Source organism: Desulfofarcimen acetoxidans DSM 771, from assembly GCF_000024205.1.
Classification (GTDB): Bacteria; Bacillota; Desulfotomaculia; order Desulfotomaculales; family Desulfofarciminaceae; genus Desulfofarcimen; species Desulfofarcimen acetoxidans.
This window is the reverse complement of the sequence record NC_013216.1, coordinates 1,499,456-1,556,581: the sequence shown is the minus strand read 5'-3', so window position 1 is coordinate 1,556,581 and position 57,126 is coordinate 1,499,456. Positions and strand designations below refer to the sequence as shown.

Annotated in this window: 62 protein-coding genes, 2 tRNA genes, 1 pseudogene and 1 other annotated feature (2 of these 66 only partly in view); of the genes and pseudogenes, 8 read left to right on the top strand and 57 right to left on the bottom strand. The window is 45.4% G+C overall.

The window, feature by feature from the left end:
* On the bottom strand, positions 1-111 hold the start of the coding sequence (locus tag DTOX_RS07335) for an amidoligase family protein (protein ID WP_015757081.1). Its footprint begins 936 nt before the window's first position; only the first 111 of its 1,047 coding nucleotides appear in the window; the start codon lies at positions 109-111; the stop codon falls past the left edge of the window.
* A gap of 156 nt (positions 112-267) precedes the next feature.
* Between DTOX_RS07335 and DTOX_RS24765 the strand changes: the two genes are divergently transcribed.
* Complete coding sequence (locus tag DTOX_RS24765) at positions 268-393, top strand: hypothetical protein (RefSeq protein WP_015757080.1); 126 nt, start codon at positions 268-270, stop codon at positions 391-393.
* 18 nt (positions 394-411) lie between these two features.
* Here the strand turns inward: DTOX_RS24765 and DTOX_RS07330 are convergent, their stop codons facing one another.
* The 36 genes from DTOX_RS07330 to DTOX_RS25095 all read right to left on the bottom strand — a co-directional run bounded on the left by DTOX_RS07330 (position 412) and on the right by DTOX_RS25095 (position 31,725).
* Positions 412-2,241: a VirB4 family type IV secretion system protein gene (locus tag DTOX_RS07330; protein ID WP_015757079.1), complete on the bottom strand. Its 1,830-nt coding sequence runs from the start codon at positions 2,239-2,241 to the stop codon at positions 412-414.
* A 25-nt stretch (positions 2,242-2,266) separates the two neighbouring features.
* Complete coding sequence (locus DTOX_RS07325; protein WP_015757078.1) at positions 2,267-2,857, bottom strand: hypothetical protein; 591 nt, start codon at positions 2,855-2,857, stop codon at positions 2,267-2,269.
* Positions 2,854-3,120 (bottom strand): hypothetical protein, encoded by a 267-nt coding sequence (locus DTOX_RS07320; protein ID WP_015757077.1) that lies wholly within the window; start codon positions 3,118-3,120, stop codon positions 2,854-2,856. Before DTOX_RS07320 ends, DTOX_RS07325 begins: the two co-directional genes overlap by 4 nt.
* Complete coding sequence (locus DTOX_RS07315; protein ID WP_015757076.1) at positions 3,096-5,207, bottom strand: DNA cytosine methyltransferase; 2,112 nt, start codon at positions 5,205-5,207, stop codon at positions 3,096-3,098. Before DTOX_RS07315 ends, DTOX_RS07320 begins: the two co-directional genes overlap by 25 nt.
* Complete coding sequence (locus DTOX_RS07310; RefSeq protein ID WP_015757075.1) at positions 5,204-5,608, bottom strand: DUF7768 domain-containing protein; 405 nt, start codon at positions 5,606-5,608, stop codon at positions 5,204-5,206. The genes DTOX_RS07315 and DTOX_RS07310 overlap by 4 nt, the downstream gene beginning before the upstream one ends.
* Complete coding sequence (locus DTOX_RS07305; RefSeq protein ID WP_015757074.1) at positions 5,605-6,501, bottom strand: conjugal transfer protein TrbL family protein; 897 nt, start codon at positions 6,499-6,501, stop codon at positions 5,605-5,607. The genes DTOX_RS07310 and DTOX_RS07305 overlap by 4 nt, the downstream gene beginning before the upstream one ends.
* 69 nt (positions 6,502-6,570) lie before the next feature.
* Positions 6,571-7,008, bottom strand: a complete 438-nt coding sequence (locus tag DTOX_RS07300; protein ID WP_015757073.1) for a hypothetical protein — start codon at positions 7,006-7,008, stop codon at positions 6,571-6,573.
* A gap of 12 nt (positions 7,009-7,020) precedes the next feature.
* Complete coding sequence (locus DTOX_RS07295; RefSeq protein ID WP_015757072.1) at positions 7,021-7,359, bottom strand: DUF3852 domain-containing protein; 339 nt, start codon at positions 7,357-7,359, stop codon at positions 7,021-7,023.
* 87 nt (positions 7,360-7,446) lie between these two features.
* A complete protein-coding gene (locus tag DTOX_RS07290; protein ID WP_015757071.1) occupies positions 7,447-9,144 on the bottom strand; it encodes a DUF8193 domain-containing protein in 1,698 nt (565 codons plus the stop codon).
* Between the two features lie 68 nt (positions 9,145-9,212).
* Positions 9,213-9,752, bottom strand: a complete 540-nt coding sequence (locus DTOX_RS07285) for a DUF6550 family protein (RefSeq protein WP_015757070.1) — start codon at positions 9,750-9,752, stop codon at positions 9,213-9,215.
* A 94-nt stretch (positions 9,753-9,846) separates the two neighbouring features.
* Entirely contained in the window at positions 9,847-10,398 is a 552-nt protein-coding gene (locus DTOX_RS07280; RefSeq protein WP_015757069.1) for a hypothetical protein, read from the bottom strand.
* On the bottom strand, positions 10,395-10,790 hold the full coding sequence (locus tag DTOX_RS07275; RefSeq protein WP_015757068.1) for a DUF4320 family protein: 396 nt from the start codon (positions 10,788-10,790) through the stop codon (positions 10,395-10,397). Before DTOX_RS07275 ends, DTOX_RS07280 begins: the two co-directional genes overlap by 4 nt.
* Positions 10,784-11,158 carry a hypothetical protein gene (locus DTOX_RS07270; RefSeq protein WP_015757067.1) on the bottom strand — a complete coding sequence of 125 codons (375 nt, stop codon included), beginning with the start codon at positions 11,156-11,158 and terminating at the stop codon, positions 10,784-10,786. The genes DTOX_RS07275 and DTOX_RS07270 overlap by 7 nt, the downstream gene beginning before the upstream one ends.
* A gap of 19 nt (positions 11,159-11,177) precedes the next feature.
* A complete protein-coding gene (locus DTOX_RS07265) occupies positions 11,178-12,047 on the bottom strand; it encodes a hypothetical protein (protein ID WP_015757066.1) in 870 nt (289 codons plus the stop codon).
* 8 nt (positions 12,048-12,055) lie between these two features.
* Positions 12,056-12,985, bottom strand: coding sequence for a type II secretion system F family protein (locus DTOX_RS07260; protein WP_015757065.1), 930 nt, complete (start codon positions 12,983-12,985; stop codon positions 12,056-12,058).
* A complete protein-coding gene (locus DTOX_RS07255; RefSeq protein WP_242652607.1) occupies positions 12,985-14,367 on the bottom strand; it encodes a CpaF/VirB11 family protein in 1,383 nt (460 codons plus the stop codon). The genes DTOX_RS07260 and DTOX_RS07255 overlap by 1 nt, the downstream gene beginning before the upstream one ends.
* 38 nt (positions 14,368-14,405) lie before the next feature.
* Complete coding sequence (locus tag DTOX_RS07250; protein WP_015757063.1) at positions 14,406-15,218, bottom strand: nucleotide-binding protein; 813 nt, start codon at positions 15,216-15,218, stop codon at positions 14,406-14,408.
* 1 nt (position 15,219) lies between these two features.
* Positions 15,220-16,080, bottom strand: a complete 861-nt coding sequence (gene cpaB, locus DTOX_RS07245) for a Flp pilus assembly protein CpaB (RefSeq protein ID WP_015757062.1) — start codon at positions 16,078-16,080, stop codon at positions 15,220-15,222.
* A gap of 13 nt (positions 16,081-16,093) precedes the next feature.
* Positions 16,094-16,537: a prepilin peptidase gene (locus DTOX_RS07240; protein ID WP_015757061.1), complete on the bottom strand. Its 444-nt coding sequence runs from the start codon at positions 16,535-16,537 to the stop codon at positions 16,094-16,096.
* Positions 16,527-16,790, bottom strand: a complete 264-nt coding sequence (locus DTOX_RS07235; protein ID WP_015757060.1) for a DUF6133 family protein — start codon at positions 16,788-16,790, stop codon at positions 16,527-16,529. The genes DTOX_RS07240 and DTOX_RS07235 overlap by 11 nt, the downstream gene beginning before the upstream one ends.
* Positions 16,791-16,856: 66 nt before the next feature.
* Complete coding sequence (locus DTOX_RS07230; protein ID WP_015757059.1) at positions 16,857-17,264, bottom strand: SpoVG family protein; 408 nt, start codon at positions 17,262-17,264, stop codon at positions 16,857-16,859.
* 66 nt (positions 17,265-17,330) lie between these two features.
* Positions 17,331-17,891: a YodL domain-containing protein gene (locus DTOX_RS07225; protein WP_015757058.1), complete on the bottom strand. Its 561-nt coding sequence runs from the start codon at positions 17,889-17,891 to the stop codon at positions 17,331-17,333.
* A gap of 15 nt (positions 17,892-17,906) precedes the next feature.
* The gene (locus DTOX_RS07220; RefSeq protein ID WP_015757057.1) at positions 17,907-18,527 is read right to left on the bottom strand and encodes a hypothetical protein; all 621 of its coding nucleotides are present in this window, start codon (positions 18,525-18,527) and stop codon (positions 17,907-17,909) included.
* Positions 18,528-18,719: 192 nt separating this feature from the next.
* Positions 18,720-23,306, bottom strand: coding sequence for an S-layer homology domain-containing protein (locus DTOX_RS07215; RefSeq protein ID WP_042316879.1), 4,587 nt, complete (start codon positions 23,304-23,306; stop codon positions 18,720-18,722).
* A gap of 83 nt (positions 23,307-23,389) precedes the next feature.
* Complete coding sequence (locus DTOX_RS07210; protein WP_015757055.1) at positions 23,390-23,977, bottom strand: hypothetical protein; 588 nt, start codon at positions 23,975-23,977, stop codon at positions 23,390-23,392.
* Positions 23,970-24,263 (bottom strand): hypothetical protein, encoded by a 294-nt coding sequence (locus DTOX_RS07205; RefSeq protein ID WP_015757054.1) that lies wholly within the window; start codon positions 24,261-24,263, stop codon positions 23,970-23,972. Before DTOX_RS07205 ends, DTOX_RS07210 begins: the two co-directional genes overlap by 8 nt.
* On the bottom strand, positions 24,260-24,505 hold the full coding sequence (locus tag DTOX_RS07200) for a hypothetical protein (RefSeq protein ID WP_015757053.1): 246 nt from the start codon (positions 24,503-24,505) through the stop codon (positions 24,260-24,262). Before DTOX_RS07200 ends, DTOX_RS07205 begins: the two co-directional genes overlap by 4 nt.
* Before the next feature lie 34 nt (positions 24,506-24,539).
* A complete protein-coding gene (locus DTOX_RS07195; protein ID WP_015757052.1) occupies positions 24,540-25,472 on the bottom strand; it encodes a DNA adenine methylase in 933 nt (310 codons plus the stop codon).
* Positions 25,473-25,829: 357 nt separating this feature from the next.
* Entirely contained in the window at positions 25,830-26,156 is a 327-nt protein-coding gene (locus tag DTOX_RS07185; protein ID WP_015757050.1) for a hypothetical protein, read from the bottom strand.
* Complete coding sequence (locus tag DTOX_RS07180) at positions 26,153-26,665, bottom strand: hypothetical protein (protein WP_015757049.1); 513 nt, start codon at positions 26,663-26,665, stop codon at positions 26,153-26,155. The genes DTOX_RS07185 and DTOX_RS07180 overlap by 4 nt, the downstream gene beginning before the upstream one ends.
* A 117-nt stretch (positions 26,666-26,782) precedes the next feature.
* Complete coding sequence (locus tag DTOX_RS07175) at positions 26,783-27,049, bottom strand: hypothetical protein (protein ID WP_015757048.1); 267 nt, start codon at positions 27,047-27,049, stop codon at positions 26,783-26,785.
* Between the two features lie 12 nt (positions 27,050-27,061).
* A complete protein-coding gene (locus tag DTOX_RS07170) occupies positions 27,062-28,177 on the bottom strand; it encodes a hypothetical protein (protein WP_157862875.1) in 1,116 nt (371 codons plus the stop codon).
* A 357-nt stretch (positions 28,178-28,534) separates the two neighbouring features.
* Positions 28,535-29,137: a class I SAM-dependent methyltransferase gene (locus DTOX_RS07165; RefSeq protein ID WP_015757046.1), complete on the bottom strand. Its 603-nt coding sequence runs from the start codon at positions 29,135-29,137 to the stop codon at positions 28,535-28,537.
* A gap of 652 nt (positions 29,138-29,789) precedes the next feature.
* Positions 29,790-30,560 carry an acyl-CoA dehydratase activase gene (locus DTOX_RS07155; RefSeq protein WP_015757045.1) on the bottom strand — a complete coding sequence of 257 codons (771 nt, stop codon included), beginning with the start codon at positions 30,558-30,560 and terminating at the stop codon, positions 29,790-29,792.
* Between the two features lie 6 nt (positions 30,561-30,566).
* Positions 30,567-31,199, bottom strand: a complete 633-nt coding sequence (locus DTOX_RS25100; protein ID WP_340140011.1) for a 2-hydroxyacyl-CoA dehydratase — start codon at positions 31,197-31,199, stop codon at positions 30,567-30,569.
* A 52-nt stretch (positions 31,200-31,251) separates the two neighbouring features.
* A complete protein-coding gene (locus tag DTOX_RS25095) occupies positions 31,252-31,725 on the bottom strand; it encodes a 2-hydroxyacyl-CoA dehydratase (protein ID WP_340140010.1) in 474 nt (157 codons plus the stop codon).
* A gap of 422 nt (positions 31,726-32,147) precedes the next feature.
* Here DTOX_RS25095 and DTOX_RS07145 point away from each other — a divergent pair, with 422 nt between their 5' ends.
* Positions 32,148-32,369, top strand: coding sequence for a NifU family protein (locus tag DTOX_RS07145; RefSeq protein ID WP_015757044.1), 222 nt, complete (start codon positions 32,148-32,150; stop codon positions 32,367-32,369).
* A 70-nt stretch (positions 32,370-32,439) separates the two neighbouring features.
* On the opposite strand, the gene DTOX_RS07140 is transcribed toward DTOX_RS07145, so the two are convergent.
* The 7 genes and pseudogenes from DTOX_RS07140 to DTOX_RS22080 all read right to left on the bottom strand — a co-directional run bounded on the left by DTOX_RS07140 (position 32,440) and on the right by DTOX_RS22080 (position 36,411).
* Positions 32,440-33,549, bottom strand: coding sequence for a double-cubane-cluster-containing anaerobic reductase (locus DTOX_RS07140; RefSeq protein WP_015757043.1), 1,110 nt, complete (start codon positions 33,547-33,549; stop codon positions 32,440-32,442).
* Between the two features lie 171 nt (positions 33,550-33,720).
* Entirely contained in the window at positions 33,721-34,812 is a 1,092-nt protein-coding gene (locus DTOX_RS07135; protein WP_015757042.1) for an RNA-guided endonuclease InsQ/TnpB family protein, read from the bottom strand.
* A 5-nt stretch (positions 34,813-34,817) separates the two neighbouring features.
* Positions 34,818-35,135: pseudogene (gene tnpA / locus DTOX_RS22085) on the bottom strand (IS200/IS605 family transposase).
* Positions 35,136-35,271: 136 nt separating this feature from the next.
* Positions 35,272-35,457, bottom strand: a complete 186-nt coding sequence (locus DTOX_RS07130) for a hypothetical protein (RefSeq protein ID WP_015757041.1) — start codon at positions 35,455-35,457, stop codon at positions 35,272-35,274.
* Between the two features lie 126 nt (positions 35,458-35,583).
* Positions 35,584-35,659 (bottom strand) — tRNA-Lys (locus DTOX_RS07125).
* A gap of 41 nt (positions 35,660-35,700) precedes the next feature.
* A tRNA-Gln gene (locus DTOX_RS07120) sits at positions 35,701-35,776 on the bottom strand.
* Positions 35,777-36,222: 446 nt separating this feature from the next.
* On the bottom strand, positions 36,223-36,411 hold the full coding sequence (locus tag DTOX_RS22080) for a tyrosine-type recombinase/integrase (RefSeq protein WP_083773527.1): 189 nt from the start codon (positions 36,409-36,411) through the stop codon (positions 36,223-36,225).
* Between the two features lie 264 nt (positions 36,412-36,675).
* Here DTOX_RS22080 and DTOX_RS24760 point away from each other — a divergent pair, with 264 nt between their 5' ends.
* Positions 36,676-36,804 carry a hypothetical protein gene (locus DTOX_RS24760; RefSeq protein WP_278184575.1) on the top strand — a complete coding sequence of 43 codons (129 nt, stop codon included), beginning with the start codon at positions 36,676-36,678 and terminating at the stop codon, positions 36,802-36,804.
* Positions 36,805-36,951: 147 nt separating this feature from the next.
* The gene (locus DTOX_RS07115) at positions 36,952-37,272 is read left to right on the top strand and encodes a hypothetical protein (RefSeq protein WP_042315531.1); all 321 of its coding nucleotides are present in this window, start codon (positions 36,952-36,954) and stop codon (positions 37,270-37,272) included.
* Positions 37,273-37,561: 289 nt separating this feature from the next.
* Here the strand turns inward: DTOX_RS07115 and DTOX_RS07110 are convergent, their stop codons facing one another.
* The 11 genes from DTOX_RS07110 to DTOX_RS24750 all read right to left on the bottom strand — a co-directional run bounded on the left by DTOX_RS07110 (position 37,562) and on the right by DTOX_RS24750 (position 48,896).
* The gene (locus tag DTOX_RS07110) at positions 37,562-39,277 is read right to left on the bottom strand and encodes an ATP-binding protein (RefSeq protein ID WP_015757040.1); all 1,716 of its coding nucleotides are present in this window, start codon (positions 39,275-39,277) and stop codon (positions 37,562-37,564) included.
* 491 nt (positions 39,278-39,768) lie between these two features.
* Positions 39,769-40,266, bottom strand: coding sequence for a TIGR00725 family protein (locus DTOX_RS07105; protein WP_015757039.1), 498 nt, complete (start codon positions 40,264-40,266; stop codon positions 39,769-39,771).
* A 520-nt stretch (positions 40,267-40,786) separates the two neighbouring features.
* Positions 40,787-43,702, bottom strand: a complete 2,916-nt coding sequence (locus DTOX_RS07095) for a TOTE conflict system archaeo-eukaryotic primase domain-containing protein (RefSeq protein ID WP_015757038.1) — start codon at positions 43,700-43,702, stop codon at positions 40,787-40,789.
* Positions 43,703-44,286: 584 nt separating this feature from the next.
* Positions 44,287-45,096 carry an ImmA/IrrE family metallo-endopeptidase gene (locus DTOX_RS07090; RefSeq protein ID WP_015757036.1) on the bottom strand — a complete coding sequence of 270 codons (810 nt, stop codon included), beginning with the start codon at positions 45,094-45,096 and terminating at the stop codon, positions 44,287-44,289.
* Positions 45,089-45,439, bottom strand: coding sequence for a helix-turn-helix domain-containing protein (locus tag DTOX_RS07085; RefSeq protein WP_015757035.1), 351 nt, complete (start codon positions 45,437-45,439; stop codon positions 45,089-45,091). The genes DTOX_RS07090 and DTOX_RS07085 overlap by 8 nt, the downstream gene beginning before the upstream one ends.
* 520 nt (positions 45,440-45,959) lie before the next feature.
* Positions 45,960-46,442, bottom strand: a complete 483-nt coding sequence (locus DTOX_RS24165) for a site-specific integrase (protein WP_242652563.1) — start codon at positions 46,440-46,442, stop codon at positions 45,960-45,962.
* Positions 46,443-46,452: 10 nt separating this feature from the next.
* Positions 46,453-47,055, bottom strand: coding sequence for a hypothetical protein (locus DTOX_RS24160; protein ID WP_242652562.1), 603 nt, complete (start codon positions 47,053-47,055; stop codon positions 46,453-46,455).
* A gap of 22 nt (positions 47,056-47,077) precedes the next feature.
* Positions 47,078-47,272, bottom strand: coding sequence for a helix-turn-helix domain-containing protein (locus DTOX_RS07070; protein WP_015757034.1), 195 nt, complete (start codon positions 47,270-47,272; stop codon positions 47,078-47,080).
* A 134-nt stretch (positions 47,273-47,406) separates the two neighbouring features.
* Positions 47,407-47,784, bottom strand: coding sequence for a hypothetical protein (locus tag DTOX_RS07065; protein ID WP_015757033.1), 378 nt, complete (start codon positions 47,782-47,784; stop codon positions 47,407-47,409).
* A 61-nt stretch (positions 47,785-47,845) separates the two neighbouring features.
* Positions 47,846-48,349: an IS630 family transposase gene (locus DTOX_RS24755; RefSeq protein ID WP_242652418.1), complete on the bottom strand. Its 504-nt coding sequence runs from the start codon at positions 48,347-48,349 to the stop codon at positions 47,846-47,848.
* Positions 48,350-48,368: 19 nt separating this feature from the next.
* Positions 48,369-48,896 carry an IS630 family transposase gene (locus DTOX_RS24750; RefSeq protein WP_042315521.1) on the bottom strand — a complete coding sequence of 176 codons (528 nt, stop codon included), beginning with the start codon at positions 48,894-48,896 and terminating at the stop codon, positions 48,369-48,371.
* 726 nt (positions 48,897-49,622) lie between these two features.
* Here DTOX_RS24750 and DTOX_RS07050 point away from each other — a divergent pair.
* The 4 genes from DTOX_RS07050 (at position 49,623) to DTOX_RS23850 (ending at position 53,510) form a co-directional block, all read left to right on the top strand.
* Positions 49,623-50,327 carry a creatininase family protein gene (locus DTOX_RS07050; protein ID WP_015757031.1) on the top strand — a complete coding sequence of 235 codons (705 nt, stop codon included), beginning with the start codon at positions 49,623-49,625 and terminating at the stop codon, positions 50,325-50,327.
* On the top strand, positions 50,320-51,045 hold the full coding sequence (locus tag DTOX_RS07045; RefSeq protein ID WP_015757030.1) for a GntR family transcriptional regulator: 726 nt from the start codon (positions 50,320-50,322) through the stop codon (positions 51,043-51,045). Before DTOX_RS07050 ends, DTOX_RS07045 begins: the two co-directional genes overlap by 8 nt.
* Before the next feature lie 169 nt (positions 51,046-51,214).
* Positions 51,215-51,441 (bottom strand) — a sequence feature (23S ribosomal RNA rRNA prediction is too short).
* A gap of 207 nt (positions 51,442-51,648) precedes the next feature.
* Positions 51,649-52,812: an IS1634 family transposase gene (locus DTOX_RS23855; RefSeq protein WP_207636009.1), complete on the top strand. Its 1,164-nt coding sequence runs from the start codon at positions 51,649-51,651 to the stop codon at positions 52,810-52,812.
* Positions 52,809-53,510: an IS1634 family transposase gene (locus DTOX_RS23850; RefSeq protein WP_207636008.1), complete on the top strand. Its 702-nt coding sequence runs from the start codon at positions 52,809-52,811 to the stop codon at positions 53,508-53,510. Before DTOX_RS23855 ends, DTOX_RS23850 begins: the two co-directional genes overlap by 4 nt.
* A gap of 437 nt (positions 53,511-53,947) precedes the next feature.
* Here DTOX_RS23850 and DTOX_RS07035 read toward each other — a convergent pair whose 3' ends face one another.
* The gene (locus DTOX_RS07035) at positions 53,948-54,943 is read right to left on the bottom strand and encodes a hypothetical protein (protein WP_015757028.1); all 996 of its coding nucleotides are present in this window, start codon (positions 54,941-54,943) and stop codon (positions 53,948-53,950) included.
* 15 nt (positions 54,944-54,958) lie between these two features.
* On the bottom strand, positions 54,959-57,126 hold the 3' portion of the coding sequence (locus tag DTOX_RS21360; protein WP_015757027.1) for a DEAD/DEAH box helicase. The gene runs 508 nt beyond the window's last position; the window shows 2,168 of its 2,676 coding nt (coding positions 509-2,676); its start codon lies beyond the right edge, outside the window; it ends in the stop codon at positions 54,959-54,961.

Here is a 57,126-nt window from a genome sequence, read left to right as displayed (position 1 = left end):
GCTGCCGTCATAATAGGAAGCCGTACCGAAGTGAGAAGCCGCTATTTCGGACGCTTTTTGCCTTGTTATGCCTGTCATTTCAATTTCCACTCCGAAGCGCTGCTCTTTCATGTTCGTGATTAATCACCACCCTCCTGTTTTTTCTTGAAAGATTTGTTGCACTGTGATATGGTATCTGTGCTATATTCGTTTTGGAAAGACCGACCTCTTGGTCCTTGGTACGACCACCAGCCAAACCCAGCTAAAGGGATTAAGGAGGGATGCGTTATGAGCATAAAACGTCTGATTAAAAAAATGGGATTTACAGGCATAACACTGAACATTGGATTTATTGGGCTTAACTTTGCTGGGGGTCTTGCCAAAGTGAATAATAGTGAAAGCCTTGCTGTTTGATATTACAGCAAGGCTTTTTTATCGTCCGCCTGCCTTTCCGAAGAGCGCCGCCTTATGTTCGGGAACCTGAACAACGAGGTTGTACCGCTCATTTCCGCACTTATACAGGCACACGCCCCGCTGGGGATAGCGGATCAAATTGTATTCCGATTCCTCCAGCTGCAGGGAATCCATGTAAAAATGCTTGTCGATGTTGCCGGCGTTGAACAAAAATGCGTGAGCAGGTATTGAGAACAGCGGCTTGGTATACTCCCTGATGCCCTCCAGATTGAAGTCCTCCAGATTCTGCGAAGAGAGGATCACGGCGCTGTCCTTTTTCCTAACACGTTTCGTGAAGTTGCGGACATACTCCACGGCGGTCAGGTTGGAGAGGAACAGATAAAACTCGTCGATGCTGGCGACGGTATTTCCGGTGGTGAGAAGCTCGTTGCTCATGTATGAAAGCACGTTGAACAACAGGGCATTTCTCAGGTTCTTGCTGGCCTGCAGAAGCCCTTTGACTCCGAAGGTCACGAACTCGCTGTTTTTAATATTGGTGTGCCCGTTAAAGAATTTTGACTCCGCACCCTTGCACAAGGAGTGGAGTCCGAGGCAGATTTCCCGCAGGGTGTCCGCTGTATAGAGCTGGCGGCGGCTTTCATCAAAGGATTTGTATTCTTCCTCAATCAGCTCGTACAAGTCGGAGAGGATGGGGTAATCATCTGGCTTCAGCTGGTCAAAATTGCTGTGGTCGGTGATGCCCCATTTGTCGTAGAGCTTGCAAAGCATGATCTCGATGGTGTCGATCTGGCGGTCATCAAAATCCTTGTAAGTCCTGAAAAAGTCCTTGAGAAAGCTAATATGCTGACTGAGCTTGCTAGTCTGGCGGAACGCCTGGGGTGCTTCGGCGTCCTTTGGATCGCCGGTTTCGTCCCAGGTCTTTGGCTCCAGAACATTGATGATATACTCGCCGGTCATCAAGTCAATGAAACAGCCGCCCAGGTTGTTGGTGAGATCCTCAAATTCCATTTCGGGGTCAAGACAGATTATTCTCATGCCCGATTCTCTTAGATTGCAGAGGATGATCTTCAACAAAAAGCTCTTGCCCTGGCCGCTGTTGCCGAGAATGAGGATGTTGGCGTTGGTTTTGTCGTCAGCCCTCCTGTTGAAATCCACAAGGATATTGCTGCCAAATTTGTCCCTGCCGAGGCAAAAGCCGTTGGGGTCCGTCTTGCCAGAGTAATTAAACGGATAAAGGTTGGCGACCGAGCTCGCGGGCAGCACCCGTTCAAACTGGTCACCGAACACGTTCCAGCCGGAGGGCATGACCGAGACAAAGCCCTGCTGCTGGCGGAGGAGGAGCCTGTCCACATTGAGCTTGCTTCGCACCAGCTCGGTCAGCAACTCGGTTTGCAAGAGCTTCAGCTGGTCGGGATCGTGAGCGGACAGCTCAATGTAAACAGCCGCGTGTAGGAGCGGTTCTTTGCTCCGGTGCATCTGCGCGACGATGGTTGCCACGTCCTGCAAATTGCTTTCCGCCGTGACGGTCTGCTGTAAATCCTGGGTGCTGCTCCGCTGCATCCGGTTCTTATTTGCGGCGTTGCTGATGATTTTCCGTTCCTCCACGGGGGACACATGCCGGGTGTAGATGTGCAAGGTTACGCCATCCTTTTCTCCGAGGTGACGCAGGATGGCCTGTTCCTCGGTGGCGGTCGGGTACTCCCGCAATGCCCATACCGAGCGGTAGGTGTTGCCGCAAATAAAATAGTCCGTGAAAAATTTAATCACGGACGGAGCGATCATATCGAGGAATTCCTGTATACGAACATCATCTATATGTGGTGCTCGTGTCTTGCCTTGATGTGCCATGGGGTTCACTTCCTTTTCATATATTTCATTCGTTCAGAACGATCCAGCGTTCTCCATCTGAGTCCTCAAAGCGCTCCGTCGTGACGTTTTGCTCGAAGTAGATCGCCAGCACGCGCTTGACATCCTCCCGCTCCGCCCGCTTAGAGGAGAAGCCTTGCTCCCGCAGTGTCTTTTCGATCCTGTTCAGATACGGAAACACCTCGGACTCCTTTTCGCCCTTCAGCCGGATGATCACGAGGAATTCTCTGGCCGTCGCCATCTGTACCTGTATCTGGTCGAGGTGATGGAGGTCATGCTCCAAAAGCCTCCTGACGGCGGGATTGTTCTCCTGCTCCATGCGCTTTTTCAAAAACTGCTTGTTGTCCTCGAAGTTTTCGCGGCTGTCCAGGCACAGGAATTCCAGCTCCGCCATCCCCTTGAGGACGGTCATCAATGAGTAAATCCTTGCCGATACGCTTTCCTCGGACAGGACGGAGATGTTGGTCGGCTTGATGAGAAAATATACAAGCTCGTCGCCTCTGTATGTCAGGAGGCTGTAATCTGTGACGCTCCTGGTGTTGATGAGCTGGCGGGTGTACTGCTTCTGCTTTGCCGCCCCTTTTTCTTTTCTGCTCATTGCTTTTCGTACCCCCATTCGTAGGTCTGCTGCTTCGTTATAAAGAAAGCGCAGGCGTATTTAATAAAGTCCAGAATGCTTGTATCCTCAAAGCGGATAGTCAGGAAGGCATATAAAGCCGTGATGACGACGGGCGGCAGGAACTTAAGCTGCGCCAGCGCAAACACAGAAAGCAAAAGACCAACGCCGATTACGCCGATATCTCTGAGCTGCCACAGCCACAGCACTGCCTTGGATTTCAAGTTGTCGGGGTAGATGTACATTCGGATTCCTCCTGTTCCTCATAGAATTTTCGCATAAAAAAAGCGACTCCCCGGAGAACATTCTCCACACAGGGAATCGCCACACTGTTGCCGAGGGCTTTATACCTCGCGCTGTCCGAGGCGCCGGGGATGTCCGTCCAGTAGTCGGGAAATCCCTGGAGCCTTTCACATTCCAGCGGTGTCAGCCTGCGGATCAGCTTTCCGATGCGGACTGGATGCACGTTATTCAGAGAGTATCCTCCGTCTGTCTTGGACTGGAGTGTTCCGCTTAAATCGCCGTTTTCAATACCGTTCCGGCAGTCAAGGCCGGCGATATCCATCTCACATACGAGGTCGGTCGAGTCCTTAAACTGCCGGGCACTCTGCGTACTGACCACATTGTTTGAAACGTATTCGTCGCTTCGTTGCTGGGAGAAAACGCAATGCCGGTCGGCGGTATTCAGCGTGTAGCTGATGTCCGGCTGGAAACCCATGCCGTTGCCGCCGTTGTGGTCTTGCCGGTCTACGATGTTTCCGGCGATGCAATAGGTTTCCGTTTCTTGTGAAATGAGCGGCACATTGTTGCCTCCCGTTCCATAACGGGCGGACATTGTCGGTGCCACTGCGTGGGGACCGGTATACCTGGAGTCAATGCCGTGGTTTTCAAACAGAACCGGCTGGTTGTTTCCGCTGGTTCCCGCCGCTGACGTAATGGTCGGACATAAATCCTCACAGATTTCAGCGCCGCCTTGCTGGCTGCCCAGTACGATTGGCGGATGGCCGTCCATCTGAGCGCGGAGCGTTGCCGATATATTCTCCGTCACGTCCATGCGGTTGCCACCCTGATCATTCAAGCACAGGATGGACGGCACCATATTTGTTCCGCTTTCACCTGCCTTAAGCGTGGGCGCGACCTCCCGCTGATATCCGATGCCACCCGCTGTCGGAGCGGCTCCGGCACAGAATCCCGCCGTCATTACGCAAGGATAACCCTGCCCGGCCTGCCCTCCGCCTGATGTCAGTGAGGTGTGCTGTTCAGGTGTGACGAAGCAATCTCCGTTACCTTTTGTTACGACGCCTGCCGCAAACAGCAGCCCGACAGGATCTCTGCCGCCTCCGCCGTCCGCGCCGGCCAGCGTCGGAGCGACGCTTTCTTCTGAAAATATCCGCTCCTGCTGGGTATCCCATGGGGTCAGGCAGTTGTCAGCCTCCGCTTCGTTTGGCGGCTGGGCGATGAAGGTCTGCTGCTTCATACCCGGCTGGGCCTGTATCGCACCAGCCACGTTGTTTAGGTTCCGCACCTCATCCCGCTGGTTACAGGCAAAAGCAACGGATCTGCTATCCGTCATTCCATCGGCCGGATTCCCGCCTGGATCTCCAGCGCTTGCTTCAGAACAGTCGGAAGCTCCTTGCCGCGCTTCTTCGCACGGCGCAGAATCCCCAAACAGGCGGTCTTGCTTAAATAGTATTTGTGGTGCGGTGTGGCCTCCAAAATCCGCGACAAGGTAGATTCTTTTGCGCCTTTGTGGGACGGACCAGTATTGAGCGTCATATACCCGCCAAGCAAGTGAGAATTGATTTCCCAATATGGCCCCAGCAGACTTCCATACCCCTCCCGGAGGTCGAGGTACAGAAACGGTACTGTCAGCAATTCGGCAGGTTTCCTCAAGCACCGCGCGGAAGTCCTCTCCGTCCGCTGAACTGAAAGCTCCTTGGACATTTTCCCAGGCCATATATCTGGGTCTAAGTCGAACAGGGTCAGCTGTCCGTTTTCTTCTTGCGTCATGCTCTCTCAGCTCCTTTATGACGCGAATCTGCTCCATGAACAGGCCGGAACGCTCGCCCTGAAGTCCGGCGCGTTTTCCCGCGACCGATAAATCCTGACATGGCGAACCCCCACAGACCACGTCCACGGGAGCAAGCTCAGCTCCTTTCAGTTTTGTAATGTCGCCGACATGGAGCATTTCCGGAAACCGTATTTTTGTGACTTCAATCGGGAACGGCTCGATTTCGCTGGCCCATACAGAGGCGAAGCCCTGCCGGACGCCTGCCAGCGGAAATCCGCCAATCCCGTCAAACAGGCTTCCGAGGGACAGCGATATGGTCACAAATTGAGCTTCATGCAGGGGGAAGGCGTATCCTCCGGCATGACCGTTCTTTCTTCGGGATCGTTGTGTTTTATGCGGCAGCTTCCTTGTATTTGTTCTTCTGTTATGCGTCTGATCGGTATGCCGAGCCGCTCGGCTTCCGCGATTTCACAGCTCATGCCGTGGCTGATACGCGAGCCGCATATCCACAGCTCATCGCTGGAAGCCAGCACCCGTAGCCCCATCCAGATGCCGATCTCCCGCTGGGCGGGTACGGCATCATTCAGTATTTGCGGGTATAGCAGGTGGACGGCAACAGGCGCGCAGTCCTGCTCCGCGGCATATCGGCAGGCAGCTTTGGCGAACCGGGTGTTGCTTTCGATATCCCCGGCGTATGGCGAACAGATATATACCAGCTTCATTTTGCGGCCACCGCCTTCACCACAGTTCTCGTCATGTTGACGGCGGTCTGTGCCGTATAAACCGCGCTCATCAGATTGCCTTTGGTGCTGGTGTCCAGCCCGAAGGCTCCGGCAATTCTCGGCACCTCTCCGGCGGCCAGCATCAGCCCAAGTCCAAGCAGGGCATGTTCCTTGACCACCATTAGCCCCGCGATGAGGATGGTGGACTGCAGGAAGGCTGTAAGACACAGTCCGATAATCTGCTTGCTCCAGCTGGCAAAGCCGTCAAGATAGCCGCGGGGGACGGAGAACATATACAGGCTGCCGACCGCGATCTGGATGAGCAGGATGCCGCCTCTTTTCAGGTTGGCGAAGAACACCTTGATCACGGCATAGCCCATGAGGATGACGATAAAAAGCATCATAATGGGGCTGGTGACGGAGCCAAAGCCGAAAACGCTTCCCGCGCTTTCAAGATTTCCGGCCGCGCTCAGTTCACTGATGATATTGCTTGCGATGGTGTCGATGCCGCTTCCGAAGCCAGTGATTCCAGCCGTGAGACTGCTCTGCAGAGATATTGACAGCTTATACAGCTCCACGGGCACGACGGAGAACAGGCTGACAGCCATAAAACCTTTAATGGCATTCATGGCCGCGTCCTTGATGCTGCCTCTGCCGTTCTGGTACTCGATGCCGCACTCGAAGGCCGAGACTACCAGTCCTGTGCCGTAGAGCGCCCAAGCCAGATAAACAAAAAACAGGACGATGGACTGTACCCAGGTCATATCGAACAGGTCGGCTCCCATGTTGTTCATCTCAGTGAAAAAATTGCCGAGGAAGCCGATCACCTGACCATAGAACCAGTCAACAATCTGCCCCAGCACGGTGTCGGCGACAAAATCCCATATAAACACGGGCTGTCACCTCCTTTCGAATAAAAAAAGAGGGAGCTTGCTTTTACACAAGCTCCTGAAAAATGTTGCTCACATGCCCCGCATCGTTTGTCCGGGCTGCTCCATCTCCAGCTTCGGCTCACGGTAAACGTCAAGGTAATCGTTGATCGCTGCGGATATCTGGTTATAGTCCGCTTTTGTCGGCTGATAAACATACCATTCGGTTCTGTCCCCATACCTCCATATGTACGGGGTGACGCCTTCCCTGAAGTTCGGGTTGCTGACCGTTTTCCTGCCAAGCAGGTCGGAAAAGCGCAGCGTGACGGTGTCCACTGGTCCGTCGATCCGGTTGATGACGGTTGCCTTGATCGCCTCGTAATGATCCGCCGTACCCATCGTGACGAATTCGACTCTCACGCGAAGGCTGTCGGTGAGCTTCCCGAAGAAAGCCCTACCGACAAACTTTTTATCAGAGATAGCCGGGTCCTTTCCGAACAACTTGAGAAGCTCCTGTTCAAAGTAATTCATCTTTCACGCCTCCTACATCCCAAGGATCTGCCAGATATACAGCGGCGCGGTCAGGGTGAATACCAGGCAAGCGAACAGAATCGCCGGCGCCGCCCACTCAAACTGCCCGTGCTTTCGGTAGTCGAAGTAAGCCGTTCCGAGCTTGGCGAAGAAAAAGACCGCCAGAATCAGGTCGATTGCGGGGAATACCACATTGTTGACCACGGTCTTGATCTGGCCGGAGGCGTCGTTCCAGGTGTTTTCGATTGCTCCAGCCACATCTCCCGAGGGCGCGGCATAGGCGGTCGTGCATAGCGCAAAGCCCAGCAGCAGCACCACGAGGAAAACAGGCAGGATTCGTTTCAGTTTCATGAGGATAACCACCTTTCTTTTCTTAATTTTTTCATAAAAAAAGACCGCAAAGCTCTTGCCCTGCGGTCGTATTTCTTTTTCTGCCGGTTACGGTTTCACTGGCGCAATGTGCCAGTCATCCCAAAGGCTGCCCCGGATGGTCACCGAGTCGGTGAGGTTCATGGAAAGCATACCGACCGGAGTCCAGCAGTCGATGAGCCAGGTATACGGTGTATAGCTCCCATCGGGGAACCATATGGGGGTGAAATGCGTCCGGCGCTTGTAGGTTGAGTATTTGTTGGACTTAAACTCGAATTTGGAGCTGTATCCGGACTGCGTGCGCTCCAGCTGCCGCCAATACGTTTCGTACCTCCATTCGGGGAAATATGTGACGGCTGTCTGCGCATCGGTAACTGCCGAGGATTGGTTGGTGCTGACATTGGCGGTGACAGACTGATTGATGCCGTATCCGCTTTTCAAAGTGTTTCCGGATGCGGTCGGGGCTTTGGCGTCCGGTACAACATTCATGGAGGATGAAAGGCTGGCGTTATATGAAAGCCAGTCGAACTCCCACCAGCCCTCGTCCTCCCAATAGCCGCTATCTTCACCTGTAGAAATCCATACCCAATGGGCATGCCACCATGGACGCCATACGCCCCAGGAGGCAGAGGTTTTCTGTGCCTTGTTGGGTATCGGGGCCAACGTGTAGGAATTATTCCGGTCATCGGCCACCGGATTGGGCGGTTCGTTTCCGGAGAGATCCACGATCCTCGCTGTAATGGTCCCCTGACTTGCGGAGCCTCCGCCCGATACTGACACATGAATGGTCATGGTCTGCGGGGTGGACGGTGTCCTCCAGCGCACCCATACCAGTTGGCTGTCGCCTGCCGGGTAGTATATGCTGCCGACATTATATGTCTGGCCTCCAATTGTGAAGCGGACCGCGACAGGACGGTCGGGATCTGCCTGGCCTCCGCGAACAGTTACCGATGTGACAACCTCCGTATCAATCCTGTACTCGTAGTCAGCCGCCGTTACCTCCGGAGGCTCCGGCTCCGCTTCGTTGAAACGCACAATACCGAGGCCGAGGGATGAGAGAATGTCTGTGTTCGACGCGGCCGTGGTCGTTGAGCCGCCCCATGCCGGGTAGCCGAGATCAGGCGTTTCAAGAAACATTGCCAAGGGCAGATTCTTATGGCTGAGTGAGACCATCTTGCTCCGCAGGCCGCCGTTCAGCTGTTGGTCGTAGAGTGCGGCTTCGGTCGCGGTCATCGCCATTTTCACACCCTGAAAAGTCATGTAGGCGATTGGTTCCAGCAGGAGCTTATATTCGCCGTTGGTTAAAATGTCGTAGTTCATGCCTGTAATCTGAGCAACCGTCATGACCATATACTCTGAGCAGAAGTATTGTTTTATCTGATCGATACTGGCCTGTCCGCTGCTTGTACTTATTATTCTCGGCATAGCAATATCCGGCTTTTCACAAACATACGTTGTCGTAACAGGAGACAAGCTTCTGCCCACTGTATATGATATTTTTGATACCTTTCCAAAATGTACGGCTATTGATGGCATCCTGTTCGAGAAATCAACAGGTACGGTAACAGGTGATCTGTCGCTGGCACGAATCACTGTGACTCTTACGCCCTCATCACCGCCATTCCAGTAATTTTCATTGGTCCCGCTGCCCATTCCGCCGCCGCCGTTGTCTATGTTGCCCTCACCATCGGTGGCAAGGGCTGTAACAGGCAAAAGCATGGAGATCAGCAGAACAAACACAAGAATAATGTTGAGACGTCTTTTCATACAATACCTCCATGAACAGCAAAAAAGCACCGATTGCTCGGTGCTTTCTGCTCTATATGAGTTGTTTTTTAATCCATATTTCCGACTTGCTTGTTAATATCACCGTCAGAGCCAACGTCGTTTTGCTGTACTCCGCCGCCGTTATCTTCAATCCAGCCGAAGCCGGGGACATAGATTTTCCCGTCCTTCTTATCGCCGGATTTTGGCGCGTCAGCTGATGCGGGATTCGCCGGCTTTTTATCTTCGCCCACTTCCTGACCGTCCGGTGTTTTGGACGAATCGGTCAGAACTTCTTTTGGTGGTTCGGTGGGCCTGGCGACTTCCGCCTGTATGCTCTGCTCGGTTCCGGTAGAATCTCCGGTGTCCGCGGGCGGCGCGGAAGCCTTATCCTGATCGATGGGCGGCAGGTTTACCACCGGAGCCGGTGTCGGCTCCGTGACCGGGGTATTGGGATTTACTTCGTCAGATACCGTGCCTGAAGGCTGGACGGATACTTCCTTGGGGGCCTCCGGCGTAAACCGCGAGGCTACAGCTATGACAAGAACGACACACACCATGCCGAGTCCGGCGATGGTCAGGCGTTTTTTTGCTTTGTCTGTCAGTTTCATTTAAAATACCTCCTTTGAAAAAAGTCGATGTATCTTTTCAATGACACACCATACTACAAAAATTTCCGGAAGTCTATCGCCAATCCGCAAACAGCTAAAATATCGGCATATATTTGGCCTGCACCCTGAGATTTATCGTCATGGGCGGCAGGCTATTTCCTCCAAAGGACACCGGAACCTCCAGTTTTATGGCTGCGTCGGCCAGTAAGCCCTTTGAGTTATCGGGATTTGCAGGGGCTAGGGGCATGTTGTCAAGGTCGACAGAGAGTCCGGACACCCGAAACTCAATGCCATCACCGGAATACTTCACATGATAGCCGTTTTCCTGCCGGAGTCCCATCAGCTGGTCCAATCTACCATATATATCGCCATAATCCAGATTTTCTTGAAAGTCCGCGGCGCTGGGCTGATACGCACCGCTGTAGCCTTCCCGCACACCATGATACACGTTGCCGTAGTTGTCGTTTATTGTAGAAATAACAGCGGACTGCACGGCGTCCCGAACGCCCTGGGCGATGATCATCAGCCGTATGGACTCGGAGACGCCGCAGAATACAATCACGAGCGCGAGGGTAATGGCAACCACAAGCGGAAAGGACGAGCCTCTTTTGTTTTTCAGTATATCACAAATTTTGCCAAAAATCATTTCCAATACACCTCGCTCTTGCCGCTGGCCTCGGCTTTCAGGGTGACAGGGAAGCTCCCGAAGCCGCCGAATATACCGAGGTCGGTCTGGACGATGACGGTCACAGTGAATTCCTCGTTGAGCTGGAGCCTTCCGGTTTTCGACCATGAGACATTCGGTGAAAGCCCTGTTTTTTCCGTGAGAACCTGTGCCCGCAGGGTGGTTTCGCTGCCGACGCGCCCGGCTATCTCCGCCTCACGACAAAGCTCTGTGGCGTAGGTGTCCAGCTTGTTTTTTGTAACGAACACAGGAAGGACGCTCACGGCAAGGGCGATGACCAGCATCACGCACAGAACCAGCACCGCCACGTCAATATATCCCTCGCCGCGCTTGCTTTTGAGTAGCTTCAGCACATCCGCACCCCCTGTTCGGGCGGGAGGCAGGCTTCGTCCAGCTCGTAGTCCAACTCGGCGTCCTGCTTGTCGGCAATCGACCAGAGCGCGTGATCCATATCCTCGTCATGCACCATCTTCGATCCGTTTTCTTCGATCCATTTATCCCTCGCTACCTCCAGCGGGTTTTTGAAGCGGAGCAGGTATTCCAGATGTTCCGCATCATACCCGCCGTTTTTCAGTTCCTCATACACCAGCTTGGTAGCGGCGATTTCCTCCGCTTTTTCGATGAGCTGAAGCGGCTCCAGCTTTATCCACTCCTTCATGAAGGAGATATAGTTCGCTTCGAGCTTTTCCGAAAGCTCCATATTAATATCTTTTTTCTCCATTTCGCGTTCACACCTCCCTCTAAAACATTGTGCCGAGCGAGCTTAGAATCTGCATGGCGATGATCGCCATGTAGGTGAGCAGGAAGCACATCAGCATGATAAACGAGAAAATCCTGATCTTCGGCGGGATCTTCTGTGCCTGTCCTTTGAGCCGCTGAAGCTCTAGCGCTTTGAAATCGTGGGCCAGCATCTGAAAATACACGGCACTGTCGTCGCCGCGCAGGACGCCGATAAGTCCTCTGACCACGTCGGAGAGCATGGGCGAATTGAGCCTTGCCTCGAACCGGGTCAACGCCGCCTCATAGCTGGAGGAGCGCATGTCGGCCGTCAGCACATCCAGCTCACCAGCAAAGGCGGGACCGGCGTTTTTCTTATAGTTCTCCATCATTGCCAACACGTCGCGGCTGGCCTTCAGGGTCTGCTCTATGGTGGAGACAAACCTTGGCAGCTCGCCCTCGATCTGCTCCCGTTTTTCCTTGAGCCGCTCATCGGCCTTGCGGGTTTCCTTGAAATACGCCAGGACGGCGAGAATGACCAGCACCGGCGAGAGCAGCGGAAGCAGGAGCAGGCAGGGTATCAAGCCCAGCAGAATAGCTCCGGCCTTTGTAATGGCATAGGCCGAATAGACCTCCGGCGTCATGCCAATGCCGGACGCTTTCAGAATATTCGCCATACGGCTGCGCTTGTACTCGTCCATCCGGATGTGCTTCGAGAGCTTGACCGCTCCCGACATGAGCCAGACCTCCAGCGTTTTGGCGGCTTTTTTATTCTTCCTTCCGGCGTTCAGCATAGCCTTGGCCGCGCCCATGGAGGGCAACTTTAAGAGACTCGCCAGCATGAAGTACAGACCCGCGGCAAGGAGTATCCCGGTAAAAAACAGCTGTGTCATCCTTTCCGTCACCTCCTGTACTCAATGGGCTTGGTCAGCCTGATGACAAAGGCTGTGGAGATAAATATCGCCGCAGCGCAGACTGCGAGGATAATCTGCCCCACCGCTGTGTGCATCAAAGTATGGTACCAGTCCTTGTTGAGCATGTACATAATCGGCACATTGCCAACCACCAGCAGAGCCATGACGATGAATTCCTTGCGGGGTTCAAACACCAGGTATTCCAGCTCGGCGTTCACGATGCGCATGTCTGAGAGCTTGCTGACAATGGGAGTCAGCGTGGTTTTTAGGCTTCGGTCATGCTGGCAGGCGGCGATGGCATCGCACCACTCATGGAACACGTCGTTGTCGATTTTCGGCTTCATGTCATGGAGCGCCTTGTCCAGATCGGGGTCGATGAGCTTAACCTGCGCCAGGAATCCGGCGAACACACTTCGCACGGGCGGGTTCAGGTACTGGATGCTTTCCTCCACAGCCGTCAAAATATCCTCACTTCTCAAGTAAGCCGTGGTGATGATGGAGAGCGCCGTTTCCAACTCGGACGCGATGTTCTTCTTGTAATGCGTGGCTGTCAGCCTGATATACCAAAAAGGGATGAACATCATGCCTACCGCCGTCACGGGTACAAGAAACACGTTGCCGATAAGGATGGCAAGGCTGGCTCCTATTGCGAGGAACGCCAGCGATGCCGCGCAGATCACGGAGAAGCGGGAGCTTCGTCCGGTGATGGCGAGTATCTCCTGCACCTCGGTGATTTCCCTGCGAAGGAAGGATGGCTTTTTGCGCCGGGCGATTTCATTGATTTCCGCCTTGATGCTTTTGTTTTTACGGGTCAGAAACCCGAACAGCCCGTTGGTAAACTCCAACGGGGAGAGTCCGAGCAAAAGAAAAGCGCCGACAATGAAACCGGCACAGGCAATTAACAGGATTGTCATCATCAGGCAGCACCTCCCGCCGCAAGGATTTGTTTCAGGGTATCCTGGGGCATGCCGTTTTCAAGGAATCTCTTTTGAAGGCTTGGCGAGATTCCCTGCAGCGTGCTGTGGCAGCCGTTTATGATGAATTTTCCATCCTCCACACGGTTCTCTGTAATTTGGAACTGGAACAGGCTGCGATAGTTTCTGGTGCCGTCCAGCAGGATCTCGCATTCCATGATTTCCATCAGCCTTCTCTGCTTGTTCTCCAGCTGCTTGGAGAAGACCACAATGGGGAACGCCTCTGTCACCAGATCCATGAGCGTGTTGTCCGCCATGTCATATTTCCTTTTACAAAGGGTGACCATTCGACGCCATGTAGCCTCGCAGCTGTTGGAGTGGATGGTGGTCAGCACCGTATGGCCGGTTCTGGCTGACTCCTGCGCGGCATAGGCTTCCGGTCCGCGCATCTCGCCCACACAGATGATTTCGGGGTTAAAGCGCAGAGCCATATCCAGCAGGATGTCCTGATCGATATTCTGTTTCTCGTTTTCACTCATGCGGGTCAGGGTATGGATGACGCTGTTGCACACCTTACCATCCTTCTGGCGCACCAATGCCAGCTCGCGGCTTCCGTTTTCGATGGTGAATATTCTCTTGCTGTCCGGTATGGTAGTCAGAAGCCATCCCGCTAAAGTGGTCTTGCCGGAGCTGGTGGCCCCCGCCACACAGACGGAAATACCGTATCTGAGGCACTCGGCCAGAAAGTCCAGCATCGCTCCGGTAGCGGTTCCGCCGCGGATGAAGTCCTCTTTTTGCATGGATTGGGGATTCACGATACGGATGGAAGCGGATACCCCTACATCCTCGTCCACCAGCGGGGTTTTAAGTACGGCAATACGAATATTTTTGGAGAGATGCCCCAGGATGGCAGGGCTTGCATTATCAAGTACCATGCCGGACACATGAAGCATACGCCGTACCACGTTGATGGCATGTTCGGGGCTGTCAAAACGCTCGTCCAGCTTTTTGGTGACTCCGCTGCTATATTGCACCTCGATGTCGTTCCAGGCATTGACATCTATTTCTTCAATACCAGCTCCGAAGACGTATTTTGTCAGGAATGAAAACTCTGCCATTTCGGTGTATAGGGCATCCACCAGTTGCTCCTGCGTCATGCCCATAACAGTAATGCGGTAATCCTGAACATATTTAGTGATGTATCTCTTGATCTGCGCCTTGACTTCCTCCGTGCCGCCGTCGGTAATCAGCACGGCATATTTGCTTGAGATATGCTCTTGTACCTCGTGTAACACAGAGTTGAAATCCCTGGCGGCACCATCGGATGAAAAAAACAGGCCCTGATTGCCTGTCATGGTGACGCTGTGCGGTCTGTCGGCTGTCATGGGTGGTATAATTACGGCCTTCCTGTGATTCTTTCTGCTCATACGCCGAACACCTCCTTTGCGAGCCGGGCGATTTCCTTGCGGAAGCCGCGGCTGTCCTTGAGCGTCAGCTCTCCCAGCAGGTTCCCCGCAAGAGCCAGATTTTCCAGCTCATCCGAATGGGGAAGCTTGAAGGCGGCATTGCCCAAGACCGACTCTATATGCTCTCCGGCCTGATTTATCTTGATATTGGAGGCCACCCTGTACTGCTTGTCGGCGTCCCATTTTTGATCCTTCAGGAGCGGGAGCTGGCTGGACAGGTAGCTGACGGATTTCAGGTCGCAGTTAACCAGTCGGAGAACAGAATCAGCCTCCAGCAGGGATACCGCCGATAGGATGTCATGAGCGATGGCGCTGCCGCAGTCGACGATGATGTACGGCGCGACATCCCGCAGACGGTCGATCAGCTCGGCTGCCAGTTCCTGAGAATACGGCGGATAGGTGAACACATTTTCACCCTTGAGCATGCCGATGATAGTCAGGTAATCCAGTTTCTTATTGGTGACGCAGTTCTGCTTGATGAGCAGATCCGTCACATGGGTGGCGGCAAGGATACTGCCGAGGGACCGCTCACATTCCAGGTCGCCGGGCGGACAGATACAGGGTAGCATGGGCGTGGTCATGTCGCACAGCAGCAGGGCCACGTTCTTCTTCTGATCCGCCAGATATTTGGCGAGACGCACACTAACAGTGGTCTTGCCGCTGCCGGAGCTACCCCATACCGCCAGCACCTGCACGTCCTGCACCGGTTCCTCCGGCACAGGCTCAGCCTGCTTGCGGGAGAAGACGCTCCCCTTCATGAAATTGAGCATCTTATTCACCCCCGGCTTCCTGTACGGGATTTTCAGGTACAGCTAGTGTCGCCGAAGGGACCGTCGTTTCCTGAATGGGTGCTTGTCCTGTTTGTGAGGACACCTGTGCCGTGGGCTTCGGGTACAGGGCTTCAATCACCTTGTCCTGAAGCTCGGTAAATTTGGCGGCGCTCTCCTTGGAGCCTCTGTAAACGAGAGACAGATGGAGCTTACCGTCCGATTCCAACTCCGCGAGGATTTTGGACTGTTCCGGTGAGACCAGCAGGGTAACGGTAGCGGGGAGCTGCTTTTCACTGTCATCCTTTGCGGATGAGTCTGTGCCGGTGTCCTGCTGATCGGTATCGTAGCCTGTGCTGGCGGTTACGCCGATGACCTCAACATATGTCAGCTCCGGAGGTATTACGGTCATGCCCTGCTTTTTATAGTCCGGCGCGATTACCGATACAATGTCGCCGGAGATCAGCTTGCCTGACAAGCCTCCGGCAAAGTTTTTAATGCTGACGGATATGGCCTGCTTATCGCCGTTCAGGTTGTATAGATAGGCATTCTCCGATGCCGGAGTGTCCGACAGCTTGGCTGTGAGGATATAGTCGCCGGGCGAAAGATCCGCAACGGCGTACTTGCCGAGCGCGGCTTCCTGCTGCTTTATCACATCCTCCGGCAGGTTATATCCGCCGACCTCCACGGTCTGAACCATATCCTTGGTGATGGCGTCGCCGGCCTTGATGTCCTTGACAACACGGATGATCTGCGCCTTTTGCGAGACACTTTGGTTAAAGAGCGGGGTCAGCCCGAAACAGATTATTAATGCCAGCACAATGCAGATTACTCCCAGCACCGTGCGGTTTTTCAGAAAGCTCATAGGGTGTTCCTCCTTAAAATATGAAGTAGGCCGCAATGCAGCCGAGGGAAAGAAAAGGCGCGAGAGGATATGCCTTCCCGGCAGTCCTCCCGCGCAGCTTTTGGATTATATGGTTGCCCCCGTGGAATACCAGCAGGGCGGTTAAGCCGATGACCGTGGCGGCCATGCTTTTGCTAAAACCCAGCACCAGCCCTGAAGCCGCCATGAGCTTGATATCCCCGCCGTCCATACCGCCAAATAAAAGGGCGGTAATCAGGAAAAGCGCGGCAGCGAGAATACCGGCCAGCTTCACCGGTTCAAAGGTGAGCATTCCGGTCAGGGCGACTCCAAGGCAGACGCCGTCGGGTATGATTTTCATTCGGATATCGGAGACTGAGGCCGCCAGGAGCAGGGCGACAAAAAAGCCGCCCTGCACATATGGCGCCAGATGGGACAAAGCGTCCAGGTTAGCCCCCATAGTTAAACATATCCTGGATGCGCTGTTTGAGCGTCGGCAGGATCGTTTCACCGAACAGGGCGTAGAGGCCGCCAAGAATGAGTGCGCCGATGACGACGGCCATCAGTATTTTTATGGCGGTGTCCACGAAACCCTCCCCGCGCTGGGAGCTGAGGATAACCCTCGACCTCATGAACATCCCCGTGGCTTTGACGGTCATCTTTGTGATCATGTCGTTTACCTTGTTGACGATTCTATTAAAGAGCTTTTTCATTGTGATCTACCTCCAGAATTTTTATTAATTTTTGATTGAATATGGCACCAATAGAAAAGGCGGGGCTTAAAGTCCCGCCATATGGATACCGGAGCCCTGCTCCGGCTGCTCAAAAGGGGCCGAATCCGCCGCCCTCTGCTGCTGGCTCTGCGTGAGGGCTTGCTTGTACGCGTCGATGACCGCGTTGTTCAGCTGCTCCCTGAATTCCTTGGTGACCGGGAAGCAGATGTCCTTGTACTCGCCGTTGCCCGATTTGTAGCTGGGCATGGCGACAAACAATCCCTTGGTGCTGTCCATGACCTTCACGTTGCGGATTGCGAAGCAATCGTTAAGGTTGACCGACGCAAAGGCGCGGACGCTGCCCTCCGGACGGATGGAGCCAATTTTAACGTCCACCTTCATGGGCATGGGCTGCTCGGCGGCGGTCTGCGCGGCTTCCTGAACGGTGTTATCCGCTTTTTGTGCTTTAGGCATTTGTGTTTCCTCCTTCATTGATTTTTGGGAATAAAAAAACAGCCTCCGGCTGTTGGGGTGATAGGGCTACATATTCATTGTCGGGCCCTGGTATAGCTCCTGCTCCGGCGGCCGGAATGATACCTCCTTGAAGCCGAAACGGTCCACATAGTGAAAGGAACTGCCTGAACCGTCATATATCTCGACAACGTCCGACATGGAGAGGCTGTGCCCCTCGTAACCGGACGGGTGGTCGAGGTTGAATTTGGCGAAGAGTTCCTCCAGATTGTTGGTGTCCACTTTGCCGTCATAGACCATCTGGTAATTGTCCGAGTCCGGCTCCCCGAAATGCTTCAGCAGCTCGTCGTATCCGATGAATTTCATCATGGGGTCGACGTCGGGTCGAAGCTGCCAGACACGGCATTTCTTTAGGGGCTGTGCGTTTCCTTCCGGATCGAGCTTTCCCTCCGTCAGCCGTTCATAGGTGCCGGGCGTCCACTCAATATCCAGTCCCCTGGTGTTTGAAAGATAAGACTTCAGCTCGTCGTTTTCAAACATGGGGTCTACCACGGCCTTGTCTCTGTCGATATATCCGGCTGTGTTGCCGTAGTAGAGAATGCGGTTGTTTTTGATCTGAATACCGTTCATGAAAGCCTCCTTGTCTTACAATCCTCCCATTTTCTGCTCCATTCCAGATTCCTGCGGGGCCGGCTCCTGAGACGCCCATCCGGTCATGGATTTGATGACCATAGCTTCCTCCTGCGCCTTGGATACGCCCAGCTTCTTGTTGTTGAAGTCGGCAAGCTCCCTGTTTTTCACAAGGTCACCGGTGTCCCAATCCGATTTGTAATAGCCGGTTTCACCATGCTTGATGCAGATAAGGGAACCGTCGCTTGGCAGAACGGAGAAGCACATTTCCGGCAGAGCACGTTCCGCCTCAAGGAGATCTTCAAGCTGCGTCATCTCCCACACACGCCTGTCGTAAATGTACAAATAGGCGTTGTAATCTCCCTGGATCGGTGTGCAGCGCAGGCAGTAACGGTAGCTCCCGCTTTCCGCGATATACCCGTAGCTGCCCCTTGAACCGTCACTCAATCTGCCCGTGGTGTGGTTGCCGCAATACTCATGCATGGCGGAGAGACTTTTTAGCGGACCGTTTTCGCGAAGCTCATTCACGAAGTTCTGAAGCTCAGCCTTGAATTCTGGTGTATTAAGCTCATCGCCGTTGTGCGGCCACCAGGTCGACCAGAACTCTTTACCCTTACTGCCAAAGTCCGCGCGCATATGACCAACCGGCCAAGCTCCGTGTCCCTTTCGTCCTGGGAGTAGAACAGTCCCAGCTCATCGGGAGAAGCTGGACGCAGGACGAATTTACTCATAGGCGAATTCTCCTTTCCTGATTCGTATGAACGGGGAGGGGCAGCCGCATGACCGTCATGCGGCTACCGTCCTGCCCGTCAGATGTCTGCTGCTCAGTTATTCAAAGTAGAAGACTACGGAGTAAGTGATGTTGCTTTTGTTGTACATACAATCGTGATTGGTATAATAGTACATTTCCAATTGTGAATACACACCCGGCGGCAGGCTGTGGCTGAAGGTGATGCCGTTGGTGGTCGTGGCGTAGTCCAGCTGATCCCATTGCCCGGTCAAAATGTTGTAGCCGCGCACACGTCCGAAGTCCTGACCGCTATGGCCGCTGACAGGCGGAACTGTGAACGTATAGTTGGTGATGGTCGCTCCCGCGATGCCTTGTTCCAAAATGACCGATTCCGGTCCTGTCAGCGTCATACCGCCGCCGTGATTGGGGTCGGCGACAAAGAATACGATTGCCGCCCAAGGCGATTCGGCTCCGGTGGAGTCCACAGCCTTTACGCGGATCACGTTCTTCCCGAGAGGATAAGCGGTGCTGGTCTGCGCGGGCCGTCCTTCCCAGACGTAAGTAATAGCGTCGCCGTCAGGATCGGTGCTTGAAGCTGTGATGGTAATCGCCACGCCGGGCGCCACGCTGTTGCCGTCAGGAGTACGGGTGATGATTGGCGTTGTTGGCGCCGAGTTGTTCACCGTGAAGGTGATGGCTGTCCAGTCGGAATACAATCCCCAAACATCCTTTGCCCTGACATAGATTGTGTTTATGCCCACGGGATAATAGCTGTCCGCCGTATTGCCTGAGTATTCCAGCGTCACAGCGTCGCCGTCAGGGTCAGTAGCGGAGGCTGAGATATTTACCAGCAGTTTGCCGTCCTTTGCCGTTCTGGTGACCGAGGCACTGCCTGTCGGCTTGTTCGGCGCGGTGTTAGTGATGGTGATGCTCTGCGAATAAGTGAACAACCTGCCGTTGCTGTCGGTCGTGCTTGCGGTCAGGACATAGCTGCCGGGCGCGCTGATGGTAATGGTACCGCCGCTGTTCGACAGGGTTCCGGAGTAGGAGGCCGGAGCGCCGTCCTTGGCCAGTGTCCACACGAGAATTCTGCCCTCCAGCCCGGATGTGGACGGCAGGGATACGTTTATATTGCCGCCGATGTTGACTGAGGACGGAACGGTGAACGGGAAGCTGGCTATCGGCTTGACCATTGCGGTATTGGACGAGAAAGTGAATTTTCTGCCGTTCACGTCCGTAGCCTCCGCAATCAGCTTAACCGCGATGGTTTTATCTGTGCTTATGGCAAGGCTCCCGCCGCCTGTGCCGACAGTCCCGGTGGCGTATTGGGTGTAGGGTTTCGCCTGACCGCCATCCACAGAGATAAGCCAAGCGATGCTCGTTCCGTTAAGCTCCGAGCCGGATACGGTTACCGCAATGGGATCACCGCTGTAGCTGAGTGCCGAAAGTCCGAGAGTCATCTGCGGAACCGGATACACCGTGAAGCTCTGGCTTTTGGTAAAGGTGCGACCGGTAGCGTCCGTCAGAGTGAGTATCAGTTCGTACTGGCCTTTCGCGGGGAAGATAATGGTTCCGCCAGATTTAGCCAAGGTTCCATTGGCATAGGTTGAATACGGTTTTGCGTCGCCGCTGTCCTTTCGGATTGTCCAGTCAGTGGTGAGGTTATCCAAATCGGTGCCCGGAACACTGACCGTTCCGGCTTCCCAAACGTACCACGGCTGTGTGCTGCTGAGCGTGACGGAGGGAATGGGATAGACAGTGAAGCTGCGGTTTTCTGTGAAGAGACGGCCGTTGGTATCCGTCATCGTGAGGGTCAGTTCATACTGTCCCTTTGACGAGAAGGCAACCGTGCCGCCAGCTTTGGTAAGGTCGCCGGAAGCGTAGGTGTAGTATGGCTTTGCGTCGCCAGCGTCCTTCTTAACTGTCCAGCTTGCGGTGAGGTTTTCCAAGTCCGTACCGCTGACGCCAATCGTTCCGGCTTCTCCGGCGTGCCAAGTCTGCGGGAGGCTCAGCGACATCGACGGAATTGGATAGACGGTAAAGCTCTGGCTTCGGATGAAGGTGCGGTCGGTGGGGTCGGTCATCGTGAGGGTCAACGTATACTGTCCCTTTACGGGGAATGCAATTGTGCCGCCCGTTTTTGACAGCGTGCCTGATGCGTAGTTTGAATACGGCTCAGCGCCGCCGTCATCCTTTACAACCATCCAGTCCGCGGAAAGGTTTTCTATGTCCGTACCGCTGACGCTGACTGTTCCGGCTTCACCGGCATACCATATCTGCGGCGCGCTGAGTGCAATAGACGGGATGGGATAGACCGATGTGGACGCGCTGTAGGAGAACACTCTGTCCAAAGCATCTGTCATGGAAGCGGTAAGGGTGTAATCCCCAACCTGCGGAAAGCGTATTTTGCCTCCGTAAGCGTTGAGGCTACCCTCCATAACGTCCGAAGCCTCAACCTGTACGCCGTCCTTGGTGATAGACCATTCCACAGGCAACACATTGTTGTTGCCGCGGGTTCTCAGGTCGATGGTGCGGTCGGTGTGGGTCGATTCGGGAAGCTCGAAGGAAATGTTCAGCACCGGCAGGACTTCGATTTTGCCGCCATTCTCAAAAAGGAACACACGCCCTGTTTCATCGGTAATCCGGGCAATCAGCTCATATGTTCCAGCATGCTTGAAGCGTATGGCGCCGCCGTTATTGTCAAGCGTTCCGTCCACATAAGTTTCAAAATCCTGGAATCCGAAGCCGTTCTCCAAGAGCCACTCGACCTTAAGGCTGCCGAGCTCCGAGGTTTCCGGAACCACATTGACGACTGTATCGGTGTGCGCGGTTTCCGGCAGTATATATGAAATGGCGGGGATGGGGTACACCTTGACCGGCGCGGTGTAGCGGTAGCTTCTGCCTGCCGGGTCGGTGAAGGAGGCTTTCAGAACATAATCGCCTTTATCTGTGAAGCGGATGTTGCCGCCGTCGTTGGTCAGCTCGCCATGGACCGCGCCGACAAGATCGACAACTTCTTCATCCCTGGTCAGCGACCACTGGATCGTGGCGTCGCCGAGGTTTTCAAAGCGGGTTTCAACGTGGATTGTTTCATCGGTATGGGCAATCTCCGGCGCGTAGAAGCCGATGGAGCCCACGGGATAGACCGTTATTGTGTCGGATGCTTCAAAGGTTCTGCCGGTTTCATCGGTAAGCGTCCCGGTGAGCGTATACACGCCCTTGTCCTTAAAGCGGATATTTCCGCCGTCGTTGGTCAGCGTACCTTCGGCCGCGTCGGCAAGAGCGGCAGCCTCTCCGTTCTTGGTGAGGCTCCAGATGACCGTCAGGCCGTCCGCCTCCGTCAGCGCGGTTGTGACGTCGAAGGCTGTATCAATATGCGAGACCGCCGGAAGATCAAAGGAGATTCCCGCCATAGGGTAGACAATGCTGCTTTCACTGTGCGTGAACACTCGTCCGGTTTCATCGGTAATGGACGCTGTGAGCGTATATTCACCCTTGTTCCCAAACACAAAGGTGCCGCCGTCATTGCCAAGCGTTCCATCCAGAATGTCGGTAAGCTCGCCAGCTTCGCCGTCCTTTGTTGCCGACCAGACGATATCGTGGCCGTAGAGCTTTTCAGGCAGGAAAGTGAGCGTGACCGATTTGTCCGTATGGGTGGTTTTCGGCAGGTCAAAGCTCAGGTCGATGACCGGGTACACCGTAATCTGCCTGGACAGCACGGTTTCTTTTCCTCTGACGTTCTTGGCTGTGGCGGTCAGTGTATACTGTCCGTCCTCCCTGAACTGGATTGTGCCGCCCTCCAAGCCGAGGGAACCGGTGACAGCGTCTGTCAGCTCGACAGGCTGCTGGGAGCCGTCCACGGCGGTTTTGGTCAGCGTCCAGGTATAGCTTTTCATGTATTTCCATACCGGCATGACTTTAACTTCGCTGTCTGTGTGAGCCGCTTCGGGAAGTTCAAATTTTACCTGTGCGGGAGGATAATATGCCCCGCCGCCACCACCGCCCGGATTGCCCGGCGTGGGTGTAGGAGTCGGCGTCGGCTGGTTTTGATCCGGATTCGTCGGATCAGGAGTTGGAGTCGGCGTTGTTGGCTCCGGAGTTTCTGCGGGGTCGTCCGGCGTCGGCTCCGCCGGGTTCGATGTGACATTGTCATTCAGATCCTCGGCGTCGCCCTTGGTAACCGGATCGTTGGGGTGGATCTTACCGTCATCTGTGTCCCCGATGATTCCGTCCTCACGGCCAATGATGACATATCCTTTGTCCTCATCCTTAATGTCTGACTGATCGTCATAGCCGCTATGCCCCTGGGTGTTTTTCGCTTCATCATCCTTGCCCTCCGCCCGCACGAGCATCTTCAGTATCTCGGCGCGGGTTATGGGCTCGTCGGGACGGAAACCGTCAGGGCAATCGGCGGGGTCGATGATCCCTGCGTCAATGAGTGCCTCAATGTACTTCTCCGACCAATGGCCGTCGATGTCGGGGAAGCTGGGCGAGTCTTTTTCCACGTTTGATGTGTCAAGGGAAAGATCCTGCGCCAGCATTGCGGCGTACTCGCCGCGTGTGATGATGTCATCCTGCCCGACAAAACTCTCCGGATGCAGGCGGTATGCCGTATAGATTCCGCCGCATATGAGGAGAAGGAGTGCGAGGGCAATGAGGACGATGCGTTTTCCTTTCTGTTTCATGGGTTCTCTCATTCCTTTCATATATTTTGACAATGAAAAAGCCGGAACCATTTTTTGATTCCGGCCTCAAGTCCTTATAGGTTTCATAGCTTCAGCTCCATGCCGCCCGGCTCCTGCTGATCCTTTTTCAGGGCTTCCAGAACCTCCGGCGACGGATGGATGAGCTTGCCGTCGACCATCTCGAAGACACAAAAGTCATCCCTGTCGCAGATCATCATCCTGTGCTGGTAGTCCTTCTGCATATCGATGTAGTCCTGCGCCTCCTTGGGGCTGCACAGCCACACGCCGGAGGTGTACCGACCGTCCGGCAAAAAACAATAGCCGCTATACTGCGGCTCATGGCTTTTGAGATCCAAGGCTCCGGACGGACGAATCTGCGAGAGCTGAAGCCGGGCATGGTCAGACAGGATTTCCGGCTTGGCGATACCGAGGATGTCGCTTCGGTTCCAGCGGACCTGCTCGCCGTCCGCAAGGGAAACAGCGAAGACGGACCGGCCGCTAGGGTTGGAATTGCTGCCGAACCCCCCGGTGCAGAAGTACAGCTGATGTTTGGATTCACGGAATTCCTCTGACAGCGTGGAGGCTTTGAGGATTACCACCCTGCCGTTAATGGACATATCGTATCCGGTCTGTAGGCAGTCCTCCTGAGTAAACAATGCTTTTTCACTCATGGCGCTGCCCCTTTCTCTTCTCGACCAGCTCCAGCAGCCTCGCGGCAATGCCGATCTGCGTTTCCTCCGGCATGTCACGGATGGCGGCGCGGACAAAGGTTTCCACGGCTTCCGGCGACTGGTCGCCGATCTCAATGAGGTCGACCTTTTTAGCTGTAACGATGCCCTTCTGAATACCGAGGCGCACGATATCGCCATGCTCCATTTCAGCGGCGGTTCGGAGCGCCTTGGGAATCAGGACACGGCCTTTTTCGTCAAGGATTTTATATATGGGCTTTGCTTTCATACGAAGTAACCCTCCTTTCTCATGACCTCCCGGACCGTATCGGGGTTGATGCCGAGATTGTCGAAAAGCTCACGGAGATCCTCCGGCAGGTTGCCCAGGATATCCTCGTTTTCAAGCTGGCCCACGGTAACCGTGACGCTCAGCACATCGCCGGGCTCTAATTTCGCGGCGTTCAGCAAATCCGCAGAGAGCGTAATGCGTCCGCGCTTGTCCAGAACCGCTTCGGTATTAAACTGTTTCATAAGTAACCTCCTGATATTTTGATTTAATAGATTGTTATTGCACGCCGAAGAGACCGTCCACATCGAACAAGCCCATCTGAATGGGCATGTCCCTCATGCGCTCGCTGGTATCGTAATTAGAAATCAGCACCTCGGCGTATTCGCAGCCGTTTTCATAGCGCTGTGCGAGGTTGTTGATGCGGCTGACGGATTCGATGTGGAAGTCCTTGTACAGCTCGCGGATAAATTCGCAGTCGTTATAGCTGACCAGCCATTTGCCCTGGCAGGCCGCCAGCGTATCCCGCAGGCGGTAATGGTCCTCTTTTGTGAATACCACCTCGTAGTGTCCCTCCGTCTGGTAATATGGGGGGTCGCAATAAAAGAAGGCGTTTTCACGGTCGTACTGCTTGATCAGTGCCTCGAAGTCCTTGTTTTCAATGACCGTGTCCTTTAGCCTTCGGCTTGCTTCCCAGATAAGATGAAAAACCTTTCTGATATCGAAGGGCTGGCAGCCAAAGCTGGTACAGCCGCTGCCGTAGCTCATCCGAATGACTTTAAAGAAGGTGGCGGCGCGTTTGACGTCCTTGAGCCGCGCTTTCTCTGTGAGGATTTGCCGTATATCTTCAAACTGCGGTTCGGGGAGGTGTACTTGAGCCAGCTCCATTTCTTCCTGCAGGTACTCGTCTGTGAATTCCTCCTTCTCCAGATATTTTCTGAGGACATTGAATTCATCCCGTCCGGTCAGGGGAAGGAAGCCAAGCTCTTTAATCAAAGCCAGCGTCCGGTCACGGAAGCAATGGAATAGGTTTGTCAGGTCGGAATTAAAATCATTGTAGACCTCCATGTCGGTGTTGGGCTTCCGCCCGAACAGAACCCAGCCTCCGCCGCCGAAGACTTCAATGTATCGCCCGAATACCTTTGGCAGCCGCTGATAAATCAATTCCCTCAGAGCCTTTTTACCGCCTATCCAACTAACGGGACTGTTCATGGCGTCACCTCCCGCCGCTCCGGCAGCTTAAATTGTCAGCGTAGGTTTTCAGGCAGGAGCCATCCTGACTCCAGCAGATGAAGCCGACGCCGGGATACGGGCAGCCGGCGCAGCGGTCGAGGTTGTCGGGTAGCGGCAGGGCATATCTTTTCGGCGGTCCGGTATCTCCCGCACATATTTTTTCTTCTGTGCTTAAATCATTGTTCATGGTTCAGCTCCTTTCTCGGAAAACAAAAAAAGCGCCGCCTTTTTTGTAAAGACAGCGCCTTATCGTTCTTTCATATATTTAGTTTTGTTTTTACAGCGGGTTGGTGAAATATGAAAAGCGCCCCTCAGTTTCATAAAAACCGAAGAGCGCTACATATTCATCTGCATTCCTTGGTCGGGATAGAGGATGGCGAAGTTGTTGGTCTTCAGATGAGTGACCGCCTCGCTTTTCAGAAATTCGGGATGGGACTTGAGCCAGTCGAGATCCTCTGCCATGGCGTCCTCCGGTTCTCCTTCACCGTAGCTGAAAGACTTAACCGCCACAGTAATGAACTCGGATTCGCCGCAGTCCTCAACCAGCTCCTTGTACAGCTGGGACTTCTGAATGTCCTCCACTTCGGGGATGCCGCTCATGAGTCCGATGTCGCGGATGCCGGTGTTGGTTTCAAGACCGATGATGGAGAATACCTTGCTCATGACATTCCTCCCATCGCGGGACCGCTGTATCCGGAATCGAGAGCGTTGTTTTTCATGTCTTTCTCCAGTTTCATGGTATAATTTCCGCTGTCCCAAAAGCTGACATAAATTTCGCCGTCAGGAGTTTTGATTGGACGCTGCTCCAGCCCTTCGCCATACCCGTCAGAGTTCTGACCGCATACATAATCCATGAGCGCAGAGGTTTCTTCTCCGGAGAGAGGCTCCTTAAGCCCTGCGGTCATGACTCCCCACAGTTCGCCGTCGACAATCTCAACTGACGGGTAGAGGCTATGCACCTTTTCCTTGAGATCTTCGTCGTGAATATACTCGACAAGGCCACGGTCATTTTCAAAGTGCCGGTTCTCCTTGGCGATGGCGGCGAGGATTTGATCCTCATACGCCACGGCTTCTCTTGGTGAGATGTCCTCTCGCTCATCCTCGGAGCAGTCATACTGAGGATAAGTGAAAATCTTCAAAGGGAAAAAGATACGCATTGTTTCGTTTGCCATTTTGCTTTCCTCCAATCTTTTTTTGTTTGAGTCCCTAAAAAAGGGCATAAAAAAGCGGGGGTATCTTCGTTAGAAAATACCCCCGTAATTTTTTAGTCTAAGTTAATTGGGTTCGGCTTATTTACCTTTATTCAGATTTGCTAACATAATAGTCAATGGATCAACATCATTTTCGGCTGCACAAACACTTATATCCACCACCATCATAGGTTGAGCCTCATCAAATGGTTTATTGTTTCTCTTAAGAACTTTACGGACTTCTCCGTAAAGATATTTTCTCTTAGGAGGGGTAAGCGCTGAATATTCATTTATTGCTTCTGATGCATCCATAATACTGCCTATTATGATACCTAATGCGTTTACAATCTCTACTTTTTTATCCATGTCGATCAACACCTATCTATATTGACTCCATAGCTCAGTCACATTAATAAATTCAGGCCTGTGGTTATTTAGCAACTGGGATACTACAGCAATTTCATCAGAATCATAAAAATAATAAATAATCGATTTTAAGAGTCCGTTATCATTTATCATATTAAAAATGTGAGTATCATTATTAGGCGATAGGCCTATAATACATAGCTCATCAGATATTGCAGCAAATTCTTTAATCGGATATGTTTCTTTAAATTCCAAGCTACTATCACTAAGCTTTAACTTAATCCCCTCAGCCATTTTCTGTACAATTTCGTTTGCATCTTTTTCCCATGCATTAACAGCATCTTTTATCATTTCATTTTCTTGATATGCCTTTGCCATTTTTTCCATCGCGGAGTTTGCATCGCCGTGCTGTTTAATCGAAAACATTTTTGAATATCCGCTATATGTAGTTAACGCATTAGAGTATAAGTAATAATACCTATCATCGACTATACAATCTTTAATGGGACTATCTGACATTTTATTACGCATAGAATCCGGATTATAAACATCTGCCTTTATGTGAAATGCTCCGTGCAAATAGTTAACCTTTTTTCCGGAAAACACTTCAACATTATTATCATAATTAGTTGTATATAGTTCATCGAAGACATTAAAGAAGTCATTTAATTTTGCTGGATAATTTTTATATATTTGATTAACTCTGTCTTTATTAAATATTGAGTAAAGGAAAAAGCATTTCAGTGCCTCTCGAATATGATATTTATCAGGGTTTTTGATTTTATATTTATAACACATAAGGTCGTACAATAAATAATAATCTTCGAATCCTATTGTGGCGACATTTAAACTTTTTTTAGCTGAGTATCTCCATTTAAAGTCATCAAGGCAGACTTTTAAATCAGTGGTGTAAGCATATGAATCATACCCACCATTCAATATTTCTCTTACCTGCAAAAATAGATGTCCCAATAATGATACGATCAGAGAAGGAGCGTCAACAATTATATGAGCTGGAAAATCAGCTTCTTTGGTGTTTTTAATTGCTCTCAAAATTATTGATTTACTTAAGTTATCAGTCCCACCAAACTGTATATTAATGCCATTACCAAAAAGCAATGTTTTCAATCGATTACACCCCCTCAAATAAAATGTCATCTATGAAACGCCTCAAAAAACGGGGTCAAAAATTGTGGTTTTTCGGCTCATTTTGGGCCCGTTTTTCGCTCTAAAACCACTATATATAGTGGTTATCATGCCTCATTTCTCCTTAAAGCCACTATTCGTCATCAGAACCACTGTCTCAACGTGCATCGAGGATACAAAAAAGATGCCGCTTGAGCATGGTGGGATCTTAGCGGATATATGTCATTTTTCATTAAATTATACTTGTACTACAATTCTAACTCTATCTATTATGATTTACTTTTCATTTATTGAAATTATTTCAAGACTAGCAACAAGATTATAATTCCATCTTGAAGTTTATTTTTGAGAATCAAGTATAAACAAAGATGCGTCATGGTTCATAAATATTTTACTTCCGGTATAAAAAGTTTTGGATTGAATTTCTCTATACCCTATTTTAATCATAAGTTCAATAAGCTTTTCTTGATCAAATCCATTATGAACCATATCTGAGACTATTTCGTCATTTTTATTAAAATCTACGATTAGTAAATGCCCTCCTACATTTAGAACATCATATAATCTTGATAAAACTAACTCAACATCATTAATATGGAGGAGAACTTGAGCCATAAAAATATAGTCAGCCTGCAAATCCATTCGGCCTTCCTTTTCGAAATCAAAGCATAATGTATCTGCATTCTGAATATTAAATTCAGCAATTTTTTGTTTTACTTGATTAATCATATTTTGTGATGTATCTAGAAAAAACATAAAATTGAAATCATTTAACAAGTTCATTCCAACGAGACCAGTTCCACATCCAAAATCCATAGCATTTTTATCATTAGTATCAGCTAAATATTCACGAATGGCATCTGATGTTACCTTCGCAATTTGGATTCTATCAGTAGTGTCGTATCTATTAGCCATCATTTCAAAGATATCGATATTTCCCATTATCAATTACCTCCCAATCTGTCTTAATCTAAAATCCCGGACATATAAAAAAGCATCAAGATAATAAGGTTATCTTATCAAAGCATTAGCATTAAGTCCATCATTCTTATTACCCTGAACTTTCGCAACCCCGAAATCATTGAAGTACAAGGCATAGCAAAGATGCGGTTCAGCATTGGCAGCAAAGAAAAAGATTCCACCGACTGCTGTAATTGCGATAAGCAATACACTAATTATTGATGCTATTTCCCGGCGCATAAACCGGTAGACAGCATAAGTCTCCTGTCGGGTTAAAGATGGTTTTTATGCCCTCCGACACCCAGACTACCATTCCGAATATTCCTCATGTTGACTTTCAAGCGCCATACAGTTCTAGTCTGCATTTTTGTCTGCACCCTTTCTACATGGAACCCGAGAAAATCAAGGGATACGTAGGGAGCTATATAAACTATCTCAAAAAATTAAGAAACCCGTGAGCCCTTGTATTTTAAGGATTCACGGGTTTCAACTGGTCGGAGCAAAACAACTTGAACGTATGAACCTGGACCTAAAACCCTTATATAACCTTCAAACAACTTCAAAAATTGTAGCTAAGAAAATCAATGAAAAATCACTCTATTAATAGACAACTTTTGATAACATCTTAATTAAATTAACCTCTTAGTCGCTCCTGTGCCAGAAGAGCGGCACCCAGAGCCCCTGCCAGTTGAGATTCCGGCAGGACAATTATCTCCCTGCTCAGTTCACGGGACAGAAAGCCCTTCACCCCTTCATTCCGGGCTACTCCTCCTGTAAAAACCACCAGATTACCTTTTCCCACTCTACCGGTCATTGCTGCTACCCGGCGGGCAACAGAAAGGTGTATGCCGGCAATGATTCTCTCCTTAGCCACCCCCTGAGCCAGCAGGCTAACAACCTCGGACTCAGCAAAAACCGTACACATATTGCTGATTTCCACCGGATCAGCCCCCTTAGACAATTCAGCCAATTCGCTAATATCAGACTCCAGCGCCGTGGCCATCACCTGCAGGAACCTTCCGGTACCGGCAGCACATTTGTCATTCATGGCAAAATCATTGACATTGCCGCGCCCATCTGTAATAATGACCTTGCTGTCCTGGCCGCCGATATCAATAACCATATCTGCGCCTGACACCAAGTAGTTGGCGCCTTTAGCATGACAGGTTATTTCCGTTATGGCCCTATCAATAAAGTCCAGGGACACCCTGCCGTAACCGGTACCTACAACATAATTTATATCACTTTGTGAAAAACCTGATATATTCAAAAGTTCCTCAAAAATATCCCGTCCGGCCTGTCGAGGACTGCACCCGGTAGGGCGAATTAAACTCTGCCGGATTTCACCTGTTAATAACACAGCTTTGGCGGTCATCGAACCCACATCTATACCCACCGTAACCATAACCTCTCACCTGCCCAGCATTTCAATAAAAGCAGAAATTCTTGTCCTCAACTGCTGCAAATCAGAAACAGAGTAGTCGGTTTCCAATTGTAGGTATGGCAATCCCAGACTGTCCCTGACATGACGCCGAATTAATTCACCCTCCACGCTATAGGTATGACAGGCCTGCCAGGTAAGATCTACCACCCCGTCTATTTCGTATTCCTTGGCCAACCTGTCAATCAAGTCAAAACGCCCCTCATTGGGGGACAGGCAGGAGCAGGGGACTTTTAAATACCTCCCGGCAATTGCTTCCAGGGGGTCCCTCTCCTCATTCTCGTCCACCAGGGTATCCAATGTTTTGTAGCCACTGCAGTTTTCAAAGCAAACAACACTACCGCCACATTCCTCTGCCAACCTCACTACCTTTTCCGAACCGAGTCCCACCGGGCAACCGGTCAAGAGTATACGCGGGGTTCCAACTCCAAAGGGTGATATTCCCTTCTCAGCGTTTTCTTTGATTTCCTTAACTAATTGATAAAGCAGTTTAATACCGTCTTCTTTTTCTACATTAAATCCTTTCATCCAAATGGCTGTGAGCATATCTAATCCTGTTAGCGGGGCCGGGTTCAGCTTATTCAAAGCATGCAAGTGCCTCATTAACAGACGTTCTCTGTTGGATAATTTTATGGCCGTACGTAAATTTTTCCGGCTAATTATGACTGACCCCCAGGTTTCTTTCCAGTACTTCTTTTAATAAGAATAATTCGTCAATCCACCATTGAAGTGCACCGGCACGGTCGGTTCCCTGGGGCAAATGCATTACATGCATGGGTTTATACTGACACAGCAGTTCATACATTTTTTTCTTTCCGTCGCAAGTAGTTTCAGCGATGACAAAATCCGAAAAGCGAAAATACGGACAGGTATCAGTTATCGCAAAGCCAAAGCTTGATTTGATTAAAGGACAAAGATTCCTAGGCAATACTTTTTCAGCCTCCGCAATGGGTTCATTCCTGGTCCCGCACAGGCTAACCGGCAGAGCTCCGGCAGCCAGAACTAATTCCTGGGGAGAATATGCACAATACATGCCTACAATTTTTTTATTATTCCTTCTGGCATGTTCCAGGAACAGAATATTTTGATCCCGCATATCATCAAATATTTTCATCGTCTCGGGTCGCATTAGAAGTCCACCTCTCATTGAAAATAAGCTATCATAATATTCTTTCTATATTTCATATGTCTTTCCTTCATACTATATATGAATTTTATTTATAGGAAGACCTAAAAAGAAAAAACTATTTTTATTACCGAATTGACATTGCCACTTATGATAACCAGGCTGCCCGCTGCTTTTTGGGCCAACTCCAAATCGACCCAATTATCGCAAGCACGATTTTCTGTCTATTGACTGGCGTCATGTATGTAAGTTGAAACTCAAAGAGGTTAATTTAAATATGAAAAAAAATTATTTGTGTTATAATAAATAATCATGTTAAAATGTTTTAAAATAAAGCTAAATCGCCCTATGACTCAAAATTAGTTGTTTTCATTTAGAATGTTTTAAAGAAGATTGCTGTAAAAAAAGAAAGGAGTGTTTTGATTTTGCACGAAAAAGTTAAGGAAGTTCTGGGAAAAGTACGCCCTTATCTCCAAAGGGATGGTGGAGATGTTGAATTAGTGGATATTACTGCTGACGGGATTGTAAGAGTTAAATTGAAAGGTGCTTGTAGTGGTTGCCCTGGGGCCTTAATCACTCTTAAACAAGGGATTGAGCGGGTGCTCAAACAAGAAATTCCTGAAGTTAAGGGAGTCGAACAAGCATAGCACAGCATAGTGACAACCTCCCCTTTATAGGGCGAGGTTTTTTGTTGTATAATAATACTAATTTTACACATTACCTATTCAGCATCTCAATAAAGGCGGAAATTCTTATCTTCAATTGCTGCAAATCATTAACAGAATAGTCGGTCTCCAACTGTAAGTATGGCAATCCCAGACCATCCCTGACGTAACGACGAATTGATTCACCCTCCACGTTATAGGTATGGCAGGAATGCCAGGAAAGATCCACCACCCCGTCTACTTCATATTCCTTCGACAGTCTGTTAATTAAATCATAACGCCCCATATTGGGTGAAAGGCAGGAACAGGTAATTTTTAGGTATTTCTCGGCTATAGCTTCCATAGGGTCTCTATCCTCACTTTCATCTACCAGATCATCCAACGTTTTGTAACCGCTGCAGTTTTCAAAACAAACCACACTACCACCGCATTCCTCCAGCAACTTTACTACCTTTTCCGAACCGAGTCCCACCGGGCAACCTGTCAAGAGTATGCGCGGTGTTCCTGGAGAAAATGGCGACATTCCCTTCTCTGCATTCATCCTGATATTTTCAATTAGTTGCTCAAATAGTTCAATTCCATCTTCTTTATCTATACTAAGAATACTGGTAAGCATATCTAACCCCGTTAATGCGGCCGGGTTATGCTTATTCAAAGCATGCAGGTGCCTCATTGCCAAGCGCTCCCTGTTTGATAATTTTATGGCGGCCCGTAAATTTTCCCGGCTTATTACCACCCCGAGGTTAAACTCCAGGGCTTCTTTTAATAAGTACAATTCATCTACCCACCAACGTAGTGCACAGCCCCGGTCAGTTCCCTGGGGCAGGTGCATAACATGAATGGGTTTATATTGGCGCAACAACTCATACATTTTTTTCTTACCATCACAAGTAGTTTCTGCAATAATGAAATCCGATAAGCGAAAATAAATGCAGCTATCGGTTATTGCAAGGCCAAAACTTGACTTAATCAAAGGACATAGGTTTCGAGGCAACACCTTCTCCGCCTCCGCAATGGGCTCGTGCCTGGTTCCACAAAGACCGACCGGCAGAGCCCCGGCAGCCAAAATTAATTCCTGTGGGGAATAGGCACAGTACATTCCTACAATTTTTCTATTACTTCTTACTGCATCCTCTAAAACCAGTATATTCTGATCCGGCATATCAGTGAACTACCCCCGCTTACGTTCCACTAAGAAGCGGGGGCTTCCAAAGGAACATCAACGAGCGTTTCCTGATTCATCAGCCACGGCCTACCGTTACAAAGAGCAATAGGTCTTACACGGCCTCCAGCAGGCATGATTTCGGGCGGTCCCCGCCCTATAACTATATATCTAAGCCGCTAGCATTTCTAAGCCACGACGTTCTATCAATATGGCTGACACCAAATCCCTAGGCATAACCATTCCACAAGCAGGACACCGGTGCACTCTGACACTCAAATCCTTTGGCACATTGGCACCACAAAGACATGTCTGGGAAGTGCCATGAGGAGGGACAGGAAGAAATATTTTACCATATCTGTGACATTTATACTCCACAAAGTTTCTGAATGTACCCCATGAAGCATCATGAATGCTTTTAGCTAGGTAGTGATTTTTGACCATGTTCTTGATCTTTAGGTCTTCCATGAAGACAATATCATGGCTCTGAACCACGTCTAGACTGGTCTTGTGTAGAAAGTCTTTCCGTTGATTAGTTATCTTAGCATGAAGTTTAGCCACTTTAGTTTTAGCTTTCCCTCGGTTGTTAGAACCTTTCTTTTTGCGAGAAAGTCTTCGCTGTTGTTTGGCTAACTTCCTTTCTGATTTACGATAGTATTTTGGGGTTTCTATTTCTGTACTATCAGACAATACCGCAAAATGTTCAAGGCCCACGTCTATTCCAATGGATTTGGTACTGTCGGTAAGATTTTCGAGTACTTCCACTTCGGCGGTCAAATTAGCGTACCACTTACCACCGTGATACTTTATGTTAACCCTGGATATTTGACTGGCATCAAATTCCCGGTGAGTTGTCATTTTTACAAAACCAATCTTAGAGAGATAGATTTTACCTGGCTTAGAGAAAGTTTTCTTTACAGCATCCACCTGGGGATAGGTAAATGATGTGTAATGGTCACGGTTTTTGAACCGGGGGTATCCAGCTTCTTTGGCAAAAAACCGCTGATAGGCAAAGTCTACCCGGCGCAAAGTATCCTGCATTACCTGACTATGAACTTGCTTGTATTCCAGATGTTCTTTTGTATAGCCCGGCAGCATATTCTGCTGTTTATTATATGTCAACCCCTGGCCGGTTTCTTTATACACACGCTGACGCTCAGATAAAGACCAGTTATAGAGTTTCCGGCAAAGTTTTAGTGTGTGAAACATTTTTTTCTGTTGCTCTTTGGTCGGACGCATTTCAAACCGGTAGACAATTTGCAAATGATTCACCTCTTTTCACCCTGGGTTTCAATGTACTTCTTAATTACTTCAATGGGTGCACCACCTGTAGTTAGAAGACAAAAACTTTACGACCAAAAATATTCTTTCCATAATTAGGGTGAGCCTTGAACAATATGTGTGTGTGCTTTGTCATGGTTGTATTCAAGAAAACTAATATTATATTTTGGTACAATATACTCACCAATTTCTTTGATACGGTTTGCTATTGTGTCGTTTATAACTTTTCTGCGGTATTTTACTACCAAAATCAGATGATATGTGAGTAAGAAGACTGAGTGGCTATTTGTATCAAGTTTGCTCAATAATAATCAACCTTTCGTTATTGCGTCTGATTATATTTTGCCACATCATAGAGGCTTTGGCAAACATTTTATTAGTACACAAAACAAGGCCGCCATTCATCCCACCACCTTAGAGGTGGGGGAATTCTGGCGGGGTTTAGTTAAATGTTTTTAACTCTTCGAAAAGATTGAAATTAACAAATTCTTTTAACATTTTCAAAGTACTTAACCCAATTTCAATTCTTGAAAATTTAAGTGATTTACAGATTTTTAGTTTTTTTAAAGGATCAATTCCCCAAAGACAAAGTGATGCTGTAGAAAGACCGATTCTGTAACTATCCATAATATCACCTCAAGATAAAATCCACTCAAATTAATCAAGTGGATTTAGATAGTGGCTAACATCTGGAATTGCATAGCTAATTAGATATAATATGTATTTGTAAAAAGAAACACCATAAAATTTCACTGGTGGGCCATGAGGGAATCGAACCCCCAACCTGACGATTAAGAGTCGCCTGCTCTTCCAGTTGAGCTAATGACCCTAAAAACACACATAAAATAAAAATGTGTAATATTATAAAGTTGGCTGGGGCAGCTGGATTCGAACTAACGAAATGCCGGAGTCAGAGTCCGGTGCCTTACCGCTTGGCGACGCCCCAATGTAAATTTATTATTGTGTTTATTGGTAAAAAATTTTGCCTAAAATATTAAATTAATTACGGAGAAATAAGTTCGGACTCAACTAGACCCCCACTTATATCCAAGAAGCCAACGAGCTATAGCCTAGTGGAACTTTTCTTTGCCCATAAACATATTATAACATAACTAATTATTATAATACAAATAACTTTTTTTCATATTTAATCTTTGAGGATTTATTATAGATAACTTAACTATAAAGATTTTACTTACTAATATAGGTATATATAAATAATTCTTGTCTGCATTTTTTCTGCATGTTTATGTTCATTATTTCAAAAAATCGAAAATAAAAAACCTGTTAAGCCTTATTCATAAGGCTTAACAGGTTTTTTCATTGGTCGGAGCGACACGACTTGAACGTATAAGCTTGAACCTGAAACCCTTATAATTCAAGGGCTTTATTTTACTTGTCTGCCGTTTTGTCTGCATCTAAAAATTCAGCTATACTCTCGCCTTTTCTAAGAGCATGAGCATATACAGAAGCAGTAGTTGCCGGGGTACTGTGACCTAAAAAAGCAGATACTGTTGTAAGCGGAACTCCTTCATCAAATAGAATTGAACCTGCCGTATATCTCAGATCATGGACTCGAATATGATCTAGTAGACTGTCCCGTAAATTCTTTCCCTTTTAATTAACTAACTTAACAGAATAGTACGAGTACGAAACTGCTTTTTGATAGCTTAGCAGGAAGCATAAGTAAAATTAGTTACAACCATAAGAAAAGCGATCCATAAATTAGGAGAGATATCTCCTTTTATGTCGAATCCTATTAATAGCATTATAAATGAGAAAAGAATGCTTTTATTATGATGACGAACGGTTGATCCTTTTTTTCTATCGGGGGTAAATTGAGTTATGGGTAAAAAGAACAAACGCTTTAATTTAACTGATAAACAAGAAGTAGATCTTGTAAAAATAGCTAATGGCCAGAAAAGTGAAGTAAGATTAGTTTTTCGCGCAACAATCATTCTAATATTGGCATAAGGGTTAACCGCCAAAGAAGTAGCTCAAAAGTTAAATACCACCCCTAAAACCGTGAAGAAATAGCGTAATCGCTTTCTATGTTCCGGAATTAAAGGTCTTCATGATCTTTTAACCGAAGCAGCTAATAATTACATAGAAGACTTCCAAATGAGTCGTTCAAATATATGGCAAACTTTGAACGAAATCAACCTAAAACCACACAAATTTGAAATGTGGCTACATAACAAAGATCCTGCATTCAAAGAAAAAACAAATATAATTGTAGATATATATAATAACCCACCTGAAGATGCAGTGGTATTGTGTGTTGATGAGAAAACCGGAATCCAAGCAGTTGAACGAAAATACGAAACACAGATACCAAAGCCGGGAAAGCCCGGAAAATATGAATACGAATACATTCGGCATGGAACACAGTCATTACTAACCTGCTTTGACATTAACACAGGTGAAGTTTATGCGGAATGAGGATCTACACGAAAAGCTGACGATTTGATAGCATTTTAAGAGAATATTGCAGATAAATATATGTGTTACAAGGGCTGTTATTATTTGGGACAATCTTAATATTCATCATGATGGCCCGTCAGAACGTTGGACGGAGTTTAATAAAAGACACGATAATAAATTTGAATTTGTCTGTACCCCTATACATAATATTCAAATATTAGTTATGTCAGATTACTTTTCAAGACTTCGGAAAGACTTCGGAAAATCTTTTCCGAAGTCTTTCCGAAGTTCAAACCTAAAATTTTCGTTATTTAATTATGTATTTTCTATTGCTGGCCTTTTCCTTAAGGTTTGTAGCAACTATTAGATTATTCTCTACCAATTTTTCTAACCTATAATCAATTTGATTTTCTGTAAAAATACCTTTTAATGCTTTAATAATTTCTTTTCTCGCTACCGGTTGATTATCTCTTACATATTTCCATATTTTTTTAGAATCTGCGGGTAAACCCTTAAATTTAATATCTTCCTCTAAGCCTGACAACTGCGGAGACAGCTCATAATACGCCCAACGACGTGTTCCCGACATATTAAGAGCACCAACTTGAACCATATCTCCAAGCTCACGCGTAGCAATAACTGTATCAACACCACATAACCGCTGATAATCCCTGTTTGCAATACGGCCTTCTTTATGTGCATACACCAGTGCTAATCTCTGGTTACTATTTAATTTATTAATATTAATGCTATCAAGCCATTTCAAAGCCTCAGATCCGAGCAAATGATGGTTTTTAAAAGTTAAGTTAAACCGACTCAATGTATTTTTAAATAGCGGCGGAGACAGGTTATATTTGCGCATTGCTGCAATTATTGCCCCGACCCCCCCGCCCCTGTTCTCCACAATCCCCGAATCTTCAGCGATACGCATTAAAGCTGAGTTACGGGCCTGCTGAACATCGGGTTGGTCAATATTATCTAAAGTTACCGTTCCAAATAAACCACCTGGGTTTGAGATAGTAAGTCGATCTGGAAAGAGGGATACTTGAATTTGGCTTCCCCTTGCTTGAGGAGAATAGTCACGGTGTAAAAGTGCATTAGCCAGAGCCTCACGTAATGCCTCCCTGGGATACTCCCATAGTTCATCACGTTCTATAGATCCTGTAATTACGGTCCTTTTTTGCAAGTGTCTGCCTAATAAGAGAATCAGCCTTTGCAATATTGTCGTAATATTACCCTCAACCGGCTCATTAACCAGATATCGTTCTCCATTGGGACCGGGTTGATTAGGGTCACTATTAGGATAGACTAAAAAAACTACACGTAAATTTGGAAAAATGAATTGTGGCATTTTACCGAACATTAGGAGACCGGCAACTGTTGGCGTTAGCCTTCCATCTCTTTCAGCGAGAACGCGCGTAGATCTTAATATAGTATTTTTATCTGCATCACCAATAGGCCCCTGTGCCCGCTCTCTAACACGAGCAATAAATGCATCTATTGACTCCTGCTCTAAATCCGCTTCGCTAGTTTCATCAATAAACTCCATATCATGTCTTGGCTGCCCCCTGTTTTCTATCAACTTAAGCACTTCATACTCTGTCAATTGATGATCACCATCTGCCTGACGCATGAAAGAACCATGATAAATACCACGGGCTTTTATGTAAACAGGTTTCTCAGGGGTTCCTGCTTCCGGCACTTCAATTACCAAAAGTATTCTACCGCTAATATTATGAAGAGAAAATTGTGGACGTATCGGTGGCTCAAGCTCCTGGGCACACATATTTGTAACCGCTGACTGTAACCGATCAATATTATTAACTCCCAAGATAGGAAAGGTTGGCGCATCACCCACACCCAATAAGACAATTCCTCCACCGGTTGCGTTACTAAATGCCGAAAGTGACTCCACCAGACTACGAGGTATGTCAACTCGGGCTTCTTTACACTCCACTTTCTGTGTTTCTACCTTGCCTAACTTTAATTCTTCAATTAGCTCCATTAATTCTTCCGTTAACATCTCTAAACCACCCATTATTAATTAGTAAGCCATTTCCTTTAACTAAAATACCTCGCTTTAGTGCTTATTAAAATACTCTTATTGTGATATGACAACATTGAAGACAAGTAACATTAATCTTAGTAATGCAACTCAACATAATTTACAGTAATAATTCTATGAAAAAATTAAGCCCTGTTTCACTAAACTCTCCTATTTTATAATTTATTTCAAATAAATTTTTTGTGGACAGATACCTTAATCGCAAAATTATTCCCGATAGCTATATACTGATCTAACAAGGCAAATAAAGGGGCATTTTACACCATTCTACTATATCTATATTAGCGCTTATCCAACTACAAACCACGTTGATTTGTTCCTCCAGCATCGCTTTAAACGTGGCATGTTAAATAAATTTTCCAAAGGCACATTGCTATTAAATACCTTTACACGCTCCCGGGCAAACCCATAATAACAAACATAAGTCTATGTTATTATATCAACAAAAATTATTGTTTCAATACAAATTCCTCTTTTATAATGTTGATTACCTCATCTTCATCCCGGGCATCCTTTAAAAGTCCCTCTTTGCTATAATCTTCAAAAAGCACACCTGTATCAAAATTCACTAGAATTACTTTTTTACGGTTTTTTAGAGCCAGAGCAATTTCTGAAATTGTTCCTGCCTTTCCGGGAAGTGCCACCACAATATCACTGGAAAGCACATTAATATAGTTCCTGCCGTCCCCCATACCAGTAACAATGGGTATATCAATATAACATGAAGCCTGATGTGAATCGTAAGCCGGCAGTATTCCCACCGTCAGACCGCCCTTATCTTTAGCACCCTTTGCTGATGCATCCATAATTCCGGTAGGTCTTCCTCCGTTCAGTAAAACCCATCCTTCTTTGGCGATTAGCCCCCCTAAATTGTAAGCTATTTTATAATCAGAAGGAGAAGCCATACCTCCCCCCATCACCCCAACGATTATCTTTCGGATGACCATTACCTCCCACATTCTATTATACAATCATTTTCCCATCACAACCGGTACAATTAAACTTTCACCAGATCTCGCCTTAAATTCTTTATGGAGTTTTGTACCTACCTCCCGAAAAGGTCTCCATCTTCCTTTTTTAACTCACCATACAACTGAGGAATGTATTGGCTACATGGCTCAAAAGCTTCTACAAGCCTACTGTAATACCAGTCCTGTTCATCTTTTCCCCGATTAAGCAATCGCAGAACATTCACCTTCCTTAAATAATCCCGGGCCATGCTGCGCACAGTAGAAAGAACACACCTTCGGTCTAAAAGAATTCAACTATGGTATAAGACATAAATGCAATTACTCAACCCGGTTCCTCCGGCCAACCTCGATTATACATTTATTTTTAAACTTCAGAAATAGTTATTTAAAAACAACACAAGCACCCATTCTTGATAGGTGCCGTTTATTCTATTTATACATCCTCAAGACTGTCTTATGTTGGGGTCATCCACTTTCCAAAACTGCTCAATTAACTTTAAATTTCTAGTCTCCTTAAAAGTCCATGGGAAATATTGGGACTGTCAAGCCGCATAATACTTTCTTCAGCACTACCAAAGCTCAAAAGGTTGATGCTTCCATACCATACAATTCTTTGGTCCACAACTGCAAATTTTTGATGTATGTCCGATTTTAAAATTAAACTGATACCGGCGCTTTTCATTGAATCCAAGACGTTTTTCAAAGCACTCTTATCCTTATTTCTAGAATCTTCAACCGGTCTAGTCACAACGATTACTCTGATCTTTTTTCGCAATGCAGCATCTAGGTATTGTAGCATTTGTAAAGTGCGCCTCTTCGTAACAAATGGGCTAACTATCAAAATCTCTCTTCCCGCATTTACTAGATCATTACTAAATACCGGCAAAAAGTCGCTCTTATCAAAAATAATATCAATCGAATCCGCTGCAATACTTTCCCCTTTTGCTTTATACCCAATTGATGCATATCCCGTAAGCCTTTTATGGTACATTTTCTCCAGCATCCTCACATGGATATCCACATAATCATATATTTGAACCTCATTTTTGTTTTCATATAATCTATGCAACCTCCCTGCGTATTGCTGTAAAGTGCCTTTCCATGATATTGGCATAGCTAAAAATAAGGTATCAAGACGGGGCTCGTCAAAACCCTCCCCAATGTATTTTCCAGTGGCAATCAATATTAACTGCTTATCTGTAGGAGTTTCAGCTATTTTTGTTAATATCTCTCTTGTATGCTTTCTACCCATGCCGCCCGTTAAAGATATCACGTTAGGAATTCTCTCGCTTAGTTTCTTCGCCAGCAATTCGACATGAGCAGTTCTTTGAGTTAAGACAATACAGTTTCTATTGTTTTCAAAACTTCTGACTACATCATCTACAATTAGCTGATTCCTCATTTCATTAACTACAATTTCGGAATATAGCTCTTGAATCGATACGTCCCGTTCATTTTTATCTAATGGCACTCTTAAAGGCGTGAATCTTGGTATGATAAAATGCTCAAATGGTCTTTTTTCTGCTTGCTTCTTTGCATTATCCCTGTACCGTATAGGACCGCATTGCATAAATATAATCGGATGGTGCCCATCCTTCCTTGTAGGCGTTGCAGTCAACCCATAAACATATTTTGCATTCGTATTTTTTAGTATCTTCTCAAAGCTAAATGCCGAAATATGATGACATTCATCAACAATGACCATGCCATAATTTTTAACGCAATCCTTTACTTCACCCATTCTATTTAAAGATTGCATTACAGCTATGTCAATAATTCCACCTAAACTGTCCTTTCCTGCTCCAATTTGCCCGATAAAACTTTCAGCCTTTTTTCTTCCCCGTTTTTTCGTCTGATTCATTTCCGGCAATAATTCATTAATACTCAAAAACTCGGCTAATTTATTTTTCCATTGTGAAACTAAACTAACTCTATCTACCAAAATAAGTGTATTAACTTTTCTTTCGGCAATTAGCTTTATAGACACAACAGTTTTTCCAAAGGCTGTTGTCCCGGAGAGTACTCCGTTATCATATTTCAGCAATTCATTGATAGCTAAGAGCTGTTCATCCCTGAGGCTACCATTGAATTCCACATCAATATTTCTCCCGCAATTGGTATTGTCTATCCAACTGGCAGCTATCTCAAGCTCTTTAAGCACTGCTATTAAGTCAACTTCACATCCTCTAGGCAAGCATAAGTATTTCCCAACTTCATCAGCGCATGAGATAATCCTAGGCTTTTTAAAAGTCGACATGCGCATAGCCTGGGCTTTGTAGAACTCTGGATTTTTGAAAGCAGCCAAACGTTTTATATAATTTAAAGCCCTTTGAGAAATGCCCGATTTCTCAATGAAAAGCATATTAGCTTTTACAACTTTTAGATCTGCAGGAAAATCATTTTTTGTTAACTTAATTTCAGCTGTTTCCCATGGCTTTTGATCGTCCTCATCATCTTTCTTCAATACTCCTAATTCGTTCCCATGATAAAGTTTTGAAATAAGCATTTCAATATCATATTCAGAAAGTTTTTTAATTGCAGCTAAAAATCCCCATTGGTCAGCATAGGGTTCAAGATTTTCATCAATAAAAACACTATTATTATACTTCCTTGCTGCCTTTTGAAGCGGTAGTGCAATTAAATTTCCTAAGCCGCCTTTTGGCAAGGTGTCCTGACTAGGAAAAAACCTGTCATAAGATTCAAAAGTTATTTCGTGTCTTTTACTCATTGAATAGGTAAGTAAAGCTGTCCCCAATTTTCTGGCTAAAACCGCTGATATCTTATTTTCAAAGAAAAACCAGGCATGGGCTCCATTGCCGGAACATGAACGCTCAACGGCAACAGGAATATTATATTCCATACATACTTCTCTAAGCACAGAAATATCCTTTTGCCAGCCTTCATCATCAAAATCAATAGCTAAGAAGTAACATGTTTCATCAAGGCATAGGGGGTATATTCCAACAACAATATTCCCTTTTAAATGTTCTTCAATAACCTTTTCATCTAAAGCAGCATAAGCCTTTTTGATACAATGATCGCATTTTATCTTTGGTTTACTGCATACTCCAGATTTCCATTCGTTTAGACATACAGGTGAGTACCCGTTCTTAACCTTCTTTTTACTCTCCCATCTTTTTGCATAAACATCCTCTCGGCCTTTAAATAATGACATAAATAGTTTAATTTTTTCAATAGGGGTAGCATAGATGTTCATACCCGAGAGTAAAACTTTATTTACAGGTTCCTGTTTTAATACTTTTGCTATTGATTTTTGTTTATAAACTTTATCTGTAACATAGTGCTGTTCTACAATGCCTAGTTGTGCCTTTAAATTATTTATTTCTATCTTCAAATTATTGTTTTCAACAAGTACTGCTTGATACTTTTTAAGCAACTCTTCAAAATTCATAATGGCACCCTTTGCATTATTTATAATGTTTCCACATTATTATAACTTGAACAGGAAATTAACTTCAACCTTACCTAGACATAGTCATCATTTTTGTATTATGTAGATTTTCGTCAGCGTTTATATTCAATATTTCCATAAAATTGCATATAAAGACCCGCTAAGCTTTAATTTATTCGGCTTTGCGGGTTTCATTATTGGTCGGGGCAACAACCTTGAACAGATTAAATTCCTGCAGCAAGAGGTTTTTACCGACATCACAGCCAGCAGCGTTGCCATTTTTCAATTGATTAGTTTATTTTTTATATTCTACCACTTTCCTGCAGGATTTGCCGGTTACTAAAGATCCCGATCTAGCGATTCCTACGGTGGCCCGGTCTGTGCTGATTATTATACCTTGCGTAACATATTTTTGACACCATACAAGATCTAAGGATCTGTTTGTCCAGGAGTAGCATGGTTTACCATCTCATGATAACGAATAAATTCATAGACCTTCAGTTTTTCAAACCTATTAAATAAGATGTTTTGTAAATTAGCTTTATATAGATGGATTATAACGTTTGTATCTAGAGATACCTCCATTAATCCATCCTCCTAAGCAAATCATCGAAGCTTTCATCTTCCGCTCCTTCCACTTCTGTTAAAAATTCTATATCGGCTACTTCTAAATCTACATATTTTAAAGCTGTTTCAAGACTCTTAATCGGTATTAGTTTTTCATTGTAATTTGAAATGACCCATTCCAAATACTCAGCCGGTACCTTCTTTGCCTCTGTTGACCTACACAGGTCAATGTTCGCATTAATAGCACTTAATAGTCTTGTTGCGGTATTCTCAAGCTTTTCTAATTTTAACCAATCCAAATGGGTGTTATCTAGTTTTCCTAACGCTTTTAACCTAATAAGTGCCATATCATAACTAACATAAAAAGCTGTTTGTATTCTTGCAATGTCCATTCCACTCAGCTTGGCTATACTCTTATCCTTTAATTCATGTCTAATAAATTTATCCACTTGCTCCCTAGGCATTAACAAACATGCCGCAAAATAATTCGCCTCAACCTCATATTCATCTCTATCATCAAAATCATTATCCTTGATTATGGTTAACCCCTGTTCTGATAGATGTAATTTCTGATGCCCAAGTTCGTGAGCAACAGTAAAAATTTCTCTTGACAATATTAGTGAAGAATTTGAAAAAATAATCCTTTCGGCATCCTTTATCAAAGCAAACCCTAAAAAGGCATCACTGCCAATAGGATACCTGACAACCCGGTACCCTATTTTTTCAGTCGCCTCAAATATGTTATAAAAACCATAATCTGCAGCCTTACATTCAGCTCTGACATTATTAGCAATTTTTTCAATAGCAAGCTGTCTATTTTTATTCATCCACATTGACCTGCCTTACACTCTTATATAGCTTTCGATGGGCGTAAAATGTGTCAATCATATCATTAATGAATATGAATTTATCTTCTTGAATAGTAGCGCCATTTTCTCTGAACATCGGTTGTTTTTGATCAGTATTGTCTACCGAAGAAGTTATCTCTTCTGTTTTAATCCCTAGAATCTGAGCAATAGCTGTAATACTAGCATATGAGGTATCTATTAAACCTTTCTCAATCCTAGCATACTTCTGTCTTGTACAACTCATTTTTTCAGCAACCTGCTCTTGTGTAAATCCCTTGGATTCCCGCAAGGCTCTAATTCTTGCTCCTAAAACCGCGTTCATGACACCACTCCCTTTCAGATAAAGTATATATTTCATTCTATGAAAAAGTCAAGAATAATGTTATGCTTTCGTAACATCAATAGATATTATTTCACAAAAAACACTGGGATAAACATAATTTTGTTGCAATATTATAACACGGGGTAAATCTTTATACTTTTTATACCGATTTTCTTTATGTATTTCTAGGGTCGGCAGGGCTTCAGCTACTGGGCCAATAAAAAAACTCTATAAAGCAAAAAAGCCCCCTAGGGCTTGATTTTACTGGTGTCGGAGACCAAAATCGAATCGATACGAGGTAAGAACCAGGGTATTAAGATTAACCTTCGGCACCTCATTCTTCGTTAATATTTGTCTGCATCTTGTCTGCATGTTTATGTTCATTATTTCATAATTTTGCAAGTCAAAAACCCGCTGAGCCTTTATTTTAACGGCTTTAGCGGGTTTTTTACTGGTCGGAGCGACACGACTTGAACGTATAAGCTTGTACCTGAAACCCTTATATTTCAAGGGTTCTATTTTACTTGTCTGCCGTTTTGTCTGCATCTAAAAATTTGGCTATACTTTCTCCTTTTCTAAGAGCATGAGCATATACAGAAGCAGTAGTAGCCGGGGTACTGTGACCTAAAAAAGCAGATACTGTTGTAAGCGGAACTCCTTCATCTAATAGAATAGAACCTGCCGTATGTCTCAGATCATGGACTCGAATATGATCTAGTCCGGCTTTTTTCAGTACCCTGTTCATTGTATTACGAATTGCCCCTTCACGTAAAGGTCTACCATCGGAAGAATGGAATATCAACGTATCATCTTTCTGTAAACTCTCATGCTTACTATCTTCTTCTTTTTTATATTCTTTTAACAAACCCAATGTCTCTGAATCCAGTATTAACGTGCGAACACTTCCAATTGTTTTTGTTTCTTTAATACGCCTATGCCGGCAATCAACTGCACGTTTAATTGTGATAGTTCCATTTTCAAAATTTACATCCTGCCATTGCAATCCCAGAACTTCACCAAGCCTTATGAAATGTTACTGCTAATAGCCTAATAACGGGGTAATACCTATAACCTTTAGCAGCTTTAAGTAATAGTTTAAGTTCTTCTTGATTAAGAACCTGTCTTTCTTTTCGTTGATTCTTCGGGGTGCGCAATCCTACAGTTGGATCTGATGATATAATACCCCAGACTAAAGCTTGACGCATAGCAGTTTTTAATGTAGCATAAATATCTCTTTTGGTACGTGGTGCTATATCATTCAGGTTTTGAAGGCATTGCTGAAGTTCTAAGACATTTAAATTATATAGTTGTAAATGGCCAACTATCATTTTAAGCCTGCGAACATGCCAGGAGTACTTTTCAAAGGTTCGCTCAGAAATGCTTTCATTTATACCTTCAAGCCACTGGTCTAAATACTTATCAACATTTATATTAGCTAACACTTTAGGTCCATTTCGTTTCTTTAGTTCAACCTCCAATTCCGCTGCTCTTAGCTTTGCATTAGTTGGAGTGCCGTAGAAGGTTTCGTTATGATAAATTCTTTTCCCTTCCTGATCACGCCCCAAATAAATGGAAATGATGTATTTACTGGGTCCCCTCCTTCTTACCTGTGCCATGTCGATTAGCCTCCTTTAACACTTAGGCAGAAATAGAATCCCCTGAATTCCTACACGATTCTTTTTCTATAAATTCAGAAATTGAACTTTCTGCTATCCTAATACGCCTCTTAGATAACTGAATTGCTTTAATGCGGCCTGAATATACCATTTCATAGACTAATGTTTTTCTTACACGAAGAATTTTAGCTACTTCAGATACAGTATAAAATTGCATCCCAATTAACCCCCTTGTATGAATTAATGAATTAATATTGAACACCCTTAAAATATAAAAACCCCGGTACACACCGAGGTATTAGATAAAAAATATATACTTATAGAAAGCTTCTTAAATTTATGCATCAATATTTATTTACCGATAATTGAATGGTAGGCGGTTCTTAAGCCTATATCCTGAAGACCACCACTCTTCCCTCGCTTCCCCCCACCCCCAACGGTTAAATTGTCTGATTTAGAATATTCAATAGTAAGACTAAAGCTTTTTAACTTTTCCCTTTGACGTCTATATCTCTGACGACGCTGGCAGTTTCGATGTCTTAACCATCCCTCTAGACCACCGATTTCCTCCAGACTTTTAACAGACATACCAACAAGCCGGGCAAGTGCCTCTATACCTATTTGTCCTTTTTTACGCATTACTTTGCGTATTATGTAGGAATGTAATTGCGGATTAGAATTCCACTCCATCAATATTTGATGCCTGCTACCAATACAGTCTAATAGCATTATTAAACCTCCAGCTAACCAAAATATTATATAGAACCGAAATAATAAATATCGTTATAAATTAAACGCAAAGTCTCTTTTTCACATCTTCCGAACAGCATTTGATTTCCTCTAAAAACGAGTCAACAGATTTTTGAATTTCTGAAGCATTTTTATGAAAGCGATTATAAATAGCTGTATTTTTTAACCATTTCCATAACTCTTCTATGCAATTCAGATTGGGTGAGTAGGGTGGAAGAAATTTCAAAAACAGATGATCCTTATGCTCGTCTAAAAAGTCTTTAAGTAATTTTGCATGATGAACTCTTGCATTATCAAGAACAATGTAAATTTTAGAAATGTCATCTTTTAAAAAATGTGATACCAATTTTTTAAGAAAATCTTTGAATTTTTCTGCATTGATTTTGTCATAATTTACACAAAAAACTTTACCCGTATAGTAGTTTAAAGCACCGTATAATGTAACTTTTGCATGGTGTCCATAGGTCTTAATCTTTTTTTGCTCACCTTTTGGGAACCATGCTCGTTGTAAACCTTGATAGTCCCTAATGTGAGATGCATCCACATATAGGAGTATTTCACATTCAGTGAGATTTTTTTAACTCTTCCAGCTCATCTTGAAAAGCTTTTTGCTTTTCCGGATCAGCTTTGGCTAATACATAAGTGGGACGATTATAACGAAAATCCATCTTAAGAAGCATGCGCCAAACACCATCTGATGTATATTTAATGCCGTATGTATCATGAATGTAAGCAGCGAGGGTTTTACAATTCCAAGTAGTATGGGTACTAAAACCAACCTCTGATGGTGATTTTTTCAGTACCTCTTTGACCTCTTCTTTTTGTTCATTGGTTAGCCTTGGCGGTCTTCCCGGTTTTTTTGATACATGAAGCAGTTTTTCAACTCCACCTTCATTAAAGTAAGCAACGTATTTTCTTATGGTTTGTTCACTTATATCAAGATATTCGGCAATCTGCTTTGCTTGTCTCCCTTTCATGACAAGAATGACAGCTTGAACTCTGCATCTTAGTTTATATGGTGTTTCTCTTTTTATCTTATTCAAATCCTCAATGGTTAAATTTTGTGGATTGTTTAAATGCAATTTCCTCATGGTAATAATACCCCTCCCCACACTTGATTCTATTTTACAGGATAGGAGTAAAAATTACCATTACTTTATTAATCGTTTCTATATAGACTTACCAGATATAGTTATAAATTTATAATTATCAAGGTTATTATTGATATTATTATTTTGCGACATCAGGTAATAAGAGCGGTAACTTCTGACCCTTTCGGGGAGCGCGTAGCACTCTTAGCCAGTTCATGGCCGTTACCTGCTACATAATTTCCATCAGTCACCCCGGTACTAATCTCTAATTCTATTAAACAAAGATAGCACCGGTTATTAGAATTCAGTTGTCAAAGAGCAGTATTTATAAAACCGCTATACCAGATTTAAACGTGTTATTTGCCTCAGTTTTAATAACTGATTTAGCGGCACGCCACCGGTTAAGGAACCTAACCAGTGGCCTACCGTTAAAATAATCCCGGCCACATCTCCCCTAAACTACCATTAAAAATATAACCCGCTAAGAATTTAGAAAGTTCCCATAGTGTTCAATTTAAAATATGCCAATATAATGATTTCAATTTTGTGATTTTAACTTTTGAATAAAACATGGTATAATTAGTTAAAACAACGAAGGCTTATTTTGGTTTTTTAAAAACCGAGAAAATATACTTTTTAATAGTCTAAATCTAGATTGAGATATTGTCAATATTTTTTTAGCTTTTTATTAGTCTAAACTTAGATTAAGTTTCTTGAGGTGATAAAATGTTAACTACAAATTCCAAGTGGCCTGAATTAACTGATGTTGAGTTTGCTATTCTCCCTGTAGGTTCAATAGAACAACACGGATGGCATCTGCCTCTATCCACTGACAGTCTTATAGCCAACGGGTTAGCAACAAAGCTGGCCGGTAAATTTAATAAATCTTACTTATTACCCTTATTCCCGTTTACTTCTTCTTTTGAGCATTCGGGGTTTCCCGGCTCTGTTTCACTAAAAGTCAGCACAATAGCTGCAGTTATTGAAGATATTCTGGATTCACTTGAATTCTCTAATATTAAAAAATGTGTGATTGTTAACGGCCACCAAGGCAATCATTTCCTGAGAAATGTTGTCCAAGAACTCAACCGTTTTGGTCCCAGGGTACTCCTGACACCTTCGAAATCGGCCTGGGATATTGCCTATCAAGAAGCAGGAATATCCACAACTATCAGTAAAGATATGCACGCTGGAGAAGGGGAAACTTCCTTGATAATGCATTTAAACCCGGAGACAATTAATCCTTCGGGTGTTAAAGATGTAGATTCTCCATCCAGACCACTGTTTGAAGTTCTCGGAATGAAAAGATATACGGATACCGGTGCTATAGGTTTTCCGTCCCGGGCAACTGAGGAAAAAGGAGTTGCTTTACTTAATATCCTTGTCAAAGAATGCGAAAAAGTTATTATGGAGTTTGTTGAAAATGAGTAGAAAAAGAAAATGGGAAGAGATTGCGGATACAATGCGTGAGCAGATTATCTCAGGGAAATTCAAACCAGGCCAGGACTTTCCCACTAATCTTGAACTCATGAAAACATTTGAAGTTCACGCGGCTACTATTCAACAGGCCGTAAATGCACTAATTACAGAAGGACTGGTTATATCAAGCGGCAGCAGCAGCAACCGTCGTACAGTATATAAACCTCCGGAACGTTCTGTCCGAAGTGCCGGATTTCTTACAGAGGTCGGTAGCCGAGGTACCCAGGAAATCTTAGAGCTCAAAATAATTGATACTGCAGATGAGGCACCCGAAGATGTGAGTAAGCATTTTAGCTTTCCGATTCTTAAATATAAAACCAGGCAATATAGAGACAATATTCCGGTTGCTATCTCGGAAGCATATTTATCTAACAATATTCCTCTGGAAAAATTTAAAGAGGAACTCATGGATCCGGCTGTTGAACTTTACAGTCTTATGAAAAAGTATGGTTTTAATCCTACAACCTGCAGGGAATCGCTGGTGGTTTCTTCTCCTAATCTGGAAGAACAAGAATTATTGCGATTGCCGCGTCTTACTTTCTTACCGACGGTAAGGATAACAAGGCTCGTTTACGACTCGAAAGGTTGTTTACTTGAATACTGTCTACTTGTGGATCGGGCAGACTGCTATGAATTTACTTACGAATTTCCTTTAACGGTTGTTAAGTAATATAACCCCCCGAATCGATACTCCATTTAGTATAATTTAAGTATTTTGGAAACTATTAATTTAACAATCTTACATCAATACCTCTAGTATATAGTTCCAGGTGTTTAATATATTATATTCTTTTACAATTCATTCAAAACTGCACAGCGTGAATTATTAGGTCAATTATTCGACCTATTAGTTCCGGCCAGCTAAACACATATGTGCTTACACACCCGGCCTATCTACCTGGTGGTCTTCCAGGGGTCTTATTCTTGCAAAGGGAAACCTAATCTTAAGGTGGGCTTCGCGCTTAATGCTTTCAGCGCTAATCCCTTCCTTAACTACCCGGCATTGCCGCTGGCGCGACAACCAGTACACAGGTGATCCGTCCATCCCGGCCCTACCTACCGTCTTGATGCGACTGTGGTCGATACAGCCACGGAGTACTAACCGGAGTTTCGATTCCAAGTAGCAAAAATGGGCCAAAATAGTGTTTTTCCGGCCCCGGAACCCTTGATTTTACTGGGTCGGGGTGCCTGATTTTTGAAAGTAGTGACCTAAAATCTACTTGCACTGAGCGAAACCTATTGCCTTTTTGAATCGATTTGATAGAATAGTAGTATGTTTATTCATGAATATGTTACTACAAACAAAAAAACACAAACTAAATATATTACTCACCGCCTGGTTGAATCAGTTAAGACTGAGAAAGGCCCTCGCCAACGGATAAGAATGCATTTGGGTACTCTTACACTGCCCAAAACAGAGTGGCGAAAACTTGCATCCTTTTTAGAGGCCAGGCTGGCAGGGCAAGTGTCGCTATTTGAAGATTTAGATCCTGATGTTGCCAAGATTGCTGATCAGGCTATGGAACACTATCTCTTTACCCAAACCAGACAGCAGGAGAAATTGGAGCGCAAGTCACAAGAGGACATGTATTCTGTAGATTTGAACAGCGCAACAACTGGAGATTCTCGCTCCCTGGGTCCAGAATTGGTCGCCAATTCAATGTGGGAACGTTTAGAATTTGACACTTTTTTAAAATCCTGTGGTTTAGATGAAAGCGAAATATCTTTGTCTAAAGCCGTTATTATTGGCAGGTTAGTTGCGCCTTCAAGCGATTTGGGTACTTGGAAATGGTTTTGTAATCGTACAGCATTGGCAGAAATGACTCCGGTTGATGTGACAGCACGGGGCAAGGATGCTTTTTACGAGATTGCTGATGTGCTTTATGCTCATAAAAGCCAGATAGAGCAGGGCTTGCGAAGCAATGAGATTAGTTTATTTTCTCTAAATACAACCTTGTTTTTATATGATTTAACTAATACATATTTTGAAGGTAGTTGCCAAAATAATGAACTGGCAGCCCGGGGTAAATCCAAAGAAAAGCGGACTGATTGTCCTTTAGTTACACTGGCGCTGGTGGTAGACCAGTATGGCTTTCCGGTATTTAGCCAAATATACAGCGGTAATCAATCTGAGCCACAAACATTGGAGGAAATATTAAACCAGGTCTATACTGACGGTGGATTAGTTTTTCACGACATACTTCCTACAATAGTAATGGATCGTGGTATAGCAACCAAAGAAAACATTGAGTTAATTAAATCCAAGAAATACCCTTATACTATCATCGAACGCCGTTCGGTAGAAAAAGACTATGAAGAAGATTTTAGAAATGCCCGCAGTACATTTGAACGCATTGATAAAAACGAAGGAATTAAACCGCTAATCCCATTAGCAACAAAGCAAAGCGGCAACAAGGAAGTCGTGTATTATGTTTGAGTGTAGGTCGTGAAAGAAAAGAACAAGCAATGAATGCATTAAAGGAAAAAAGATTTATTGAGGATATTACCAAACTACAAAATTCAGTGGCAAAGAAAAATGTTATTCTAATTGATAAAGTGGCAGAACGAATTGGTAGAATTAAGGGTAGATATCCAACAATAAATCGTTATTACGAAATCAAAATGGAACTATCGGATGACCAAAAGCAAGTAAGGTCAGTAACATGGGACAAAAAAATCATCATGGAGAAACGTTCTATCTTGACAGGTTGCTATGTAATTGAGACCAGTCATGAAAACATGACTGCCCAAGAAATATGGCATCAGTATATGACGTTAACAAGAGTAGAAAGTGCATTTAGAGATCTTAAAACTGAACTGGGTATGCGGCCAGTATATCATCAACTATCAGAACGTACTAAAGCACATTTATTTATCTCAGTTTTAGCTTACCATTTATTAATTAGTATTGAGCACCAATTGCGTGAAAAAGGTGATCACCGCGAATGGTCTACTATAAAAAAAGAACTTTCTACGCACCAGCGGAATACTATCATTTTTACTGACAGTGAGCAACATATTCATCACATACGAGTATCTGGAACACCCGAAGTGGCACATAAGGAAATTTACAAATTATTAGGAACAAGAGACAAATTAAGAAGAAAACATAACTTAGTTGGTTCAAGAAAGTAGTGACCTAAAAAAATTAAGGAATTGAGCTATTTCAAGGCTTTACAACCTGCTAAATCGAAAGTCGGGCTAAGTCTTTTAAATTACCATACGCTTTGGCAAGGAAGTCCTCCATTGGCTGTTCAGCGATGTCGTTCTGGTATCTCTCATGAAATCCTTGTCCTATAGAGTCGGTCAGACACGCCAACACTGTTACTTTACACCAATAACTAGTTATTGAATTGTACAATTAGGCTTCGTAAACCATCGAAAACTTAACCAATCCTTTATCATGTAATTTTGTATCTAATATAAATATATCCTTGTGCTCCTTTTTCTCCACATGGCATTACCATAACCCGAATTATTTTATGTCTTTCTTGTGTCATCATGTCAATTGAGGGTGTCCCCTTGCCATCTTTCCAAACAGTTATGCATTTACATTGTCGGGATGGTCTTTACTAACAATATTTCCTGACGAAATAATCTATGATTTCTTCACATATGTCTGGAATTAATTCTTTTTCTTTCTCGCTAAATAGAACTTTTTCTTTTCCTATTCCTATAAACTCTCTGGCTTTTTCTTTTCGCATTTCTTGATCGATTACTCCCTTCTCTTCCGCATCCCGTTCAATTCCTTTTTCCAAGCATTCAATCGATTTCCCAATGTTATTCTTAAGCGCATAAGTGATGGCTAAATTCTTATAATGTACTGCTAGCCCGAATGAATCAATAGACTTTTTTATAAATTCCTCTGATTTGTTTAAATAATCGTCACGGAATGGGCTATCGAAATCTTTTTCTGCCCGAAGTCCATAAAGGCAACCAAAAGAGGCATATGAATCGTTAACAATAATTGGGTCTATATCTGGTGCAAATTTTATTGCTCTCTGCAAATGATACTCTGCTTCCGTGAAATCGCTAAGGTTCTTATTTTCATTAAACCGTTCGATGTAAAGTAGTCCCATATAATAGTTTGCACTTAAACAGCAAGCATTGTCTTTACTCATTAATCCCGGTTTAAATTCTTCTAATGCGTAACTGTAAAGCCCCTTACTCCAATAACGTATTCCAGAGAACACATGTCTCATATAAGTTTCAACGTTAATTCGTGTGTCAAATTCAGCTATTTTTTTACCCACATCATCAAGTTTTGCATTAGTAATATAAACAAGCATGGCTGCAAAAATAGATAGTACTGTCATAAAAACGCCTGCAACCGTGACAATTAAAGTAGTAGATGAAATGGCATTCGAGGTAGCAGCTTCAATTGCCGATATGCTGGCGGTTGTAATATGTTTAGATTGGCTTAAGTTGTTGATAACGGCGTTTATCGGATTATTATTCATATTAAAAATAGCAGCGGTCACTATCATGAACATTATTACTATATATGCAACCATAGCAGCAAAGGCAGTGTACCTGATCAGATTCTTGGCCAAACCATCTTTCTGCATTCCACTCACTTCTTTCTATTCCACAATCAGCCTTTTTAATTCCTTAATTGATAGTATGCCTGATATACTAGTGTCGAGCAGGAGATTGTCGGCAATTTCTCTCTTCTCGGTTTTCAGTTTCTCGATTTTTTCCTCGATAGAGTTTGCCGTGACCAGATGGTAAACAAATACGTTTTTTTTCTGTCCGATGCGATAAATTCTATCAGATGCCTGATTTTCAACAGCCGGATTCCACCAGGGGTCATAAATAATCGCGTATTGGCATGATACAATATTAAGCCCAACGCCACCCGCCTTCAAGCTGATAAAGAAAACTCCCTCATCCGAACGCTCAAAGCTGTCAACAACCTCCTGTCGTTTCATTGTGGCTCCGTCTAAATAAAATGTAGCATATCCTTGCTCTTCCGCCCATTTTTTCATAATGCTAAGCATGGATGTAAACTGGCTAAATACAACAACCTTTTCATGGTTGGCCTGCAATTCATCTATTTTTAACTTAAACAAATCAAACTTACCTGATTCATCACAATGATTCCAGTTGAGCGTTCTTTTCAATAGCGCAGGATGGCAACATACTTGCCTCAGGTACAGCAACCCCTCTAAAACAGTAGATGCATCTTTGATTTCAAAACGGTTCGGCATACGCGCTATTTCATTCTTTACGGATATGAGAATGCTTTCATATAGTTCTCGCTGCGTATCAGCCATATCGCATATCACTTTAAGCTCTGTTTTTTCCGGTAGCTCTTTCAGGACGTCTTTTTTCAGCCGCCGCAAAACAAATGGCTTAATTCTGGCATTTAGACGTTTTGCAATTAATTTGTCTGATGATAGGTTAATATATCTCTTTATAAATGCGGTGCGATTGCCTAAATACCCCGGATTTATTAAATCTATCAAGGCCCATAGTTCACCAATGTTATTTTCAAAAGGTGTCCCTGACAAGATGAATTTTGACCGTGCTTTAATTTTTTGAGCCGCCACATATGTTTTTGCCTTATAGTTTTTTATATACTGCGCCTCATCTATGAACATACAATGAAAGGATATCATATTCAAAATCCCGATATCGTTCAAAAGTGTGTTATAGGTGGTTAGCAATACCCCACCGATTTGTTCAAATTTCTTGAAAGCCTTCTCTCTGTTTGTGCCATGATAGATACAAACGCATATAGTCCCTCCGAATTTTTTAAATTCCGCTCTCCAGTTCTCAATCAAAGTCTTGGGGACAACAACTAATACACGCATTGGCTGCTTCCCTTCCCAATATCGGGACATAACAAAAGCAATGGCCTGAATTGTTTTCCCCAACCCCATATCATCGGCTAAACATCCGCCAAAGTTATTCCGGTACATGTATAATAACCATCGGACACCGTCTTTCTGATATGGCCGCAAAATTTCATCCAGCTTGGATGGTAGCAGCAGATGGATGTTTTCAAAATCAATAATTTCATCCGGAGAAAATGTTGAAGTGACACCCGGCTGCTCCAAAATTTCAAAAATCTGACCGATATGATTTTTAGCGACTTTTAATTTGCTACCAATTTCATTAAATATTTTCCTATTTTCCCAAATTGCATCTGGTAAAAGGATCATTTCATTATCCAGTTCAATATAACGTTTGCGAGATTTCAGATCAATTAGATGTGTCAGGTCGCGCTTGTCTTCCTTCCCCGCAGCAGTTGCTGTTAATTCAAACCAATCCAATCCATATGATATGTTAAAGCTGGCGCTTTTGGAGGAACAAATTTTTTTATGCTCAAATGTCATGATTTCAAAATGGCTTTCTAATAGTGTCGACAAGCTTCTCTCTGCAGACACACCATTTCCCAAAATAAAGCTATTGCCCGCTGTTTGTTTCCATCCAGCAGTTCTTATCTGCGACAAAGCACGCCTCTCGTCTATTAAACTGCGCAGATAAACGGTACCGTTTCGTTCATCGTTAAGATGTTCCTCAGATGAATTCCATGGCACCTCATATCCATTATAGGAAAAGAAAAGTTTTCCGGAAACCTTTGCACCAGCAAACATAACATACAAAACTGGAACTGGATGCAGATCCGCGATTACTTTTTCCGTGTTTCCTGATTCTTTCGTATTATGGAGCCGGTTTAGATCGGATTCTGATAGTATGCTTCGCTTTGACGTGAGAAGCTCTTTCAATATAGGAACGTTCACAC

What these genes read in the sequence shown, in the direction of transcription:
- DTOX_RS24765 (WP_015757080.1), top strand. Translation starts at nt 268, where the DNA reads ATGAGCATAAAACGTCTGATTAAAAAAATGGGATTTACAGGCATAACA.
- DTOX_RS07330 (WP_015757079.1), bottom strand. Translation starts at nt 2,241, where the DNA reads ATGGCACATCAAGGCAAGACACGAGCACCACATATAGATGATGTTCGT.
- DTOX_RS07325 (WP_015757078.1), bottom strand. Translation starts at nt 2,857, where the DNA reads ATGAGCAGAAAAGAAAAAGGGGCGGCAAAGCAGAAGCAGTACACCCGC.
- DTOX_RS07320 (WP_015757077.1), bottom strand. Translation starts at nt 3,120, where the DNA reads ATGTACATCTACCCCGACAACTTGAAATCCAAGGCAGTGCTGTGGCTG.
- DTOX_RS07310 (WP_015757075.1), bottom strand. Translation starts at nt 5,608, where the DNA reads ATGAAGCTGGTATATATCTGTTCGCCATACGCCGGGGATATCGAAAGC.
- DTOX_RS07300 (WP_015757073.1), bottom strand. Translation starts at nt 7,008, where the DNA reads ATGAATTACTTTGAACAGGAGCTTCTCAAGTTGTTCGGAAAGGACCCG.
- DTOX_RS07295 (WP_015757072.1), bottom strand. Translation starts at nt 7,359, where the DNA reads ATGAAACTGAAACGAATCCTGCCTGTTTTCCTCGTGGTGCTGCTGCTG.
- DTOX_RS07290 (WP_015757071.1), bottom strand. Translation starts at nt 9,144, where the DNA reads ATGAAAAGACGTCTCAACATTATTCTTGTGTTTGTTCTGCTGATCTCC.
- DTOX_RS07285 (WP_015757070.1), bottom strand. Translation starts at nt 9,752, where the DNA reads ATGAAACTGACAGACAAAGCAAAAAAACGCCTGACCATCGCCGGACTC.
- DTOX_RS07280 (WP_015757069.1), bottom strand. Translation starts at nt 10,398, where the DNA reads ATGATTTTTGGCAAAATTTGTGATATACTGAAAAACAAAAGAGGCTCG.
- DTOX_RS07270 (WP_015757067.1), bottom strand. Translation starts at nt 11,158, where the DNA reads ATGGAGAAAAAAGATATTAATATGGAGCTTTCGGAAAAGCTCGAAGCG.
- DTOX_RS07265 (WP_015757066.1), bottom strand. Translation starts at nt 12,047, where the DNA reads ATGACACAGCTGTTTTTTACCGGGATACTCCTTGCCGCGGGTCTGTAC.
- DTOX_RS07260 (WP_015757065.1), bottom strand. Translation starts at nt 12,985, where the DNA reads ATGATGACAATCCTGTTAATTGCCTGTGCCGGTTTCATTGTCGGCGCT.
- DTOX_RS07255 (WP_242652607.1), bottom strand. Translation starts at nt 14,367, where the DNA reads ATGACAGCCGACAGACCGCACAGCGTCACCATGACAGGCAATCAGGGC.
- DTOX_RS07250 (WP_015757063.1), bottom strand. Translation starts at nt 15,218, where the DNA reads ATGCTCAATTTCATGAAGGGGAGCGTCTTCTCCCGCAAGCAGGCTGAG.
- cpaB (WP_015757062.1), bottom strand. Translation starts at nt 16,080, where the DNA reads ATGAGCTTTCTGAAAAACCGCACGGTGCTGGGAGTAATCTGCATTGTG.
- DTOX_RS07240 (WP_015757061.1), bottom strand. Translation starts at nt 16,537, where the DNA reads ATGGGGGCTAACCTGGACGCTTTGTCCCATCTGGCGCCATATGTGCAG.
- DTOX_RS07235 (WP_015757060.1), bottom strand. Translation starts at nt 16,790, where the DNA reads ATGAAAAAGCTCTTTAATAGAATCGTCAACAAGGTAAACGACATGATC.
- DTOX_RS07230 (WP_015757059.1), bottom strand. Translation starts at nt 17,264, where the DNA reads ATGCCTAAAGCACAAAAAGCGGATAACACCGTTCAGGAAGCCGCGCAG.
- DTOX_RS07225 (WP_015757058.1), bottom strand. Translation starts at nt 17,891, where the DNA reads ATGAACGGTATTCAGATCAAAAACAACCGCATTCTCTACTACGGCAAC.
- DTOX_RS07220 (WP_015757057.1), bottom strand. Translation starts at nt 18,527, where the DNA reads ATGCGCGCGGACTTTGGCAGTAAGGGTAAAGAGTTCTGGTCGACCTGG.
- DTOX_RS07215 (WP_042316879.1), bottom strand. Translation starts at nt 23,306, where the DNA reads ATGAAACAGAAAGGAAAACGCATCGTCCTCATTGCCCTCGCACTCCTT.
- DTOX_RS07210 (WP_015757055.1), bottom strand. Translation starts at nt 23,977, where the DNA reads ATGAGTGAAAAAGCATTGTTTACTCAGGAGGACTGCCTACAGACCGGA.
- DTOX_RS07205 (WP_015757054.1), bottom strand. Translation starts at nt 24,263, where the DNA reads ATGAAAGCAAAGCCCATATATAAAATCCTTGACGAAAAAGGCCGTGTC.
- DTOX_RS07200 (WP_015757053.1), bottom strand. Translation starts at nt 24,505, where the DNA reads ATGAAACAGTTTAATACCGAAGCGGTTCTGGACAAGCGCGGACGCATT.
- DTOX_RS07195 (WP_015757052.1), bottom strand. Translation starts at nt 25,472, where the DNA reads ATGAACAGTCCCGTTAGTTGGATAGGCGGTAAAAAGGCTCTGAGGGAA.
- DTOX_RS07185 (WP_015757050.1), bottom strand. Translation starts at nt 26,156, where the DNA reads ATGAGCAAGGTATTCTCCATCATCGGTCTTGAAACCAACACCGGCATC.
- DTOX_RS07180 (WP_015757049.1), bottom strand. Translation starts at nt 26,665, where the DNA reads ATGGCAAACGAAACAATGCGTATCTTTTTCCCTTTGAAGATTTTCACT.
- DTOX_RS07175 (WP_015757048.1), bottom strand. Translation starts at nt 27,049, where the DNA reads ATGGATAAAAAAGTAGAGATTGTAAACGCATTAGGTATCATAATAGGC.
- DTOX_RS07165 (WP_015757046.1), bottom strand. Translation starts at nt 29,137, where the DNA reads ATGGGAAATATCGATATCTTTGAAATGATGGCTAATAGATACGACACT.
- DTOX_RS07155 (WP_015757045.1), bottom strand. Translation starts at nt 30,560, where the DNA reads ATGGTTACGGTGGGTATAGATGTGGGTTCGATGACCGCCAAAGCTGTG.
- DTOX_RS25100 (WP_340140011.1), bottom strand. Translation starts at nt 31,199, where the DNA reads ATGAGGCACTTGCATGCTTTGAATAAGCTGAACCCGGCCCCGCTAACA.
- DTOX_RS25095 (WP_340140010.1), bottom strand. Translation starts at nt 31,725, where the DNA reads ATGCGACCCGAGACGATGAAAATATTTGATGATATGCGGGATCAAAAT.
- DTOX_RS07140 (WP_015757043.1), bottom strand. Translation starts at nt 33,549, where the DNA reads ATGCCGGATCAGAATATACTGGTTTTAGAGGATGCAGTAAGAAGTAAT.
- DTOX_RS07130 (WP_015757041.1), bottom strand. Translation starts at nt 35,457, where the DNA reads ATGGATAGTTACAGAATCGGTCTTTCTACAGCATCACTTTGTCTTTGG.
- DTOX_RS24760 (WP_278184575.1), top strand. Translation starts at nt 36,676, where the DNA reads ATGGGTAAAAAGAACAAACGCTTTAATTTAACTGATAAACAAGAAGTA.
- DTOX_RS07115 (WP_042315531.1), top strand. Translation starts at nt 36,952, where the DNA reads ATGAGTCGTTCAAATATATGGCAAACTTTGAACGAAATCAACCTAAAA.
- DTOX_RS07110 (WP_015757040.1), bottom strand. Translation starts at nt 39,277, where the DNA reads ATGTTAACGGAAGAATTAATGGAGCTAATTGAAGAATTAAAGTTAGGC.
- DTOX_RS07105 (WP_015757039.1), bottom strand. Translation starts at nt 40,266, where the DNA reads ATGGTCATCCGAAAGATAATCGTTGGGGTGATGGGGGGAGGTATGGCT.
- DTOX_RS07095 (WP_015757038.1), bottom strand. Translation starts at nt 43,702, where the DNA reads ATGAATTTTGAAGAGTTGCTTAAAAAGTATCAAGCAGTACTTGTTGAA.
- DTOX_RS07090 (WP_015757036.1), bottom strand. Translation starts at nt 45,096, where the DNA reads ATGAATAAAAATAGACAGCTTGCTATTGAAAAAATTGCTAATAATGTC.
- DTOX_RS07085 (WP_015757035.1), bottom strand. Translation starts at nt 45,439, where the DNA reads ATGAACGCGGTTTTAGGAGCAAGAATTAGAGCCTTGCGGGAATCCAAG.
- DTOX_RS24160 (WP_242652562.1), bottom strand. Translation starts at nt 47,055, where the DNA reads ATGGCACAGGTAAGAAGGAGGGGACCCAGTAAATACATCATTTCCATT.
- DTOX_RS07070 (WP_015757034.1), bottom strand. Translation starts at nt 47,272, where the DNA reads ATGCAATTTTATACTGTATCTGAAGTAGCTAAAATTCTTCGTGTAAGA.
- DTOX_RS07065 (WP_015757033.1), bottom strand. Translation starts at nt 47,784, where the DNA reads ATGCTATTAGACTGTATTGGTAGCAGGCATCAAATATTGATGGAGTGG.
- DTOX_RS24750 (WP_042315521.1), bottom strand. Translation starts at nt 48,896, where the DNA reads ATGAGGAAATTGCATTTAAACAATCCACAAAATTTAACCATTGAGGAT.
- DTOX_RS07050 (WP_015757031.1), top strand. Translation starts at nt 49,623, where the DNA reads ATGTTAACTACAAATTCCAAGTGGCCTGAATTAACTGATGTTGAGTTT.
- DTOX_RS07045 (WP_015757030.1), top strand. Translation starts at nt 50,320, where the DNA reads ATGAGTAGAAAAAGAAAATGGGAAGAGATTGCGGATACAATGCGTGAG.
- DTOX_RS23855 (WP_207636009.1), top strand. Translation starts at nt 51,649, where the DNA reads ATGTTTATTCATGAATATGTTACTACAAACAAAAAAACACAAACTAAA.
- DTOX_RS07035 (WP_015757028.1), bottom strand. Translation starts at nt 54,943, where the DNA reads ATGCAGAAAGATGGTTTGGCCAAGAATCTGATCAGGTACACTGCCTTT.